Here is a 57062-nt window from a genome sequence, read left to right as displayed (position 1 = left end):
TATTGCAACAGGCGGCGGGCAGCTACAAGGTGCATGAACTGATGGCCGCCCTGCGCCAGCAGGGGGCGATCCCCCGGCTGGCCGACGACGAGCAACTGCAGCTGTTTCGGGTCAACTTCCTGATCATGAACGCCCTCTACCAGTTGCAAGCCGAGCTTTATGAAGAGGGTTGGTGGCTGGTGATCAGCACCCTGGATATCAGGCTCGAACCGCTGGCCGGGAACCAGGAGGTCAACCACGGCTTTGCCGTTGGCGAAAATCTGCGTAGCTACTATCTCGACTGGCAGGTGTTCTGGCAAACCGACCGTGCCGAAGTTGAGGCCCTGCTCAACCGCTTCTGGCGCGCTTATGACGGGGAGGGACACAAAGCCGAGGCGCTGGCCCTGTTCGAGCTTAATGAGGGGACGAGTCAGGAGGCGATCCGCCGCCGCTGGCGGGAGCTGGCACTGCAACACCATCCGGATCGGGGCGGCAATGCCGAGACCTTTATCCGTATCCGCTGGGCATGGGAGGTCCTGCGGGGATGATCCCGTTGCCGCACATAAAGGGCAAGCATAGACTGGAGCTGGATATTCCCCACAGGAGAGCATCATGACAGTCAGTGAACTTCGTAAGCTCTATCAGCAACAGATCCTGCAAGAGGCCGAAATACTCCACGATGTGGCTATTCCCGGCTGGCTCATCGAATTCAGAGGCAAGGATGGCGCCCTCTACGAGCTGACCGACACCCTCGGCTGCCCGGTCAGTTTCGGCACGGTCGAGCAGGCCCGCGAACATCTGCATCAGGTGGCCGACTGCCCGGTTCAGGTGGCGCACCTCTACCGATTCTTCGAACGCTAGCGCCACCCACCGCACAGTAAAAAGGCTCCCGAGGGAGCCTTTTGTTATTCCGGTTGCTTTCTACTCCGGTTGCAGCGGTTCCACCACCTTGCCCTCCAGCTTTCTGACCGGCTTTTGCAGGATCAGGTTGGCCGGATAGGTGACCAGATCGCCGTTGTCATCACGCACCCGCACGTAGAAGAGGCCGATCTCGGTGATGACGCCGGTGACCGAATCATCCTTGTCGAGGATGCGGATCCGGTCGCCAATCTTGTAGGGAAAGGCGAAGAAGATGGTGATGCTGGCGGTGATGTTGGAGAGGATCGACCACTGGGCGACCATGGCGACCCCCAGTACCGCAAAGAAGGAGGAGGCGAGCACTACCAGTCGGGAGAAGTCGAGCCCCCACACCCCAGCCAGTACCAACAAGGTGGCGCAGCCGAGCAGGAAGTGGAACACATGGGCCACGTAGAGCACCCGGTTCTCGCTCACCTGCCTGCTCTGGCCGAGCGCCAGCAGGCTCTTGTGAATAAGCCGCCGGATCAGGGTATGACCCAGCAACAGCAGCAGGGTCAGGCCAATTGATTGCCACATGGGTTATGCCTCCTTACCACCAGCGCCGATGTTTGAGCCAGATTGCCAGCCCGCTTGCCAGCGCCACCAGCGAACCACAGAAGACCCAGAATGCGGTCGGATTCTCGGCACCGGGGATACCGCCGAGGTTGATGCCAAACAGACCGGTCAGGAAGCTGGCAGGCAAAAAGAGCAGCGCCATCACCGACATCTGGTAGGCGCGGCGATTGGTTGCCTCCGCCATCAGATTGTTGATCTCGTCTGCCAGCACGGCGGTGCGTGCCACTCCGGCATCGAGGTCGTCGAGCCAGCGCCGCAGCCGGTCGGCGATATCGAGCAGACGACGGCGATCATCCTCATCCAGCCAGCTGATCTTCTCGTTGGCGAGGCGCGCCACCAGATCCCGCTGCGGCGAGAGGTAGCGGCGGATCATGATGAGCTGCTTGCGGATCAGCGCCAAGCGGCCATTGGCGGGCATGTCGCGCATCAGCACCATCTCCTCCAGATCGAGGATCTTGTCGTGCAACTCTTCAACAAACTCCCCCGCCCGATCGGTCAGGGCATCACAGATCTCCACCAGCCAGTCGGCCGGGGTATCGGCGCCGCCACCCAGCTTGAGCTGGTTGAACACATCCTGCTCGGAGAGCAGCGGACGACGACGGCTGCTGATAATGAGATCCGGGGTGATGAAGATGCGCAGCGCCACCATCTCTTCGGGCCTGTGATCCTTGTTGTGGTTGATGCCGCGCAGGATCAGCAGCACCGTCTCCCCCATCCGCACCAGCTTGGGACGATTGCTCTGGCCGAGCAGCGACTCCCTGGCCGCCTCGCTGAGCAAGGGGGTCTGCAACAGCCAGCGCGCCGAATCGGGATTGCCGTAATCCAGATGCAGCCAGCCGGGATGCGCCGCCGGGACTTCGCTTCCCGCCGTCAGCGGCGCCATGCCACCCTTGCCATCCAGAGTCAGGGCATAAATCACTTCACCGGGCACCCGATCCATCTCGTCTCCTTCTCGTTTCATGTGCTGGCCCCAGCTTACACCAAAGGCGGGGCCGACTCAGCCCCGCGCCGGGAAGGGAGGCCTGTGTTAACATGCCCGCTCTCGTTTTCCATCCGCTTTCACTACAGGAAACCATGCCATGCCCATCTGGGTTGATGCCGATGCCTGCCCCATTCCGGTCAAGGAGATCCTCTACCGCGCCGCCCACCGCGCCCAGGTCGTCACCACCCTGGTGGCCAATCAGGGATTGCGGGTGCCCCCCTCGCCCTTCATCAAAACCCAGCAGGTGGAAAAGGGATTCGATGTGGCAGATCATGTCATCGCCCAGCAGGTTCAGCCCGGCGATCTGGTGATCACCGGCGATATTCCTCTCGCCTCCTGGGTGATCGATGCCGGTGGCGAGGCGCTCAATCCCCGCGGCGAGATCTACACCCGCGAGACCATCAAGGCACGGCTCGGCATGCGCAACTTTATGGAAGAGCTGCGCTCGGCTGGCGTGCAGACCGGCGGCCCGGCCCCCTTCAATGCCGCCGACAAACAGCGCTTCGCCAACGCCCTCGACAAGTGGCTGGTCAAAGGCAAGCTGTAAAGAGACCCTAAAGGCGCCCTGCTTGGGCGCTTTTTCGCCGTAACATCCTGATTTTTAAAATAAGAGCTGACCACAACCGTCAGGCTGGTAAGATGCGCCGCCATCTTGTCCACGCCGTAATCATCATGACCGCCCAAGGGCACCTGCTTTTCTCCGTTACCTGCACCCTGATCGCCCACAAACTGCAGCTCACTCCGGCGCTGGCCGATGCCAACCTGTGGCAGACCATCCCTGCCGCGCTGGCCAGCGCCCTGTTGCCCGACCTCGACCACCCCAAATCGGTGCTGGGGCAGCGCCTGCCGTGGATCTCGAAACCTCTGTCGCGACTGTTCGGCCATCGCGGCTTCACCCACAGTCTGCTGGCAGTCGCCGCCGCTGTCTGGGGGCTGAACCAGAGCCTGCCGCCGGACACCCTGCCCATGGGGGTCAAGGATGCGCTCATCGTCGGCTACCTCAGCCATCTGCTGGGGGACTGGCTCACCCCGGCGGGCATTCCGCTCTTCTGGCCCATCAAACGCCGTTACCGCCTGCCGGGCTGGCCGCTGCGCAGCGGCGGCGCCATCGAAACCGGCTTTTGCACCCTCACCCTGCTGGTCGCCGGCTGGTGGTGCGGCTGGCGGCTGTGAGCCAGAAACAAAAAAGCCCCTGACAAAGTCAGGGGCCCAAGCAGTAGCGGATGCCACTAGAGGGTCAGATCATGATGCCAGCGATAACCGCAGAGAGCAGGCTGACCAGGGTAGAACCGTAGACCAGCTTCAGACCGAAGCGGGAAACCATGTTGCCCTTCTCTTCGTTCAGCGCTTTTACCGCACCGGCGATGATGCCGATGGAGCTGAAGTTGGCGAAGGAGACCATGAAGATGGAGAGGATGCCGACGGTGCGCGGAGAGAGCTCGGCAGCCACCTTGCCCAGATCCATCATCGCCACGAACTCGTTGGTCACCAGCTTGGTCGCCATGATGGAGCCCGCTTGCAGCGCTTCACCACTCGGGATACCCAGGATCCAGGCGATCGGGTAGAAGAGGTAACCCATGACGAACTGGAAGTTCACGCCAAATGCCATCTCGAACAGGTAGTTGATGAGGGCGATCAGGGCGATGAAGCCCACCAGCATGGCACCCACGATCACGGCAACGGTGAAACCGGCCATGATGTACTCGCCCAGCATCTCGAAGAAGTTCTCTTTCTTCGGCGTGTGGTGCTCGTCACCTTCGGCAATGGCCTTGATGTCGGTCACGGAGTTATCCGGCTCGTAGGGGTTGATCAGAGAGAGCACCACAAAGGTACTGAACATGTTGAGCACCAGCGCGGCAACCACGTAGCGCGGCTCGATCAGCTGCATGTAGGCACCGACGATGGACATGGAGACGGTAGACATCGCCGTCGCCGCCAGGGTGTACATCTGCTTCTCGTTCAGGTGCGGCAGGATGTTCTTGAGAGCGATGAAGTTCTCGGACTGGCCGACGATCATCGAGCTGATGGCGTTGAAAGACTCCAGCTTGCCCATGCCATTGATCTTGGCCAGCACGGTACCGATACCGCGGATCACCAGCGGCAGCAGGCGGATGTACTGCAGAATACCGATCAGAACCGAGATGAAGACGATGGGCATCAGCACCATCAGGAAGAAGGAGAAGGCCCCTTCGTTGACCAGACCACCGAACACGAAGTCGGTACCCTGTTTGGCAAACTCCATCAACTTGGTGAAGCCGGCCGCAAAGCCACCCACCACCGCCAGACCCACTTCCGAGTTCAGCATGAACCAGGCCAGCGCCAGTTCGACCACCAGCAGTTGACCGATATAACGCAGCTTGATCTGTTTCCAGTTGTGGCGGTTAGCCAGCAGAGAGAGAGCGAGGACCATCACCAGTCCGAGCACAAAGTGAACGTATTCCATACCTGTAGCACCTGAGTAAATTGTAATTTTTGACCGGCGCCATCATAGACATTTGCACATTTAAAAATCAGATAGCCATCACAATCCCGCGCAATATTATGGAGGCAGGATAATACAAACGTTTTTAAATTAATTGCGCAATGAACTGATATTAATCGCGCAACACGGATGACATAAATCCTTTTAAAACACCACGTTGAGTAATGGTGGCGCCGTTTTTATGTTCTTTGAAAATATTTCATCAGCATTTTCTAAACATTTCCTGCGGCGCAGTAACTGCTCGTGGAATATTTTCCAATCATTATATTAAAATACTGAAAATAGAAAACGTTTATCCGCGATAAATAATTAGATGTGTGTTTGAAAAATAGTCCTTATTACATTGTCAGTGCTCGCCCGCGATCGGTTTGGCAACAAATGAACCTTTCATGGCCCCTCGTGACCAGCCGTTCAAAAATCCGCCACATCCGGTGCCACATTCTGGTATGATGCGCGGCCTTAGCGCTCGCGCATCCCCGTTTTCTCCGAAATAGAGTCCTTTTGTGAACAACAGCGAATTTAGCAGCCTCAATCTCTCCCCCGCCCTGCAAGAGAACCTCACCAGCCTGGGTTACCTGCAGATGACCCCGATCCAGGCCCAGAGCCTGCCCCTGGTGCTCGATGGCAAAGACCTGATCGCCAAGGCAAAAACCGGCAGCGGCAAGACCGCCGCCTTCGGCCTCGGCCTGCTGGCCAAGCTCAACGTCAACCGCCTCGAAGTGCAGGCGCTGGTGCTCTGCCCGACCCGCGAACTGGCGGATCAGGTGGCTCAGGAGATCCGTCGTCTGGCGCGCGCCCTGCCCAACGTCAAGCTGGTGACCCTGTGCGGCGGCACCCCGACCGCACCGCAGTCCGCCACCCTGAGCTTTGGTGCCCACATTGCCGTCGGCACCCCGGGTCGCATTCTCAAACATCTGGAGCAAGGCACGCTGGAGCTATCCGGCCTCAAGACGCTGGTGCTGGATGAAGCGGATCGCATGCTGGACATGGGCTTTGGCGAAGATATCAACCGGGTCATCAGCTATGCCCCCCAACAGCGCCAAACCCTGCTCTTCTCCGCGACCTATCCGGAAGGGATCGCCCAGATGAGCCGCGGCGTGCAGCGCAATCCGGTCGAGGTGAGCGTGGAGTCCCTGCACGAGGGGAGCGCCATCGAACAGAAGCTTTACGAAGTGCCTGCCGGTCAGCGCCTCGACGCCCTCACCTGGTTGCTGAGCCACTACCAGCCCAGCTCCTGCGTGGTGTTCTGCAACACCAAGCGCGCCTGTAACGACGTGGCAGACCATCTAGCCGCCAAGGGCTTCTCGGCGCTGGCGCTGAACGGCGATCTGGAACAGCGCGAGCGGGATCAGGTGCTGGTGCGCTTTGCCAACGGCAGCGCCACCATTCTGGTGGCCACCGATGTAGCGGCCCGCGGTCTCGACATCAAGGAGCTGGGCGCCGTCATCAACTACGAGCTGACCTATGATCCGGAAGTGCACGTGCACCGCATCGGTCGTACCGGTCGTGCTGGCCAGCAGGGTCTGGCCCTGAGCCTTTATCAGCCGAACGAAGCCCAGCGCGTCAACTTTATCGAAGAGTACCAGCAGGCTCCGATGCCGCAGGGTGATCTCGACAGCATCGGCCGCGACATCAAGCCGATCGCCCCGCAGATGGTGACCCTCTCCATCGATGCAGGCCGCAAGACCAAGGTGCGGGCCGGTGACATTCTGGGCGCCCTGACCGGTGAAGGCGGCATTGCCGGCGCCGATGTGGGCAAGATCCAGATCTCCGAGCAGTACTCCTACGTCGCCGTGAAGCGCAGCGTGGCGAGCGCCGCCCTCAAGCGGTTGCAGGAAGGCAAGATCAAGGGTCGCAGCTACCGCGCCCGCAAACTGGGCTAAGGTTCTTTGCAAGCCGTTAGCCAGACCACAGGCGCCTGACAGGCGCCTGTTTCATATCTCCGATGCCGCCATGCGGCAAGACAGGCACCATGACCCAAGCAATCCAAACCGATGTGAGCTGCCAGAACTGCGAAGCCTGCTGCTGCCGCCTCGAAGTGATGCTCTTTACCGATACCGGCGTGCCGGACCGTTATGTACTGGAACGGGATGGCGAGATACCGGTCATGCGCCGGCTGGACGATGGCTGGTGCGCCGCCCTCGACCGCAACACCATGATGTGCCGTATCTACGAGGTACGGCCGCTGATCTGCCGCGAATTCGAAATGGGTGAGCCCGACTGCGTTGACGAACGGGACAAGTGGTTTATCAAGCTGGAGTGAAGCCCGCCCAAGCGGTGGGCGGGATCGTCAAGCGCTCGCAGGTTCACAGGGAGCGGTGTTGAGCTGCTCTCCCAGCCACTGGATGGCCGCTGCCTCTTGCTCGAAGTAACGTACCGCCCGAAAGGGTAATCCCTTGAAGATGTTATCCGCCAGATAGCGCTTGAAGCCCCCTACGAAGACCACCGCCAGAAACTGACAGCCACTCTCGGCACACCAGCCAAACTGGCGACGAAAACGGGCCAGCACCTCGGGCCCGGCCGCTTCAAACTCGGTCGCGACCTCGACAATCCCCCAGGGGCCATCCATCAATCCGGCCAGTTCGTGACGAAAACGCGCCTCATAGGCCATGGCACCAGCCAGATTGAAGGGGCCACTCGGGCGGCAGATCAGCATCTGACCCCTGCGCTCCATGTCAAATTGCCCATGTGGCTGCATGACTGCTCCCATTCCGTTACCACCACCATCGCCTGCAAATTGTTACCACAAGGTAATAATTTATAAGGAAAAGTCCAGCAGCAAACAGGCTTTCCCCAAAGCGTGGTCATCCTATCCAGCAAACCGTCTGCACCTCATGTTACCGACATCCCGCACTGAATCGATCTCAAGATGTGCGATTGCAGTTAACGAAACGTTACTGCTATTATCCGCGCCGCCACAAACATTCCACCTGCCGAAAGGTTTGGCACCTCAACAAGGATGTGCAATGAAAAACAGGGACTCGAGTCATTACCAACGGATCTGGCGCTGGCACTTCTACGCAGGTCTCTTTGTCGCCCCTTTCCTGATCCTGCTGTCACTGACCGGGATCGTCTATCTGTTCAAACCCCAGCTCGACAACTTGATGTACCCCGAGCTGATGAAGGTCGCTCCCGCCAGCCAGACCCTGAGTGCCGACCAACTGCTGGCCAAGGCGATGATGACCATGCCCGATGCCAGCCTGCGTAAATACCTGCCGCCTGTCGCTCCCGACCAGAGCGCCCAGTTCATCGTCAATCAGGGGGATCGCGAGCTGACTCTGTTTATGGATCCCGCCAGCGGCGCCCTGCTCGGCACCATGGACAACAAGTGGAATCTGCAAGCGGTGGCTCGCTCCCTGCACGCCGACCTGCTGCTCGGCACCACCGGAGATCGGCTGATCGAACTGGCTGCAGGCTGGGGGCTGGTACTGCTGCTGAGCGGCCTCTACCTCTGGTGGCCACGCAAGGGGCCCGGGGTGGGCGGCATCCTCTGGCCCAGAGTGAACCAGCGCGGACGCCTTTGGTGGCGGGATCTGCACGCCGTGGTCGGCTTCTGGGGCGCCGGTTTCCTGCTGCTGTTGCTGTTGAGCGGCATGACCTGGACCGGTTTCTGGGGCGATCAGTTTGCCGCGGTCTGGAACCGCTTCCCCGCCGCCATGTGGAACGAGGTGCCCAAATCGGCACCGCTGGCCCGCAGCCTGAATCAAGCCCATGAGCAGACCGTTCCCTGGGCGGTGGAGAGCACTCCCATGCCCAGCTCGCAGCCGGTCGATGAGGGGCACGATCACGGTGCCATGAACCACGGCGAGCATGAGGGAGTGGTGATGGCCAGCCAGCGCATTGCGCTGCAACAGGTGGTCAAGATCGCCCATGAGCGGGGAGTCCAACCGGGTTACAGCATCACCCCGCCGGTCGGCGCCACAGGCGTCTACACCATCGCCCTGTTTGCCGATGATCCGCGCAACGACGCCACCCTGCATATCGATCAATACAGCGGCAAGGTGCTGGCCGATGTGCGCTGGCAGGATTACGGCCCGGTAGCCAAGACGGTGGAGAGCGGCGTCATGCTGCACATGGGCAAGCTCTACGGCTGGCCCCATCAGCTCGCCATGCTGCTTATCTGCCTGATGGTGCTGGCCAGCGCTGTGAGTGGTCTGTGGATCTGGTGGTGCCGCCGTCCGCAGGGCCGTCTCGCCGCGCCGCCACTGCCCGCCAAATTGCCGCCGATGCGCGGTGCCATCACCCTGCTGATCCTGTTGGGGATCGCCTTCCCGCTGGTGGGCGCCTCCATGGTCGCCATCTGGCTGCTGGATACCCTGATTTTCTCCCGCCGCCCCCTCAGGGTGGCGCGCGCCAGCTAAACCCGACGGCACAGCTGAAAAGAAAAAGGGCTCCCATATCGAGAGCCTTTTGCATTGTTCGCGTTGGCGAGCCTCGGCCCCCCGTCAGGAGAGCGCCAACCCGATGGAGAGCAGCAGGCTGAACAGAAACGCGCTGATGGCGGTCTTCTTGAGGGAACCGGTCAGCACCTCGCCATCGTAGCTTTCGCGAAGAGTCTTGGCCGCATCGCTGAGAGGCTTCATGGCGGGCAAAAAGATCCACGGCCAGAAACTGGCGGGCTGGATCAGGATAAAGACGATGGTTGCCAGCAACGCCGCCCCCAGCAGTACCCAGTGATAGGCGATGGCGCGATTGCGGCCAAGGCGTACCGCCAAGGTGATCTTGCCGCTGGCGGCGTCGGTCTCGATATCGCGCACATTGTTGATATTGAGCACGGCGGTTGCCAGCAGACCACAGGCGGTGGCGGGCAATAGCAGATCCCACTCCAGCGTCTTGGTGAAGAGGTAGTAGGAGCCGAGCACCCCCAGCAGGCCGAAGAAGAGGAACACCGAGATGTCGCCAAACCCGCGATAGCCGTAAGGGGTCTTGCCGACCGTGTAGGTCACCGCCGCAACGATGGCCGCGCCACCCAGCACTACAAATGCCAAAATCTGCAGCCACTGGCCGCCGAAGGCGCAGCCCAGCAGCAGCAGGCCACTGGCCACCGCCGCCAGCGCGGTCAGCCCCATCGCCACGCACATCTGCTTTTTGGTGATAAGACCGGAGACCACTGCCCGCTGCGGGCCGATCCGCTCACCGTTGTCGGCGCCGGAGACCGCATCGCCGTAATCGTTGGCCAGATTGGAGAGGATCTGCAGCAGGATGGCGGTCAGCAGCGAGAGCGCCATGATGGTGCCATCGAAGGCGCCACGACTGGCAGCCAGCCCCGAGCCCAGCAGGATGGAAGAGCAGGCGAGCGGCAGTGTTCGCAAACGCGCCGCCAGCAACCAAACAGAGAAGGTATTTGTCATTTTGTGATGGCCAAACAATCGGATATTGATCGTGTTAAGGGTTATCGAACCGGATTTGGGTATACTTGGCCCCGGAGAGTGAAGCTCCCGCGGGCGATTTACATGGACGAATGGGCAGATAATATATAGGAAATCATCGCCCTTTGGCATAAACCTACGGCATCCAGCTACCGGATCGCTCGTTACTACCCGGCTCAGACAAGAATCCATGTTGGCTCAGACCCATATCAAGCAACAACTGGACGCCCTGCGTCACAGCAACGTCAGCGGCTTCGTACGGTTGCGAGTAGCGATCGAAATCCGCTCCTTTCTGGGCTGGCTCGCGGCGCAAACCCTCTATCCCCGCATCTACTGGCAGGCTCGTGGAGAGGCTCGTCCCGAGTATGTCGCACTGGGCGCCATCCATGAACTGACCGAGCCGCACGCCATCAAGCAGGTGTGCACTAACACAGCCAACCAGCATCATGACGACAGCCCTCGCTACTATGGTGGACTGGCGTTCGATCCGGCCCAATCCGGCTGGCAAGGGTTTGGCCCCTGCCGTTTCGTGCTGCCCCGCATCGAGCTGGTGCGCCGTGGCGAGTGCGTCAGTCTCTGCCTCAACCTCTGGCTGGATGAAAACAATCTCGAGGCCGAACTGCAGGCGGCCGACGCCGCCCTCGATGCCCTGCGCCCGGAAGCCCCGCTGCCCGCCCTGCAAAAGCAGCCCTGGCAGCGACAGGATTGCCCCGGCCCCGCCCAGTGGCAGACGCTGGTGGAGCGCGTCACCGCCCCCGATTTTCAGGCCCACACCCCCAAGGTGGTGCTGTCGCGGGAGAGCGTGCTGACCAGTCCGAACCATGATGCGGATATCAATCCCTGGGCCATGCTCGACCAGTGGGCCCGCCACGCCCAGGACTGTTTCCACTTCGGTTTTCAATTCTCCCCCGAGCAGGCCTTTATCGCCTGCTCCCCCGAGCGACTCTATCGCCGGGAAGATCGCCACCTCTTTACCGAGGCGCTGGCGGGCACCATCCGCCGCTCCGGCGATGAAGAGGTCGATGCCCAACTGGCCGCCGAGCTGCTGGCCGACAGCAAGAACCGGCTGGAGAACCGGCTGGTACATGCCGACATCCTCAGCCGTCTGGCGCCACTGACCCACGATGCCACCCTGACCGAGCCGCGCATTCTCAAACTGCGACTGCTGCAACATCTCAAGTGCGATATCGAAGCCGAGCTCAAGCCCGGGGTCTGCGACTGGCAGCTGCTCGACGCCCTCCACCCGACGCCAGCGGTGGGCGGCGCTCCGCGCGAGGCAGCGCTCGCCTTTATCCGCGAGTTCGAGCCCTACGATCGGGGCTGGTACGCCGGAGCCTGCGGCATGCTGAGTCGGGAGACGTCCGAGTTCTCGGTCGCCATTCGCAGCGCCCGCATTCAGCCGGGCAGCGTCACCCTGTTTGCCGGTGCCGGCATTGTCGCCGGTTCCGAGCCTGTCGCCGAGTGGGCCGAACTCGACAACAAGATCGCCAATGTGCTCTCCCTGCTGGGATAGTCATTCACCCTTTTCACGCTACGAGAGCCCCTATGCCCACCCGTAAAGAGCCTGCCAGCGAAGAGTTTGCCTGCACACCGTTTTCGAGCCAGCACGCCACCTTCAACCACGTCTGGTCCTCCCTCTTGCTGGAGGAGCTCTTTCGCCTCGGGGTGCGCGACATCGCGCTGGCCCCCGGCTCCCGTTCTGCGCCGCTGACCATGGCAGCCGCGGCCCATCAGGGCTTTCGTCGTCACTTGCACTTTGACGAGCGCGGCCTCGGCTTTATGGCGCTGGGTCTGGCCAAGGGGAGCAACCGGCCGGTGGCGGTGATCATGACTTCGGGCACCGCGGTAGCCAACCTCTGGCCCGCCGTGGCAGAGGCCCAGCTCACCGGCGTGCCGCTGATTATTCTCTCCGCCGATCGCCCTCACGAACTGATCGACAACGGCGCCAATCAGGCGATCGACCAGCAGGGGATCTTCGGCCGCTACCCCGTCTATCAGCAGAACCTGCCGAGCCCCACCCCGACCATTCCGGCGGCGTTTGTGCTGAGTTCGGTGGACCAAGCCTTGGCTAAGCAGGTGCTCACCCCCGGGGTGGTGCACTTCAACTGCATGTACCCCGAGCCCCTTTACCCGGGCGAGCACTATCAGGATTTCTCCGACTATCTGGCCCCCCTCGGCGACTGGCTCGGCTCGCACAAGCCATGGAGCCCGTGGCAACAGAGCGCGGCAAGCTGCCCCCCTCAGGCGGAGTGGGAAACCTTTCGGCAACAGCGCGGCATCGTTGTAGCTGGCCGCATTACCGACCCGAATCAGGCACAGGCCGCCGCCGCGCTGGCGGAGCAACTCGGCTGGCCGCTGCTGGCGGACCTGCAGAGCCAGATCCGCTTCGATAGCCGCAACCTCATCCATATGGATATGGCGCTCAACGACCCTGAATTCGTCGCCGAGCTGGGCCGCGCCGAGGTGCTGCTGCAATTTGGCGCGCGGCTTGTCTCCAAGCGGCTTGGCCAGTTCATAAAACACCATTCATGGCAGGATTACTGGCTGGTGGATCCGCAACCGGCGCGGCTCGATCCCGACTACCGGCTGCGCAACCGGCTGCTCTGCAGTGCCAGCGCCTTTGCTGCGGCCCATCCGGTCACCACACAAGCCCCTTGGCACACATTGGCTGAGCTGCAACACAACGCCAGCCAGCAGATCGCCGCTGCCTGCGAGCACTTCTCCGAGCTCGGGGTCTGCCATCGCCTCAACCGCCTGATCGAAGGGCAACTGTTTGTCGGCAACAGCATGCCAGCCCGACTGATGGATATGCTCGGCGAAACGGGCAAGGGGCCGAGCCGGGTGATGACCAACCGCGGCGCCTCCGGCATCGATGGTCTGATCGCCACCGCCTACGGTTTTGCCCAATCAATCGAGCAGGACAGTGATGAGCCCACCACCCTGCTGCTTGGCGATCTCAGCGCCCTGCACGATCTCAACAGCCTCGCCCTGCTCAGCAAGGCGAGTCGACCGCTGGTGGTGATCCTGCTCAACAACGATGGCGGCAGCATCTTTCGTATGTTGCCGGTGCCCACCGAAGGGGAGCTGCTGGAGAGCTACTACCGGCTACCCCACGGCCTCAGTTTTGAACATGCTGCCGCCATGTTTGGCCTCGCCTATCGCGCGCCGACCACCCTGCCCGAGTTCGAACAGGATTACCGCGCCGCCCTCCAACATGGCGTTACCTTGATCGAGATCCGGGTACCGAGCGAGCAGGTGGCCGATGATCTGAAAGCGCTGGGGGCCGCCATCCGTGGCAAATAAAGATGCCAATGTGCCGCTGGTGCTGCTGCACGGCCTGCTGGGGGATAGCGGCGACTGGCAACCGGTGATCGACCGGCTGCCCGCCATCCGCTGCATCGCCCTCGATCTGCCGGGTCATGGTCAGCATCGAGCCCTCAACGTCAGCGACTTTGAGCAGAGCCACCAGTGGCTGGTCACCGAGCTGGCCAGCCGCAACATTGAACGCTATCTGCTGGCGGGTTACTCGCTGGGTGGGCGACTGGCTCTCTATCACGCCAGCCGCGAGCCCGCCGGGCTGCGGGGGCTGCTGCTGGAGAACTGCCACCCGGGGCTACCGGCCAGTGAACGGGCCGCCCGCATCCGGCACGATGAACAGTGGGCGCGGCGCTTCGAGCAGGAGCCCCTGGCTGACGTGCTGGCAGACTGGTACCGGCAAGGGGTGTTTGCCGATCTTGACGATGCGGCCCGGGCCAGCCAGATCGCCCGCCGCCTTGGCAACGACGGTCAGGGCATCGCCACCATGCTGCGCGCCACCTCGCTAGGCAAGCAGCCGGATCTCGCCCCCTGGCTCATGGCGAGCCAGCTGCCGGTCACCTGGGTGAGTGGCAAGCGGGATCACAAATTCCATCAGCTGGCTTGCCAGCTGGCGAACCAAAATCGCAGAATCAACCACTTGGTGCTGGATGGCGGCCATAATCTGCACGCCCATCAGCCTGATAACTTTGCCCGACTCCTCGCGGAGTGGGTCAACCAACAAGAAGAGACGAGTCATGATTGAAGCAATGACGGAAGCTGAACTGTATGCACCTGTTGAATGGCAAGATTGCTCCGCCGGTTACGAGGACATCCTCTATCACAAGTCCAACGATGGCATTGCCAAGATCACCATCAACCGTCCCCAGGTGCGCAACGCCTTCCGCCCCCGCACCGTCAAAGAGATGCTGCAGGCGCTGGCCGATGCCCGTTATGACGATCAGATCGGCACCATCATCCTGACCGGTTTTGGCGAGAAAGCCTTCTGCGCCGGCGGCGACCAGAAGATCCGTGGCGACTACGGTGGATACCGGGATGACGAGGGGACTCACCACCTCAACGTGCTCGACTTCCAGCGCGACATCCGCACCTGCCCGAAACCTGTGGTTGCCATGGTGGCCGGTTACGCGGTCGGTGGCGGCCACGTGCTGCACATGATGTGTGACCTGACCATCGCAGCCGACAACGCCCAGTTTGGCCAGACCGGCCCGAAAGTGGGCTCCTTCGACGGCGGTTGGGGTGCTTCCTACATGGCTCGTATCGTCGGCCAGAAGAAGGCCCGCGAAATCTGGTTCCTCTGCCGCATGTACGATGCCCAGCAAGCCCTCGACATGGGTCTGGTCAACACTGTCGTGCCGCTGGCGGAACTGGAGCGCGAAACCGTGCGCTGGTGCCGTGAAATGCTGCAAAACAGCCCGATGGCGCTACGTTGCCTGAAAGCCGCCCTCAACGCTGACTGTGATGGTCAGGCGGGCTTGCAGGAGCTGGCGGGCAATGCCACCATGCTCTTCTACATGACCGAAGAGGGTCAGGAAGGCCGCAACGCCTTCAACGAAAAGCGTCGCCCCGACTTCTCCAAATACAAGCGGAATCCCTGATGACACTCGCCCTGTATCGCTATCAACTGCCTTTTACCCAGCCACTGACCTTTCACGGCAAGGTGGAGGTGGCGCGAGAGGGGCTGTTGGTGCGCATCAACGACGGCTGGGGGGAAATCGCCCCCCTGCCCGGCTTCTCGAAAGAGAGCCTGCAACAGGCAGAGGCAGAAGCCCTTGCCGCGCTGGCGGCCCTGGCCGCCGGCGACACCCCGACCCCTGTGCTGCCGTCGGTGCAATTTGGCCTCGACTGCGCGCGCCGGACATGGCCCGAGCAGCGCAACCCGCTGCCGGAGCCCTATCCCCTCATTCAAGGCTCCCCCAGGAGCTGCTGCGCAACTGGAAAGAGTGGCTGCACCGCACGCCAGGCAAGGCCAAGCTGAAGGTGGCGCGCTACCCGATGCGTGACGAGCTGGCGCTGATCCGCCTGCTGTGCGATCGCCTCCCCTCCCTCAAGCTGGTGCTAGACGCCAACCAAGGCTGGACTCGCGAGGAGGCGTGGACCTTCTGTGGCCACCTCGACCCGAATCGCATCGAGTATCTGGAAGACCCTTGCGCCGACTTTGCCGACATCGCCTTTGTCGCCAACCGCACCGGCATGCCGGTGGCGCTGGACGAGCTGCTGGCACAAGGCAAGCCGTGGGAGCCGATCCCGCAACTGCGCGCGCTGGTGCTCAAGCCTACCCTGCTCGGTTCACTCGCCAACTGCGAAGCGCTGATCGCCCGCGCCCGCGAACTGCGGCTCAAGGTTATCATCTCCTCCTGCTTCGAATCGGATCTGGGCCTGAACCAGCTCTTTCATCTGGCGGGCGAATGGGCGCCCGAACAGGCGCCGGGTCTGGATACCCGCCGCTGGATGGCAGGCAACCTGCTGGGGGAAGATGGCAAACCGGATCTGAGCCGACTGGAGCAACTGTATTACCGTGATTGACCCCTCCCGTTCACCCGAACAGACACCTTGCCCGGTACGCCACCGGGCAATCACAGCCCCGAACCGCATTGCCATCCACGCAGTCTCCCCCCTCAGTTACCGCCAGCTCGATGCCCGCCTCAACAGCCTGTGCCAACAGCTGGAACAAGTCGACGTGCGCCGTGGCGATCATCTGGCTGCAGTGGTGCGCGGTGCGCTGGAAGATGTGCTGCTGGCATGGGCCTGCGTACGCAGCGGCGTGGTGTTCTGCCCGCTCAACCCCGCCTTTCCTCTCGAAAAGCAGCGCGAGCTGGCGGTGCAACTCGATGTCGATGCCTTCTGGTCGGCAGGGGAGATCCCGGCAGGCAACTGGCAGCCCCTGCAGCTCGACTTCACGCGCGAACTGCCGGCAAGCGAGGAAACATGGCCGCTGGCATCGACCCAGCTCAACAACATGATCCTCACCTCAGGATCCAGCGGCACACCGAAAGCGGTGGTGCATCGGCTCTGCAACCACCTTGCCTCGGCGCGCGGCTCTGCCACCCTCATTCCCCTCGATGAGGAATCCGGCTGGCTGCTCTCCCTGCCGTTGTTCCATGTCGGCGGCTACGCCATCCTGTTTCGGGTCTTTCTGGCGGGCGCCACGCTGGTGCTGGATCAGCGTGAACGGCCCCTCAAGGAGCGGCTGGAGTGCCAGCCCATCACTCACTTGTCCTTGGTGCCGACCCAGCTCTGGCGCCTGCTGGCAGAGGGTTTTGATCCCGCTCGCACCCGCCTGCGCGAGTTGCTGCTCGGTGGCGCCGCCATTCCGCAACCGCTGGTGAGTCGCCTCTGCTCCATGGGGCTCGAACCCAAGGTGAGTTATGGTCTCTCCGAGATGGGCAGTCAGGTCTGCACTGCATTACCCGGCGATGCAGGCGTAGTTGGCAAACCGCTACCGGGACGGGAAGTGTGCATCAGGGAGCAGGAGATCTGCGTGCGCGGCGCCACCCTGTTTGCCGGTTACTACCGAGATGGAGAGCTGGAACTGCCCCTCGATGACGAAGGCTGGTTTCATACCCGCGACAAGGGGAGGTTCACTGCGGCAGGGGAGCTGCTGGTAGAGGGACGGCTCGATAACCTCTTTATCTCGGGTGGCGAAAACATCCAGCCCGAAACCATAGAGCAGCGACTGGTAGATCATCCCGCTGTCGCCCAGGCGCTGGTGGTGCCGGTACCGAGCGACGAGTGGGGCCAACGCCCCGCCGCCTTTATCGACTGGCACGGCGAGCCGGTTCCCGACTCCGAACTGGCTGCCTGGATCCGCAGCACCCTGCCCGGCTTTATGGTGCCCGACCACTGGCTCCCCTGGCCCGATCTTGGCGGTAATCTCAAGCCCTCTCGCCAACTGCTGGGCAAGGTAGCGCGACAACAGACCACTCGGGCACGACAAGCTGAATGAGATCGGACTCACAATTTACCGATCTTCTTTGAAAACAAAAAAGAAACATGTGAGTCCTTACTGCGGCACCAACCCACGATAATTCGATCAGACTCAAAAAGTCACCATCTTATTGATTTATCTGATTTTTAATTGGCAATTGATATCCCTTTGGAACTGTTTAAATTGCCTTGCGATTACTCGCAAGACAATACACAAACAAGAACAAAGGGATAAAAATGAACCGTTCAGGTACCGGGTGGCTGCTGCTGGCAGGCCCCCTGCTTTTGGCTACATCCTCGGCGCAAGCCAACTACTCCCCCAATGACTGGCGACAGTATCAGCTGACTGGCGAATCGAGCCGGCAACTGGCCGCTCGCATCACCGAGATCACCTACGAGCTCAAGGCGCGTAGCAGCAATGCTCCTTACCAGCAGCTCAGGGTCTACCGTCGCTTCGACTGGCAGAGCAGCGATCTCGCGGCCCTCGCCGAACAGCAGTGTGGCGAGCCGCAGCTCAAGGTAGATGCGGGCTGGCAGATCCGCTTCGTTCGCTGTGAAGATCGGATTCCGGCGGGCAAGCTCATCCCCGCCAGCAGTTATGACTTCGGTTATGGCCTGAAACTGGGTCGCTGGGAGCAGCTGGCGGGCACGCCGACCGCCCAGCGGCAGGATCGTCTGCCGCTGCCGCAGGCCATCATCCTGGGTCAGAGTGAAAGGGAGCTGGATCGCTGCGAACTCAACGCGCAAGGCCGCTGCGCCGAGCCGGAGTGGCACTATCAGCCGCAGGATTGGCAGCAGTTGCAGGTACTTGAAGAGACCCCGAGCGAGCGGGATGGTCGATTGGAGCAGATCTTTTTCCGCCTGCAGCCTGTGGCAGGCAGTCAGGCAGCCGCTCAGGTCAGCGAGATCCACGTCTGGCGCCGCTATCAGTGGCTGCTGGATCAGCTCACGCCTCAGCAGGAGTGTGATGAGCCGCAGGAGCGCAAGGAGGGGAGCAACACCATCCGCTATCGCATCTGCCGTCAGGTGATCCCCGCTGGCAACGAGGTTCAGGTAACGTTGCAAGATAGCGGCTACCAATACCCGGTCGCCGGCGGCGAGTGGCAACCCCTGCCAGAGAGCAAAGCGTGGCAGGAGAGCCGGGTGCTCAATCGCCCCATCGTGCTGGCCAGCAAGGAGGAGCAACTGGAGTGCCGCCGTGCCAACGGTCGTCTCTGCTCCGAACCCGAGCAGCCCGATGTGGACCTGCTCGACAGCGATGCCGCCAAACTGGTAGCCGACGTGAGCGGCCAGAACAGTCCTGCCTGGCAGGCGGATTACGGCCACGATGACGCCAAGCTGATGGCGGTGGTGCGCGGCATGCGTGCCCTACTGGCGGCCAACCAGCCGACCCATCCGGCAATGGACAAGCTGCTCTACTATGTGCGCGCCCACAACTACCACGGCGGCGTTGGCAAAGAGAGTGATCAGGCCGCCCGGGCTCTGGCCGGGGTGATGATTGATCTGCTCAACCACCCATTGCTGCTGGGAGCTGAACCGCAGGATCAAGCTGGCACAGTGCTGGAAGCCTGGAGCGTAGCGGCGCAAGGACAACTTGGGCAAGCAGCCTTCCGCCAGAGTGCCGCCCCCATGCTGGCCCAGCTCAACCAGGCGCTCGGCTATGCGGTGCAACATGCGGCGCAGATCAATGGCCACAAACCCTGGGCCGATGGCCTGTTCGAGCTGCTCAATCTGGTCGATCAGAGCGCCTCTTACGGTCAGCAGGCAGACTTCAGCGCAGCTGTGCTGCAACAGGAGGCGGCATTGCGCCAGAGCCTGCTGCAACTGGGCCTGAGCGAGCTGGCCCTCTGGAAACAGCGCGATGGCTCACGGGATCTGTTTATCTTCAACAACATCCTCGATGCCCACAGCCGCCTCTACCAGATGATGCGCTACCTCCATCACACCAGCCCGGATAAGGCGATCGCCTATCGCCAACAGCTGGATCGCGATGTCATCACCATCATGCGCCAGCAAGGGCTGGTCCCGGGCGGCCAGCATCCGGCTGCCATGCTGGAAGAGGTATCCCTGACCCTCTCCAGCTACTACCTCACCTACACGGATCGCACCAGCGAAGCCTGTGTCAGCGGCGAGTTCGCCGGGCTTTGTACCCCGATCCGCATGGAAGATATTCTGCCGTTCGAGCACACCTGCTCACCCACCCTGCGTCTGCGCGCCCAGGATCTGACTCAGGCTCAGGCCGAAGGGATCTGCCGCGAGCTGGGTGAGGAAGAGCAGCGCTTCCACCAGCAGATGGAGACTGGCTGGCAACCGGTGGCCGATGATCACAACGAAGCGCTGGAGCTGGTGATCTTCAACTCCTCCGCCGACTGGGGCCGCTACGGCAGCGCGCTGTTTGGCGTCTCCACCGACAATGGCGGCATCTATATCGAGGGGGATCCGGCTCGCCCCGGCAATCAGGCCCGCTTCTTCGCCTATGAGGCTGAGTGGAAACGCCCTGCCTTCCAGGTGTGGAACCTGCGCCACGAGTACGTTCACTATCTCGACGGCCGCTTTAACCAGTACGGCAGCTTCGGCCACTATCCGCTCAACCGCACCACCTGGTGGGCAGAGGGGATTGCAGAGTACATCGCCCATGGCCAGTGCTTTGCCCGTGGTCTGGATAACGTGGCAAACCGCCCCGCCAACCAGCGTCCGACACTGGCGGCGATCCTCCACCTTGACTACGACCAGGGTGGCGAGATGGTCTACTCCTGGTCCTATACCGTGCACCGCTTCCTCAACGATACCGGTCGCGGCGCCAGCTGGCTGGCGCTGGCACAGGCGCTGCGCAATCCGGATCGGCAGCAGGCGATGAGCGACTTCGAAAGGGAGCTGGACCGGCTGATCGCCAACGACAGCGACGCCTATCAGGCGTGGCTCGCCCGGGATCTGCTGCCCTGGTGGCAAGCCAACAAGGAGTCAGACGCCTGCAAGGGTAACGACTCCGCCCACTGATAAACCTTCACCGACCAGAGGGGCTGCCACCGCAGCCCCTCTCTTCATCCTCCCGCTCTCCTGGCCTCTGCTGCGACAACCTCTGCCCGAATGAGGTGCCCGCCCGTTATCAAGCCTGACGCCAGCGGCCGAGTTGTAATAGAATGCCGATAGCCACTCCCAACTTCAGACCCTGACCGCACCGCGCATGAAGAAGTTTGCCAAGATCCTCCTCGCCTGCCTCGTTTTGCTGCTGGCCCTGATTGCCATGCTGCTGGGCTACAGCGAGTGGATCGTCTCGGATGCCCGCCACTACACCTACGATCGGGTGGACAAGGTACCCTACAACCGGGTTGCGGTGGTGCTGGGTACCTCCAAATATCTCTCCGGTGGCGGCCCCAACCACTACTTCAAATACCGTATCAAGGCGGCGGCCGAGCTCTATAACAATGCCAAGGTGGACTTCATCATCGTCTCCGGTGACAACGCTACCGTGCAGTACAACGAGCCACGCCAGATGCGCCGCGCCCTGATCAAGGCGGGCATTCCCGCCTCCGCCATCTATATGGATTTCGCCGGATTCCGCACCCTCGACTCAGTGGTTCGCGCCAAGGAGGTGTTCGGCCAGGAGCGCTTTACCGTGGTCTCCCAGGGCTTTCATAACGAGCGAGCCATTTTCATCGCCCGCCATTTCGGTATCGATGCGGTCGGCTTCAATGCCGAGGACCCCAGCGCCTATCAGGGGATCCGCACCCGGGTACGGGAAGTCTTTGCCCGCCTGATGGGGCTGCTCGACCTCTATGTACTGGACAAGGGGCCCAAGTTCCTCGGGGCACCGGTCCCCATCGGCCTGCCTGTGCCTTGCCAGTCACTGAGCACCATCGGCAGCCTGCAACCCTGCCTAAAACAACCCAAATCGGCAGTGGATGAGGCCAAGCCAGCGGCGGTATCTGCCGCTGTTGCCACCGAGTCAGCTACTCCATCTGCCTCGGCCGTGACGGAACAAGTCACGCTAGCTTTATCCGCTGCGGCAACGACTGAGCCGCTCACTCCCGCCAAACCCGCGGCAGAAACCACCGCCGAGATGCCCAGCGCGGCCTTACCCACATTGCCGATGACCCCTTCAGCCGCCAGCTTCAGCACTGCCACACCATAAACAGACGACCCGCCAACTGGCGGGTCTTGTTATTACTGCGCGGGTTGTGGCGGCTGTACTGCAAACCAATTCCCAGCGACCAAGTCAGCCTCGCGCCGCCTGATAGCGGCAGGCCACTTCGGCCCAATCCACCACCTGATAGAAGGCTGCGATATAGTCAGGACGCTTGTTCTGGTACTTGAGATAGTAGGCGTGCTCCCACACATCCAGCCCCAGGATCGGGGTATGGCCATGCATCAGGGGACTATCCTGATTGGCACTGCTCTCCACCTGCAATCTGCCCGCCTTGTCCACCACAAGCCAGGCCCAGCCGCTACCAAAGCGGCTCAGGGCCGCCTGAGTGAAGGCCTGCTTGAAGGCATCGAATCCCCCCAATTCCCGCTCGATGGCCAGAGCCAGCTCACCACCCGGCTCACCGCCCCCCTGCGGGCTCATCACCAGCCAGAACAGGGAGTGGTTGGCATGGCCGCCACCATGGTTGCGGACCGCCCCCTGCAAGGTGGCAGGCAAAGTATCGAAGCGGCGCAGCAGCTCCTCAACCGGCATTGCGGCCAGCTCTGGCGCCCCTTCCAGCGCGGCGTTGAGGTTGTTGATATAGGTCTGGTGATGACGGCTGTGGTGGATCTCCATGGTCAGTGCATCGATATGGGGTTCCAGTGCGTCGTAGGCATAGTTCAGGGCTGGCAGGGTATGGCTCATGATGACCTCTGTTCGGATTAATGGAGCCGGGATGAGGGCTCGCTCTGACACAGGCAGTGACCGAGCGAACGCATGATCCCGGCGTGGCTGCCGTGGCGCTGTACGAACGTCAGCAACTCGGCACGAGTTGTGCGGGTATGGCGCAAAGCAGCCTCTCGCAGGCGAAAGGAGCAAGCGGGGGAGTGACAGGTCGCCAGCAGGCAGTCGTGCACATAGCAGAGCAGATCGGCGGCGCGATCGGGCAGGGTCATGGCCACCAGCAGATCCGCCAGATTGTGGTGAGCCACAACCAGCGCAGCCACCGCCTCATCGGCGTCATGCCACTGCACCAATTGCTGACGAGCCAGCCAGAGCGCCTGCTGATAATGAGCCAGCGCCTGATGATACTCGCCGCAATCAAACAGCCGATTACCCTCTCGGGTCTGCTGTTTCCAGTGACTCATGCTGCTGCCACCTTCGGTCGACTCGACCCACCCCTTCACCCAGGTTGCTGTCATATGCTTCACACCAACAAATGATAATAATTATCATTACATGAATCGTATCCGGGAGACAAGGGGCGTCGGGATCGCAGCAAACAGCCAAAACAGCGCGGCCACTCCTTGGCAAGGAGTGGCCGCTTGAGGCAACCGGTCAGTGGATTCGACCGGCCAATGGCAAGTTAATGGCAGGTCAGATGTTGTTGGCGGGCGAAGGCGGGGCAATCCCCAGCAGCATATGGTCCATCATCCCCACCATGCGCCCTATCTCGGGCTTGGTGATGGTATCGTTGGCCCCCAGTTGCAGTGCTTTCTGGCGGTTATCATCGCTCATCAGGGAGGAGAACATCACGATGGGCATCTCCTTGTAGGAGGGGGTATCCCGCAGACGCTTGAGCAGGTGCATGCCATCCATGCGCGGCATCTCCACATCGGTGATCACCGCATTGACGAAGCCGGTCACCGGCATTCTCTCCTCCTGGGCCAGGCGATCGAAATCCGTCATCATCTCCAGCCCCTCTCCCCCATCCTTGGCCGTGATCACGTTGTAGCCAGCGGTGCGCAGGGTGGTTTCGATCATCTTGCGGATAAAGGCCGAGTCGTCCACCACCAGAATGGTTTTGCCCTGGCGCAGCGCCATCATGCGATCGTCGATAAGCACCTTGCGGTCCTGAGTGACGTCGTACTTCTCCATGCTGAGCTCGGGGTTGATATCGGCGATGATCTTCTCGAAATCGAGGATCATGATGAGGTTGCCATCGCGCCTGACCACGGCCACCACGCAGTCGTTCTCCCCCGCTTCCAGAAACTGGCTGGGGGACTCCACATCCTCCCAGGATACCCGGTGGATCCTGCTGACACTGTCGATCAGAAAACCGTTGGCCATCTTGTTGAAGTCGGTGACGATCACCACCTTGTGGCTGGGGTCGGGGTTGGTCTTGATGCCGAGCCAGCCCGCCAGATCCACCAGCGGGATGAGGCGATCCCGCAGGGAGAAGACCCCCACCATATGGCGCTGGGCATTGGGGTGATCGGTGGTTTCAGGCACCCGGATCACCTCGCGCACCTTGGCGACGTTGATCCCGTAATAAGCGGTTTTTTCACGGCCGTCCGGTAGCTGCTTCTTGAGGTGAAACTCGATGATCTCAAGCTCGTTGGTGCCACTTTCGGTCAGGATAGATTTACGCTCTTCCCCATCTTTGGACATCATGGTGACTCTCATTCTGGTTGCGCGGGCAGCAGACCGCTGCGGTTTTCCCTCAGTATAGGAATGGATTTCACCCAGCGGCTCGGATCTCGGCAAGATTGCAGCCTTAACCGCTTGATCCCGCAGGCTGGCGGGATCGTATCTGCCAATCAGGACAACATTGGCGAATGGTGAAATCCATCATGTACTCACAAGGAGCCTGAGATGAGTGAAGGCATCGTCGTGATTGGCGCTTCTGGCGGGATCGGGGCGGCTCTGGTAACACACTGGTTGGCGGCGGGGGGCGGGCCAGTGATTGCCATCAGCCGTCAGCCCGCACCTGCTGGCCTCTCATCGCCGGGTCTGCACTGGCTATGTTGTGATTACAGTGATGAGCAGATGACAGAAGTGGTGGCGCGCATCGCGGAGTTGGCACCGAGACCGCACAGGGTGGTGATCTGCAACGGCATCCTGCATCAGGGGGAGATCCAGCCAGAGAAGCGGCTCGAAGCAATCAATCTGGATGCCATGACCCGCTTCTACCAGACCAATGCCTTGCTGCCGCTGCGCTGGATCAGCCAGTTGTTACCGCTGTTTGGCCGCGCTCCTTGCACTCTGGCCGTTCTCAGCGCTCGGGTCGGCAGCATTGGCGACAACCGAGCGGGCGGCTGGTATGGCTATCGCGCATCCAAGGCCGCCCTCAACATGCTGCTCAAGTGTGCCGCCATCGAGCTGGCCCGGCGGGCCCCCGGCGTCAAATTGCTGGCCTTCCATCCCGGCACAGTGGATACCCCACTCTCCCGCCCGTTTCACGCCAATGTACCGGCGGGAAATGTGCAGAGTCCCGAGCTGGTAGCCGACCATCTGATTAACCTGATGAACCGGCTGCAACCGGATGGCGAGTTGAGCTTTCTCGACTGGCAGGGCAAACCTATCGAGTGGTAGGGGAACCCAAGAGACGCGCCAGCAGTGCCCGCAACGCCTTGATAACGGCGGGCTTGCCCGCCAGTTGCAACCTCGCGGCCAGCGCCCCCCAGTCGGCATATTGCCAGATGGGGGCAATCAGCAGAGCACGTTCGTCAGGAGTCAGTGAACCCAGCACATCCAGATTGCGCGCCAGCCACAACTGCAGGCTGGATTGGCTCAGTTCGAACGGCTTGTGATGCAGGGCAAAGCATTCAATCTCGTCGCACTCGAACTCGCCAAGCTCCGGCGCGGTGACGGTGCTGCCTTGCAGGCATTGCCATACCAGCTCGGGATCCAATCCTTTCAACTCACCCGCCAGCAGGGTCGGCAGCTGGCGAACAAAACGCTGCTGCCACTGATCCAACTCGGGCTCATGCTCGGGTTTCAGCGCTTTGAGCAGCAGGGCTGCGTGGCAGCCGCTGGCGGCATCCCGTTGCAGACCAATGCGCAGCACCGTCAGTCCTGCCTTGCGCCAGAAGGGGAGCAGGTCGGCGCTGGCCGAAAAGACAGAACCGAGGTAATCGATCCCCGCCTGACGATAATGTTCTTCAAGCCTGCCAAGCAGCAGCGAACCCAATCCATGCCGGTGCAGCTCGGGGTGGATGGCGATACGCATCACCCGAGCATAACTGCGCCCCCCCGCCGTTTTGAACCCGGCGTGAGCCAGCAGCGACTGGGGCAGCAGATGGCCGCGCGGACGGCGGCGACCGGCCCAGATCGCCTCGGCCAGTTCGGGCTCTATCTCCCCTTCCCGCGCCACCAGCGCCACACCCAGCAGGCTCGCATCCTGCTCCAGCAGATGGATATCGAGATCCGGGCTCTCCAGCAGGGACCTTAGATCGCTCGGCGTGGTCTGGTAGTGAGCCAGCACCAGCAGGCCGAACAGCTGGTTGAGCAACGCCTCGTCGCTCGCCAGCGCCTCCTGGCTGACCAGACGCCAGCTCGGGCTGGTCGGCGACATAGGCGCCGCCACTTCCGCATCGAGCCCCAGCAGGCGGAAGATCAGCGGCTCCAGCGGATCGCCCTCACTCCAGCGAATGGGCTCAGAGAGGTGGATCTCCTGCCACTCCGGGGTCTGGCTATCGAGCACCCGCTTGAAGCGCAGGTGAAAACCGCGCCCCGTCCCCTCGTAACCGTGCTCGGTGGTGGCAAACACGATGCGACTGTGGCGGGCAAGCATGGCCTCGAGCAACGGGGTCGGAATGGCGGCCGCTTCATCCACCAGCAGCAGATCGGGATTCATCGCCTCGTGCACCAGCCGATCCGGCGAACAGTAGCTCAGCCCAGCCAGCTGGTCCGGCGTAGTATCTAGCCCGCGAGCGGCGTGGGCAAACAGGGTGGCGACCGTCGCCTGCGAGGGGGCCGTCACCACTATGTTCAGCCCTGGCTGCTGGCGCAGCAGCTCGGCGGCAGCCAGCCCCAGCAGCGCACTCTTGCCACGACCGCGGTCGGCACTCAGCACCAGCGGCCGACGACGATGGCCGTGCAACACCTTGTGGATGGCGGGCAGCGCCCGTGTCTGATCGCAGCTCAGCCTGCGCTCCGGCCCAATCGGTTGCCACGGCTGCGAGCAAACCGGCGGCTCCAGAGAGAGGGCTGGATCACCTTCCAGCAACCGCACCAGCCGGGCGATAAAGCCGTGACCGGCCCGACCGGCCTCCTCCGGCTGGGCCACCAGCCGGATCCGGTCAGGATCCGGCCATGCGGGCCACTGCGCTCTGGGCGGCGTTAGCAGCAACAGCAAGCCACCGGCGCATAGAGTACCTGCCAGCGCCCCGAAGGCATCGGGGTGAAAGCCGCTAAAGGCATTGAAGACGAGCGTGTCGCACTCCTGACCGAGCCGCTGCAGCGCCTTGGCGGCGGGTTGCGGGGCATAACTCTCGGGCCCGGCACCCAGCCAGAAGACGGTCTCGCCGAGCAGGGATTGGGCGCGGGCAATGCAGTCGGCCTCCTCCCCCTCCAGCCAGATAAGACGCCGCTCACCGGCGAGGGCCAGCGCCTCGCGCAACAGGGTGACCTCTTGCTGTGTCATGAAGCTTGGCTATCAGCCGGTTTGCGGGGCTCGAACATGCGATCCCCCATCTGATCGATAAAGGTGTGGGCCTTCTGCACCATGAAACGCTCGGCATCGGCCGGATTGGCAAACAGATCGGAGCGGATGAAACGGTGGGTTTGCAGCACGCCGTCCAGCTCCTTGGTGATGCGCCCTGCCAGTCGGTACTGGCCACCTTCTGCCATGGGCTCCGGATAGATGAGATAGCCGGCATATTCGGTGGGAGTGACTTCCGGCGCCTTGGTCGGCTCGCCCCCGAACAGGGCGCTGAACAGTTTCTTGAGCATGGTGATCTCCTCTGGTTGCCAGCATTGTCCCCAAGGGGTTGCACAGTGGCAAGCAGGGGATCTTATTACGAATGGTTATTTGCACTACGAACCATTCTCATTTAGATTTCATCTCATTCCACAAGAGGTGACCATCATGTACGTCTGTTTGTGCCGCGGCATCACAGATACCCAGATCCGCAAAGCGGTGCAGTCAGGTAAAAGCGAATTCCGCCAGCTCAAGCAGTCGCTCGAGGTGGGCGCCCAATGTGGCAAATGCGTGCGCATGACCATGGAGATTATCGCCGCCGAACTCGACAAGATGGAGCAGGAGCAACCCGTGCTCTACTACGAAGTGGCCTGATCCTAACACCTCTTTTCTGATGCGACCCGCCAACAGGGTCACCCCTTTTCTCAGGCGAGCTGGCTCGCCAGACCTCTTGTTGTCATTTTTCTGGACTAAGCTCTAACGATCGAAGCCTCAGGCACGAACCAAGGAGCACTGTCGATGAAAGGAGATCCCAAGATCATTGCCCACCTCAACAAGGTGCTGGCCAATGAGCTGATTGCCATCAACCAATACTTCCTGCACGCCCGCATCTACGATGACTGGGGCCTCAAGGCGCTCGGGCACAAGGAGTATCACGAGTCTATCGATGAGATGAAACACGCCGACGAGCTGGTCAAACGCGTGCTGTTTCTCGAAGGGCTGCCCAACTTGCAGGATCTGGGCAAGCTGCGCATCGGCGAGACCGTCGAAGAGATGTTGCGCTGCGACCTGTCGCTGGAGATGGATGCCATCCCCGACCTCAAGGTAGCCATCGCCTATGCCGAGTCGGTGCAGGACTACATCAGCCGCGACCTGTTCCAGGAGATCCTGGAGGATGAGGAGGAGCACGTGGACTGGCTGGAGACCCAGCTCGATCTTATCGATCGCATCGGGCTGGAGAACTACCAGCAGTCGCAACTGCACCACGGCTCCTGAGCCAGCAGGCCAGCAAGCAAAGAGACCCGCCAGCGCGGGTCTCTTTATTTGGGCCGCCATATTTGAGTCGCATGACCCGAAAACTTTTCGACAGGATCACAGTTAATACGCCCGACACAGCATCTGTCATGGCTTTCGATTAGGATACGACTCTCTTCCAATAACAATGCTACGGACGATTTCCATGGAACAGATTGCACGCGAGATGGCGCCCCACAAACGGGTGGCACTGGTGGCTCACGACAACATGAAGACCCCTCTGCTGAACTGGGTGATGCAGCGCAAGGAGGAGCTCAAGCTCCACCATCTCTATGCGACCGGCACCACCGGCACCATGCTCGGCAAGCAGGCACAACTGCCCATCACCTGCCTCTTCTCCGGCCCGATGGGTGGCGACCAGCAGCTCGGCGCCCTGATCGCCGAAGGGAAGATCGACGTGCTGATCTTCTTCTGGGATCCCCTCAATGCGGTGCCCCACGATCCGGACGTGAAGGCGCTGCTCCGCCTCGCGGCAGTCTGGAACATCCCGGTCGCCACCAACGAAGCGACCGCCGACTTCATCATGGACAGCCCCCATATGCGGCAGGCGTTCAGCGTACAGATCCCGGATTACGCCGGTTATCTGAAGGCGCGCACCGAGTGATCGGCTAACCCGTCATGCAAGAGGGCCGCAACAAGCGGCCCTCTTTAATTGGGAAAATGAATCAGCCAGGGACACAAACCGGCGCCGGCTTATAGCGCGCGGGCGAGAATGCGTGCCACCCGATCCGGGTCGATATCCTGCTGCTCACCGAGCGCGGTGCGCCCCACCCGCTTGAGGTTGGAGCAGACCGCCGGAATACAACTTTCGCTGAGGCCATAGTCGGCCAGCCGGGTACCCAGTCCCATCTTCTGGAAGAATTGCTCGGTGCGGATGATCGCCTCCTCGATGCGCAGGGCCTTGTCCTCGCGGGTCGAATGCCACACCCGCTCGGCAAACTGGGCCAGCTTGTCCTGCTTCTGGCTCGCCCGCTCACGGAGCAGTGAGGGGAGCACCACCGCCAAGCTCTGGCCGTGATCCAGCCCGTAAAGCGCCGTCAGCTGATGACCGATGGCGTGAGAGGCCCAATCCTGCGGCACTCCGCAACCGATAAGGCCGTTGAGCGCCAGACTGGCCGCCCACATCAGATTGGCCCGCACCTGATAGTTGGTCGGCTCCGCCAGCGCCTTGGGGCCGTTCTCCACCAGCACCTGCAGCAAACCTTCCGCCAGCCGATCCTGTACCTCGCCTCCCACCGGAAAGGTGAGGTACTGCTCGGCAATATGGACGAAGGCATCCACCACCCCGTTGCCGGTCTGACGGGCAGGCAGGCTGTAGGTGGTCGCCGGATCGAGCACCGCAAATTGCGGCTGTACCAGCGGGCTTCTGAAGGAGATCTTCACATCTCCCCGGCTCACCACCGAGGTGGGATTGCTCTCGGAGCCGGTCGCTGGCAGGGTCAGCACACAGCCCATCGGCAGCGCCTTGTGCACACTCGCCTGCTTACCGCAGATATCCCAGGGATCATCTCCCTCGTAGCAGGCGGCCGCCGCAACAAACTTGGTGCCATCCACTACCGAGCCGCCGCCGACCGCCAGCAGGAAGTCGATGCGCTCGTGCTTCACCTGCGCCACCGCCTCCATCAACAGCTCGAATCTGGGGTTGGCACCGATGCCGGAGAACTCCTGCCACGTCACCCCTTCCAGCGCCCGGGTCAGCTGCTCATACACCCCGTTCTGCTTGATGCTGCCTCCGCCGTAGAGCACCAGTAGCCGGCTGCCGGGCGGGATCAGTTCGGGCAGGCTGGCGATCTGCCCCTCGCCGAAACAGATACGGGTCGGATTGGCATATTGGAAGTTGTACACGGCGGACTCCTCGACTGGCTCAATGCGCGGACATTGTGCGCCTGTGGGGAGGTGAGGTCAAAAGAGGTGGCAGAAGCTTGCCCATCGGCGGTCAACACTGGCCCATCGGTGCCGACCGGGTAGATCTCAGAACAGCGGCAGGATCAGGCAGTTTTGGCCTCATCTTTGGATGAGCTCTTCTTGCCGGTCAGGCGATCCATCGCCTCCTTGAGCATCGCCTCTCGCTGTTCGTTGAGCGGCTTGCTCTGCTCCGCCCGCTCTTCCGGCGTCAGCTTCTTGTTATCGGCGATGGTCTTGAGCTTCTCTTCGATCTCGTTGAACTTCTTGCGATCGAAACCGAGCGCCTTGTCCACCAGTTGCTGCACCACGCCCCCCTTGTCGGAGCTCATATCCAGCGCCGGTGGCAACTTGTTGTTCTTGGCCAGATGTTCGTAGGTCAGCACCTGCTGGGCCTGACCGGTCATGCGCTGGGTGGAGAGGCTGACCATCTCCTCCCAGCCACCGCCCTGACCGCCGCTACTGGCACTATTGAGGGTAGCGAGGGCGCGGTTGTTGGAGGCGCTCTGGGCAAGCTGCTGGCTGTAGGGTTTGATATCCATGAAGACTCCCGTTCTGTGTGCCGACCCGCCGAAGCGGGCCGACTGAATGCGGCGGTATGGGGTCTGGCCCCACCTTTGACAATAAAACCAGCAAGTTACAGGCCAACTTGTCAGATTGAGTGAGATCCCCGCGCTGGCAAGCTTGCCAACGGTTACAGCCCCGACGCAGCGTCAGAATCATGACTCATCCGCTGCTTTTATCCCGATTTCCGACACATACCGCTGCCCCAAAAACGCTGCACCATATAAACCGCAGGAACGCTCCATCGATCACAAAACAAACAACCAGCGAGGCATACAATTTTGGCGCACCATCGGGCAAGCAAGCAGCGTTATGGATGATATGTTTGCGAATTCAACCAGATGCAGACCTGTCTACCGTCGGATCTCCGACCCAGTCCGGTTACTCCCGGCCGCTTCTCCCGCCCCCTGACGCGCATCCACCGCAACCTTTCGGGCATAACTATGAAAAAACACACCTTGAGTCTTCTCTCTGCCACCCTGCTCACCCTGCTTGGCACCAGTGCCGACGCCTGTACCGGCCTTATCGTCGGCAAGGGCGCCAGTGCCGATGGCAGCGTGATGATCGCCAGAAACGAGGATTTTGGCGTCAACAACTGGAACAAGTACCTCGCCTTCCGGCCCGCGCAGCAGAACGAGGGCAAACTCTGGAAACTGGGCAACGGGCTGGAAGTGCCGATGCCCAAGGCGTTCTTAGCCTACTCCGCCATCCACGACTGGGATGCCACCACCAGCGACCCGGCAGGCAAATATTATGAGGAGCGCGGCATCAACGAGTTCAACGTCGCCATCTCGGCCACCACCAGTGCCGAGGTCAACGACAAGGCCCAAAAAGCCGATCCGCTGATCGAGAAGGGAGTGATTGAAGCCATCATCCCGACCCTGATCCTGCCGCAGGCCAGGACGGCCAAAGAGGGGGTCGAGCTGCTTGGCCGCTATGTGGAGCAATATGGCGCCGGTGAGGGCAACAGCCTCTATCTGGCGGATGTGAACGAGGCCTGGCTGATGGAGATCGGCTCCGGCCACCACTGGATTGCGGTACGGGTACCGGACGACAGCTACGCCATGGTGGCCAACGGCCTGCGCATCCACGGCGTAAATCTCAACAGCGCCGATGTGCTGCACTCGCCCAAGCTGCTGGAGTTCGTGCGCGAACACAAACTGCTGGATAACGCCGATCCGAAAGATTTCAACTTCGCCAAAGTATTCGGTGTGATTGCCGATCCGTACAACGTGGATCGGGAGTGGCTCGGCCAGAAAATGTTGACTGCCTCCCACAAACAGGCGACCCGGCAGGCGCAATATCCACTGTTTATGAAGCCGGATGCCCCCATCGCCGTGCCGGACGTGGCCAGGGTGCTGAGCGCCACCTATGACGGTACGCCGCTAGCCGGCAAGGCGGAGCGGCCGATCCGCATCGATCGCCAGCTGGAATCCCACGTCATCCAGCTGCGCAAGGATATGCCCAAAGAGCTACAGGGATTGATCTGGCAGAGCTACGGCGTGCTGGCTGAATCGGTCATGGTGCCGCTCTACAACACCCTGGAATCCTACCCCCTGCCCTATCGCACCGGTAGCGACAGCTACTCCGACGATTCCGCCTACTGGCAGTTCCGCAGCCTGACTGCGCTGGCCAGCACCGATCCGGACAAATACCTGCCGCTGCTGCGCGGCGTCTGGAGCAAGGAGAGCGCCAAGCTCTACAAGGAGGTCGCCGTCCTCGACCAGAGCCTGAAGCAGGCCTATGCCAGCGACAAGGCTACCGCCATCGGGCTGGCCGCCGACTACTCCTATGGCCAGTTGGAGCAGACCTATCAGATGGCCAAAGATCTGCGCTACAAGCTGATGACGGATCTGACCAAGCGCAGCGAGAAGAAGTATTCGGAGGAAGAGTTCAAGAAGATCATGAGCCTATGAACGGCTCGCCAATGCAAAGAGGCTCCCACGGGAGCCTCTTTCGTTTCAGCCAATCCAACGATCAGCGACGGCTGATATTGAGCGGGCCGAAGGTCTGCGCCACCGGCATGATCTCGATGCTGTTGATGTTGACGTGAGCCGGTTGCTGGCTCACCCAGAGCACGGTATTGGCGATATCTTCCGGCTGGATCGAATCCACCCCCTGATAGACGGAGGCCGCCTTGGCGTCGTCACCGTGGAAGCGCACGTTGGAGAACTCGGTGCCGCCGCACAGGCCCGGCTCCACGTTGGTGACGCGGATGGCGGTACCCGCCAGATCGGCGCGCAGGTTGAGGCTGAACTGCTTCACGAACGCCTTGGTGGCGCCGTAGACGTTGCCGCCCGGATAGGGGTAAGTACCGGCGATGGAGCCGATGTTGATGACGTGACCGCGATTGCGCGCCACCATGCCCGGCAGCAGCAGGCGGGTGAGCAGGGTCAGACCGCTGATGTTGGTGGCGATCATCTGCTCCCAATCTTCCAGATCCGCCTTGTGGGCCGGCTCCAGCCCCAGCGCCAGACCTGCGTTGTTGACCAGCAGATCCACCTCGCTCCACTCGGCTGGCAGAGCAGAGATGGCAGCGCGTGTGGCCGCCTTGTCCTGCACGTCGAACGCCAGCGGCAGAAACTGCTCGCCCAGCTCGTCGGCCAGCGCAGCCAGCCGCTCGGCACGGCGACCGGTACCGATCACCTTGTAGCCTGCCTGCACCAGCTGGCGGCTGATGGCTTCACCAAAACCGGACGAGGCGCCCGTTACCATTGCAATCATCTGAACCTCCATATCTACACCGATATTGTTATTTATCTATTTGAATCTATTAAGATTCATTCATCGCTCAATTCACGTCCGGTCGCCTTGCGCCAGACAAATACCACCAGATGGAGCAGCAGCAGGCCCGAGCCACCCAGCGCAAACAGCAGGCCGGTGAGGGCGTTGACCGAGGTGTCGGCGCCGCACCACCACCAGACCAGCCAGCCACTCAGGCCGATGATGAAGGTCTGGATGGCGCAGACCGGACAGCGCCCCAGCTTGGCCCTGATGGCGGTGGCAAGACAGTTGTCGCAGCTCATCCTGCTCCTCAATTCTGCTCGTTCAACATGATCAGTTGGCCTGTGAAGAGGGCTTGCGCGCCTGAGTGCGAGCCACTCTGCGCCGCTCACGCTCCTCGTCGCTCACCAGCGGCAGCACCAGCCGGTGGGCGTGCTGGTCGCGGCCATAGTAGTCCGCCAGCCGCTGCTGGGGACGAAATCCCAATCCCTGATAGAGCGCCAGCGCCTCTTCGTTGGCGTCCGCCACCTCCAGCCGGATCGCCCCCCAGCCAGCGGCCTTGCCCTCGCGGATCACCTGCTCCAGCAGGCGCCGCGCCCAGCCCAGACGACGCACCGTCCAGCGGATAGCCAGCGCCTGAATGACCAGCCGATCCCAGCCTCTGTGCTCCAGCAGGCAGAGATAGCCCATCAGCTGATGTTTCTCGTCCAGCAGTAACAGGGTGCGCCCCTTGGCGTGGGCCAGCAGATAGTGCCAGCGGCTGCGGCCAAAGGCGACTTCGGGAGGAAAACAGTAGCGTTCCAGATTAACGATGGCGCCCAGATCATCGGTTCGGGCCGCACGTACGGTCAACACGGGGAGTCCTTGTTCGGTTATTTATCCTCAGCACCAAAAATGCGACTTGTATCACAAGTTACCAAGGCGTCATATTAGGCACTGTAACCTCTTGTTTCCCCTCGCGCCATTGTCGTGCTTGTCGGTGCATCGAAGCCCACTGGGGATCCTGCCGCTTAAGGCAGTTTCATCTGTGGAGCCGAAAATATGAGTACCTATGTCATCGTCGAAGAGCTGGGCGACTGGCCTTGCCATGCCGATTATCTGCTGACCGCCCGCACCTATCTGCAACATGGCGTGCCGACCACCGGCGGCCGACCCCGCATCATCAACCTCTGCCGCAATCTGGAGCACCTGAGCGCAGGCTACTACTGCTCGCTGCTGGCCCAGGCACGCGGCCACCACTGTCTGCCGGGTCTGCAGGCCATCAGCAGACTGCAACCCCAGCAGCCACCGGCCAAACTGTGGCGCAAGGCACAAGGGTGGCTGGCCCAGCAGAGCGAGGATCGGATCCGGGTACGTGCCATCTTCGGCCAGTGTGAACAGAGCGAGCTGGCGGGGCTGGCCCGCTACTACTACGGCCTGAGCCAGCTGCCGCTGCAGGAGCTGACCCTCAAGCGCGGCCGCCACGGCTGGTCGGTGCGCCAGCAGCAGAGCCTGTCACCGCTGGAGCTGAGCCCAAGCGAGAAAGAGTTGATGCTGCACCACGCTCAGGCGCTGGTGGGGACCGGTGATGAGGAGCAGGCGGCGCCGCTCTACCAGCTCGCCATTCTGGTGGATCCCGATGATGGCCGTGCCAGCAGTGACGGGCTGGCGCTGGAGCGCTTTATCCGGGCTGCCTCCGTCCAAGGCATACGGGCCGAGATCCTGCCACCGTCGGCCATAGAGCGGCTGCCGGAGTTCGACACCCTCTGGCTGCGTGCCGAAACCGCGGTCGGCCACTACACCTTCGAATTTGCCCATCGCGCCGAACAGCTCAAGATGCCGGTGATCGACAGCTCCCGCGCCATCTTGGCCTGCAGCAACAAGCTCTACCTCTACGAGCTGATGGTGCGCAGCGGCGTGCCCATGCCGCCCACCATGGTGGTCACCCGCCGCGGCCGCCACCATGTGGATGAGCTGGTACAGCGGCTCGGCCTGCCGCTGATGGTGAAGGTGCCCGACGGGGCACAGGGGCGCGATCTGGCCATGGCCAGCGACGAGCAACAGCTGGCCCGCCTGCTGGACGAGGGGCTGGGCCGCTCCGCCCTGCTGCTGGTGCAGAGCCGGATCCCCGCCGAGTTCGACTGGCGCATCGGCTTTCTCGACGGCTCGCCGCTGTTCGCCTGCCGCCGCTACCGGCCCGAACCCGGCAACCGCATTCGCCGCCGCAAGCACCCCCTCGACATGAGCCGCATCGAGGCGCTGCCGCTTAACGAGGTGCCGGAGCGGGTACTGCAGACCGCCCGCCGCGCAGTGCATCAGCTCGGCAATGGCCTCTACGGGCTCGATTTGCGCCAGCAAGGGCGTGACTGCGTGCTGCTGGAGATCGTCGACAACCCCTGGATCCGCGGCGATATCGAAGACAAGGAGGCGCAGGATCTCTACGAGCGACTGGCCCGCGCCTTCCGCCAGCGGCTGGAAAACCGGGGCCAGAGCACCGCATAACCCCGCCATGACTTTGTCGCCCCCAATGACAGAGAGGGCCCCGCGATGGGGCCCTCTCTCATATCAAAGCGTGCTGTGGCTGACTTATTGCAGACGCAGGAAACGTCCGCTCAAGGGCGGTATCTCCACCGTCACACTGCTACCGCCGATGGCCAGACTCTCGCCGCTTTGCAGATCCACCAGCAAGCTGCCGCTGCGCAGTTTGCCCGTCGGCAGGTTGTAGCTGAGCGCCGTGGTGGAGAGGTTGAGCAGGTAGATTATCTGCTCCCCCGCCGTCTGCTTGATGTCACCATAGAGACTGCCCTCGGCCACCAGCTTGACTCGCTCTCCCTGATAGAGAGCGGGGTGCGCGGCACGCATCGCCAGCAGCTGGGCCAGCCACTCTTTCAGCTCGGCTTGTTCGCTACTTGGCACAAAGCCGGTGACAGCGGGCACCTTGCCGTCGCTGCGGGCCACATGGTCGTCGCACAAGCCCTGCGCTGCGCAGTCACCACCGACCTTGGCGGCAAAGCCCGGCACCTCGTCGCCAAACTCCTCGCCATAGTAGAAGGTGATGGGGCCGGAGCGGGCCGCCATAAAGCTGAAGGCTGCCTTGTGGCGCTGCCAGTACTCGGCCGACTTGAAGTTGCCGCGCTCCAGCAGATCACCAAAACGCACCAGATCGTGGTTGCCCAGCATCAGGTTCGGCATGGCGTGATTCGGGTAGTTCTCCACCTTGTTCCAGCTGGCATCGAGCACGCTGGCCCCCTGCCCGCCCTTGCCGGACTCCTCCACCGCCAGCGCCTGCACGATGCCGTAGCGCAACGGGAAGTCAAAGGCCGAGGAGAGTGCCGGATTGTCGCTGCTGCCGTAAGCCTGAGCACGAATGTCGTCAGCCCCCTTCCACACCTCGCCCACCATGTAGCCAAGGGTGCCCCACTGCTGACCGGCGGCCTTGCGCGCTGCGCTGGCCTGCTCCACCTCGCTGCGAATGGCGCGCCAATCATCCAGCCCAAGCTGATAGGCCTGATCGAGGCGCCAACCGTCGATGCCGTACTGCTCGACCCAGTAGCGGGCTACCTCCTTGAAGTAGGCGAGGCTCTCCGGCTTGCTGTAATCCACCAGCTGGCCGGGATAACCCGCACCGCCGCTGGTGAGGGCTGGCAGACGCCCCTCTGGCGAGGGCTTGCTCACCCCCACCTTGTTGACGTGGCCAAACACCCCGTCGAGGAAGACATAGAGGCCGCGCTGGTGCGCCCCGTCCACCAGCTGCTTGAGCTTGGCATTGCTGCCAAAGTTGGGATCCACGGTGAAGAAGTCGCAGGCGAAGTAGCCGGTGGCATCGAGCTTGTTATCGCCGCCTTGCCCCGCGCAGGAGTCGAATACCGGGGTGAGCCAGATGGCGTTGACGTTGAGACTCTTGATGTGGTCGAGGCTATCGATGATCCCCTGCAGATCGCCGTTGTGCTGGGAGGGGCCATAGCCGACGCCATAGTTGGCACTGCCGTCACCATCGGCAAACGACTCCACCATTACCTGATAGATGCGCAGGTTGCAGGCGGGTTGATCGTCGCCATAGCAGGCACGACTGGCCGTGGCGACCGGAGGGTGGGTGACCGGCGGATTGACGACGGGGGGAGAACTCTCCCCACCTGAACTACCGCTGCCGCCGCAAGCCGCAAGTAACAGGGCGGCCCCGAGCAGGCCGCCATAGCGTAACGTTCCCTGTTTCATTGTTATGTTCCCGCTGTGAGAGCAGGCGTCTGATACGCCTGTTTTTCACCATGATAGCGATGCTCACACAGCGGTGTCTGTGACTGAAAACGTTATCTGACTCAACTGGTTAGAGCACCCCTGCCGAAGCAAAACGGTAGTTGAGCGAGAGCCAGTAGGAACGGCCCGGCTCGGGGATGCGGCCGCTCTGCTCATAGCCCAACCCCGCCTGACTGGCGTGCACCGACTTGGAGAGGTGCTCGTAGTAGAAGGTGTCGAACAGGTTGTCCACCCCGGCCGAAAGCTGCCACCCTTTGGCAAACTGCCAGGCGCCGCTCAGGTTCATGGTGAAGAAGCCCGGAGTCTCCCCCTGATCCTGACCCGCGACCGTGCCGGAACCGACGTCCACCCGATCCTGCGCCGCCACCGCGCGCCCCAGCAAGGTAAAGCTCAGCGCCTCGTCCGGCTGCCAGCCCAACGCCAGCTTGCCATCGAGCGGCGGCATCTGGGCCAGCGGCTTGTTGTCGCTCTGATTTTCGCCGTAGACCACCGCCAGACCACCATCGAGACGCCACTGCTCGGCAAACTGCCAGCGCCCCTCCAGCTCGCCACCCCGGGTCTGGGCATCGATATTGCGCACCTTGTTCGACTTGCTGTTGTAGAGCAGGTAGTCCTTGATATCGGCGCTAAAGAGGGAGAGGGTCAGGTCCAGCTCGCGACTGCGCAGGGCCAACCCAGCATCCCACTGGCGACTGCGCTCCGGGTTGAGGGTGAACTGGGTGCTGTCCTTGCTGCGCTCCCAGTAGTCCGGCGCACGCTCTGCCTGCCCCCAGGCCAGATAGCTGGACCAGCGTGGCGACCACTGATATTCGTAGCGGCCAAACCCGCTGTTAAGACTCAGGGTATCGCTGTAGAGGGTCTGTTCACCGGCGCCATAGCGGGTGGTCTCTACCCTATCCTGACGGTAACCGCCCTTGTAGCTGTGAGCCCCCTGCTGACGACCCAGTTCGGCGAAGCCGCCCTGCTGCTCGAAACGCAGGGTGCGCTGGCGATCCTTGGTGGCATAGTCGACCCCACTCCGACTGCGGTGCTGATCCCGGTTGCTGTCGAGCCCGGCGGTCAGCAGCCAGTCTGCTGGCAAGGCGATGTCGTTGGCCCAGCGACCGCCGGTGTTGCGGCGATCCGGGTTGGAGAGCATCTTCATGCCACTGTTTTGCCGCAGGCTGAAGTTGTCCATGATGTGGTCTATGTAGTTGTCCCACAGGGTCAGCTCGCTGCGCTGCCAGTGAGTGGTGATCTGCTCCTGCTTGAGCTTCAGCCCGAAGGATTCGCGATCAAACATGGGGCCATCCATGGTGCGGTCCGCATAGGCGGCGCGGGCGTTGCTGCGCTCGGCGGTGAGTTCCAGCCAGGTGTGCTCCCCCGGCGTCCAGCCCAACTGGGCGGTGCCGTTCTCGCGGCGATAGAAAGATCGCACCTTGTTACCGTGACCATCGCGGTAATCGTCGCTGTCGGAGTGGGTGAACTGGCCGCGCAGATAGCCATCGGTCGAACCCGCCGTCATATCCACCATCTGGTCATCGCGACCGAAGCTGCCAAAGAGGGCCGAGGCATCTGCCTTGAGGCCCGGTGCAGTGAACTCGGGCCTGTCCCGCTCGAACAGCACGGTTCCCGCCAGGGTGGCACCCTGCTCCAGGGATTGCGGCCCCTTGAGCACCCGGATCCGGTCAAAGGATTGGGGAAACACATAGGCGGTGGGCGGGTCCATCCGGCCGCCACACCCACCGGCCAGCATGCCGCCATCCATCTGCACGTTGAGGCGGGACATCCCCATCCCCCGCAGTACAGGGTCGCCACCGAGCCCCCCTTTGCGCACCATGCTCATGCCGGTGACATTCTTCAGATAACCGGCGCCGTCGGCAGCGGGCATGGGGGAACCGGGCTTCTTGGGATCCAGTGTCACTTCAAGTGTGCTGGCGGGGCGGGTTGCCACCACCACCATGGGATCCAGCTGTTGCACCGGTTCCTGACCGGCAGCGCCGTGACAGGCGAGTCCACCAACCAGCAGGGCAAGGGGTGTGCGCATATGACAAGCCATACATTTTCCTTATGTATTTGTTTGTTTTGTTATTTTCATTCAACCAATCAAACCTTTCAGCAAGGGAAAGGTTTGCCGTCAGGCCGCAAAAAAGGCCTGCGGCGCGAAAGCGGCAAGCCTCTGTCAGGTGAAGCGAAGGCAAGTTGGCAAAATGTTGCGCAGGTTTTACCCAAGTTGGCTCAGAAAGGCAAACGGGCAAACATTCCAGTAACAGGAATCTGGCGTTGGCTCACAAAAAATGGGGATTAGCTGAAGGCTTCCCGCTCATCGATGGGAGAGATGAGGTGATAGACCTCATGGGCGGATAGCGTGCAGCCAACAGGCCACTCCAGCTGGTGGTGACGGTTGATGAAGACCCGGGCGCAATGACGCTCGCTCTCCAGCTTTGCAAACAGCGGCTGGGTTCGCCAGGGGGTCAGATCCAGCACACCCGTGGTGCCATCCGATAACACCAGAAACAGGCGCCATCCCCGCACATACTCGACATCGATAAAGACCGGCATCCCTTCGGCTCCGATTGAGATAATTCGCGGCAATTATAAACACCCATCCCCCATCCATACGCGCTGTGGCTCACATTTTACCCAGCAGGTTATGCTGTGCTCATTAAGCGCGCGACATCACATTTTTAGATGATAAATGTGTTAATTCCGGCTTTTAACAAAATTGAATGCAACCTTAACCAGTTCGATCTGTCATAACCTCACAACAAGTAAAAAACGTCTGTGGACAGGCGCTTACAGTCTCATTCAGGAACAAAAATGACAGATCTAAAACAGCGACTCGGCCCGTTCTGGCCCTTCGCCATCTTCTGCGCGCTCGCGCTTTTCTCTCTCTCTTTCAGCCGAATCGCCCTCGGTCTCTGGCAACTGGAACGGGTGGATGCCGTGGCTGGTTGGCAGGAGATGCTGCTGCAAGGGATCCGGGTCGACTTTGCGACCCTCTGCTGGGTCTGGGGTGTCCCCGCCATGCTCACTCTGCTGCTGGCAGGCCCACATGCCATCGGCCGGGGCTGGCTGCAACTGATGCGCGTCTGGCTAACCGTCGGACTCTGGCTGATGCTGTTCCTCGAGATCTCCACCCCTTCGTTTGTCACCGAGTATGGCGTGCGTCCCAACCGTCTCTATGTGGAGTACCTCATCTATCCGAAAGAGGTGTTCGCCATGCTGTGGGCGGGCCGCAAAGCCGAGCTGCTGCTGGCGTTACTCTTCAGTGGCGCCGCGCTGACCGGCGGTTGGTGGCTGAGCGGCCGTCTGGTACGTGGTCTCAGCTTCCCCCGCTGGTATCTGCGTCCTGCCTTCGCCCTGCTCATTCTGGCCATAGGTTTTCTCGGTGCCCGCTCCAGTCTCGGCCACCGCGCCCTGAACCCGGCCATGGTCGCCTTTGCCGAAGATCCGCTGGTCAACTCGCTCACCGTCAACTCCGCCTACTCCCTCTTCTTTGCCATCAAGCAGATGGGCGCCGAGGAGGATGCCGGCCAGTTTTACGGCGAGATGACGGAGCAGAAGGTGCTCGAGGTCATGCGCAAGGAGAGTGGCCGTCCGGCCAGTGATTTCAACTCCGATCTGCTGCCCAGCCAGACCTTCAATGAGGCGAGCTTCCAGGGTAAACCAAAGAATCTGGTGATCCTGCTGCAGGAGAGTCTGGGCGCCCAGTTTGTCGGCTCCCTCGGCGGCCTGCCGCTTACCCCCAACATCGACGCCCTGTCGCAGCAGGGCTGGGCCTTCGAGCAGCTCTACGCCACCGGCACCCGCTCGGTGCGCGGTATCGAGGCGGTACTGACCGGCTTCACGCCTACCCCGGCACAGGCGGTGGTCAAACTCGGCAAGAGCCAGACCAACTTCTTCACCATCGCTGATCTGCTCAAACAGCGGGGTTACGACACCAGCTTTATTTATGGCGGCGAGAGTCACTTCGACAACATGCGCAGCTTCTTCCTCGGCAACGGCTTCACCACCATCGTCGAGCAGAAGGATTTCGACAATCCGGTGTTCAAGGGCTCCTGGGGCGCCTCCGACGAGGATCTGATGGCCAAGGCCGACGAGACCTTCAAGGCGCTGCACAAGGAGGGCAAACCCTTCTTCAGTCTGGTGTTCAGCTCCAGCAACCACGATCCGTTCGAATTCCCGGACAACCGCATCGAACTCTTCGAGCAGCCCAAGCAGACCCGCAACAACGCGGCCAAGTATGCGGATTACGCCATCGGCGAGTTCTTCAAGAGGGCGAAACAGTCCGAATACTGGAAGGACACCCTGTTCCTGGTCATCGCCGACCATGATAGCCGGGTCGGTGGCGCCAGTCTGGTGCCCATTCCCCGCTTCCATATTCCGGGGGTTATCGTGGGCGATGGCATAGTGCCGAGAAAGGATTCGCGCATCGTCAGCCAGATCGACATGGCGCCGACCCTGCTCTCCCTGATGGGGATCAGTGCCGACTACCCCATGCTCGGCAAGGATCTCACCCGCATGCCTGCCGACTGGCCGGGTCGGGCCATCATGCAGTACGACAAGAACTTCGCCCTGATGCGCGGCAAGGATGTGGTGATCCTGCAACCGGAACGGGCGGCAGAGGGCTATGTCTACGACAATGCCAGCGAGAAGCTGACTCTGGCGGCGCAGCCGGACGCCTTGAAGGAGGATGCCCTTGGTCTTGCCCTGTGGGGCAGCATGGCCTATCAGAAGAGTCTCTATCAGACGGCCAAGGATGAACGCACCGCCGCCAATTGAGCCCCCCGTACTAATTCAGCCGATAGCAGAATGGAAAAAACCGCCAGCTGGCGGTTTTTTCCATCTATCCATACTGTCAGCCCACTGGCCATTATGGCTGGGGAAAGCAGGGCAGGGAGCGGCTGAACTTGTGCTCGAACACCAGCGAGGTTTCGAGGTGCACCACCTCCTCGCGGGAGGTGAAGTGATCGAAGACGAAGTTGCGCAGGTGCTCGGTATCGGAAACACAGAGGTGCACCAGAAAATCATCCTTGCCCCCCATGTGGAACAGACTGATCACTTCGGGCAGCGCCAGAATGGCATCGCGGAAGGCATCGATGATCTGGCGGCTGTGGCGGGCCAGCTGCAGGGAGACCATGGCCTGAATGTGGCCACCGAGGGCCTGATAATCCACTTCGCAGTGCGCCCCCTTGAGCACGCCATCCTGCTGCAGCTTGCGCACCCGCTCCAGACAGGTGGAGGGGGCAACGCCCACCAGCGCGGCCAGATCCTTGTTGGTCATGCCCGCATCCCGAAACAGATGGGCCAGGATATCCAAATCCAGTTGATCCAGGTTTCTCATCTTAACTCCTTGAACCGCTCAATTTTTTAGACTCTGCCCGTAAACCGGGGCAAACACAACGGCCATTGACATCCCCCCTGCCCCGCCTATCCTTGGCGCCATTCACCGGCCGCAGCCCTGCGGCCACTACGCGAGGATCCGCCATGCACCCGTATCACCCCTTCTGGAGCCTTGAGGTTCCCCGTGTCGACGGTCAGCTGCTGCTGACCCCCTGCCCCGGCACCCAGCAGGTGCCGCTGACCCTGGCGCTCGATCAACTGCGGTTGGCCGGTGCCCACGGGGTGGTGACCCTGATGACAAGCGCCGAGTTAATCCGACTCGAACTGGCGCAGCTCGGCCAACAGGTCGAGCACGAAGGGATGCGCTGGTTCCATCTGCCCATCGAGGATGATCTGGCCCCCGACACCGACTTCGAGGCGGCCTGGCAACAGGCGCTGCCGCAGCTGCGCGAGCTGCTGGGGGATGGCAAACATCTGGTCATCCACTGCAAAGGGGGCAGCGGTCGTACCGGTCTGGTCGCTGCCGCGCTGCTGATGACCCTCGGCCAGCCACAGCAAGAGGCGATGGCCGCCATCAAGGCCCACAGACCCAAGGCGTTTACCCTGGCCTGCCACCGCCAATGGCTCGACCAGCTGGCCAAGCGGCTGGCGCAGGGCGACTGACTATTTGCCTCCCTGGTCGTAGGTAAAGACCTTGCCGATATCTTCCACCCGATAGCTGGTGAGCTGATAGACGTAGTAGTTGAGCCAGTTGGCAAACAGCAGGTGACCGTGGCTGCGCCAGCTGGCGCGCGGGGTCTTGCCCGGATCGTTATTCGGGTAGTAGTTGACCGGAATGGCCGGTTCGAGCCCGGCCGCCAGATCCCGCTGATACTCCCCGTCCAGCGTCAGGGCATCGTACTCCGGGTGCCCAGTGACAAACACCTGACGACAATCCTTGGTCGCCGCCAGATAGACCCCCGCCTCTTCTGACTCGGCAAAAATCTGCAAGTCGGTATGGGCACGGATCAGATCGCCATCAAACGCCGCGTAACGGGAGTGCGGGGCGACGAACTCGTCATCGAAACCGCGCAGCAGCGGCTCGTGCTCATCGAGGCGATGGTGGCGATAAACCCCGGAGAGTTTCTCGCCGTGGGTCTGCTTCTCCATACCATACAAAGCTTTCAGCGCCGCCTGCACCGCCCAGCAGAGGAACAGGGTGGAGGTGACATGCTGATGGGACCACTCGATGATCTCGACGATGCGCGGCCAGTAGACCACCTCCTCGAACTCCACCAGCCCGAGTGGCGCCCCTGTGATGATCATGCCGTCGTAGTTGTTGCCACGCACCTGCTCGAAGTCGTGATAGAAGTTCTCCAGATGGGCCTGCGGCGTGTTCTTTGACTCCCTGTCATCGATGCGCAGCAGATCCACATCCACCTGCAGCGGCGAGTTGGAGAGCATCCGCATCAACTGGATCTCGGTCTCAATCTTCTTTGGCATCAGGTTGAGGATGAGCACCCGCAGCGGGCGGATGTTCTGGGTGACGGCCCGGGATTCCGTCATCACGAAGATGTTCTCCTGCCCCAGCACTTCGGCGGCGGGTAACTGATCCGGGATCTTGATCGGCATGCTTACTCCCTGTACTGCATCAGTAAATATGTCTGGACATCCAGAAGCCTATAATAAAGCTCCTGCCCTGTCATCAGATACCTTTTGTATTCACCCCCGCCTTTGACTAGCATACGGCTCAGTGTGTCTCCTGCTTCCAAGATAATGACCGGTATCAAGATTTCCGTAGATCGACTGCAAGTCGGCAACTATGTATCCCTGCCACTGGGGTGGCGCGAACACCCGTTCCTGTTTTCCAGCTTCAAGATCAAAAGTGAAGAAGAGATCGAGCTGATCCGCCGTCTCGGCCTGAAACTGGTCACCATCATTCCCGACAAGAGCGACGTTCCGCCCAAGCCTCTCAATCAGGTACAGCCTCAACAACAAGAGAGCGCAGACGCCGCCCAGCGCCAGGCCCAGATGCAGCAGGAGAAGGATCGCCGCATCGAGCAGTTGCAACTCTATCGCCGCAACCTGCAGCAGTGCGAGAAACAGTTCCAACAGTCGCTGGCGCAGGTGCGCAGCGTGATGAGCAAGATCCAGTCCCGCCCCCTCAATGCCATCGGCGAGGCGCAGGAGCTGGTCAACGCCATGACAGAACAGCTGCTCTCGGTGGACGAGATGGTGCTCCATCTGGTCTCCGACAGCGAGGATGGCAACAACCTCTACTTCCACTCCCTCAATGTGAGCGTGCTCAGCATGCTACTGGCCAAGGAGTGCTGCATGACGGCCGACGAGATCCGTCAAGTCGGCATGGGGGCGCTGTTCCACGATATCGGCAAGCTGAAGATCCCGAGCCAGATCCTGCGCAAGACCGAGCCGCTGACCAAGCCGGAGCAGAATCTGATGGCCCAGCACCCGCGCTACGGGCTGGATCTGCTCAATCTGGCCAAGGATTTCCCGGCCGAGGCGAAGGGGATCGTGCTCCATCACCACGAATATCTCGATGGCAGCGGGCCGGAAGGGCTCAAGGGTGGCCAGCTCGATCCGCTGACCCAGATGGTGTCGCTGATCAACGAGTACGATAACCTCTGCCACATGCAGGCCAAGGTGCCCTACTCGGCCCTGAGCGGCCTCTACAAGCAGCGCAAGGCGCAGTTCAATCCGGAGTACCTCAGCATGCTGATCCGGTTGATGGGGATCTACCCCCCCGGCAGCGTGGTGCAACTCTCCAATGGTCAGGTGGGGCTGGTGATGTCGGTCAACGCTTCCCGCCTGCTCTACCCCTCGGTGCTGGTCTACGATCCGCGCATTCCCCGTCAGGAAGCGGCCATCATCGACCTGCAGCAAGCCGAACTGTCGATCGCCAAGGTGATCCACCCCAAACGGCTGCCGCCCGCCGTGTTCGAGTACCTCAATCCGCGTACCCGGATCAGCTACTACTTCGAGCACAACAAAGCCTGATTGTGTTGGCCCGAGGCCAACCGTTGCCACCCGTTTAATCCAAGGAGCCTGCCATGCGTATCGAGATCATCAGTACCGGAGACGAAATAGTGACGGGTCTGGTGGTGGATACCAACGCGGCCTGGCTCAGCGCTCTGCTGCTGGAGCAGGGCTGGCAGGTGCGCCGTCGCCTGACGGTAGGGGACAACCTCGCCGACCTGAAAACGGTGCTGCAAGAGAGTGCCAGCCGCGCCGAGGTGGTGCTGGTGTGTGGCGGGCTCGGGCCCACTGCCGACGACCTCACCGCTCAGGCGGCAGCCGAGGCCTTTGCCCAGCCGCTCACCTTCTTCCCCGACTGGCTCGCTACCATCGAAGCGCGCTACGCCAGCCGTGGCCGCCCCATGGCACAAAGCAATGCCAAACAGGCATGGCTGCCACAGGGGTGCGAAATCCTCGATAACCCGGTTGGCACCGCCTGCGGCTTTGTGGTGCGAAGTGGCCAGAGCCAGCTCTTCTTCACCCCGGGCGTGCCGTTCGAATTCAAGCAGATGGTGCGCGAGCAAATTCTGCCGCGCCTCAAACAGCTGGCCGGGGCGCAGATCGATACCGAGCTGCGTCGCTTTTACACCTTCGGCGTCTCGGAGTCGGCGCTCAGCGATATGCTGGATGCCGAACCCTGGCCAGCTGGTATTGAGCTGGGTTACCGCTCCTCCATGCCCCTTATCGAGCTGAAACTGATCGGCCACGGCGCCAGTGCCGCTGACATGGAGAGTGCAGAGCGCCGACTGCTGGATACGATCCGCCCCTGGCTGGTTGGCAGCGGAGATACGGAACCGGCGCAGCAGATCCTGGCGCTGCTGCAAGGCAAGCCTCTGGCTCTGCTGGAGGGAGAGAGTGGCGGCGCCCTGCTGGCGCTTTGTCACGGCCATCCCCGGCTGGAGGCCAACTTCAGTACGCAACTGGCCGATGAGCTGGCACAACTGCCGACAACCGATGCGGGCCTGCAACTGACCATTGGGCGAGAGGGCGCAGAGGGGGTGCCACTGCTACTCAGCGCCGATGGAAAACACGTCGGTCAGACGGTCAAGGTCAGCCACCCCGACCCGGAGAGTCGCCGCAAGATCCTCGCCTTTGCCGCCCTCGACATGCTGCGCCGCCATATGCTGGGTGAGCCGGTGCTCGGCGATTACCTCACCCTGGCCAGAACAGCCCAGCGCAGCTGATAAGAACCGCCATTCACCTGCCAGCGACCCTATGTCGCTGGCGCTGCGATCCGTCTTTTCACTCCATTGCCAAACAGCGCCCACATTTATCTGGCCGCCATCACCGATTTGACTTCAATTCATTGACCATTCAGAGGAAATATCTGAATACTGCCCACTCTCAGGGTTGGCGACTCGCTTTATTAATCATTGAGAGATTAAATGACAGTAGAGGAGCGAGCCGATCGCTCCGTTCTCATCCAGCAAGGAGATGCGGTGTTAAGCAAAGAGTGGTTACTGCTATCAAGCGATATGGAACTGGTCTGCCTGCGGATTGCCGCCGGTCTCACCAAACCTGTCACGGAACAGGATGTGCAGGCTCTGTTGCTCGCTTCCAACTGTCGCCGCTATCAGCCGCTGCCTGAGGGGATCAAACAGGCCATCAGCCTGCTTAATACCCTGCTCACCAACCCTGCCGCCCCCATCCCCGCCAACCCCATCCCTGTCGGCAAGCGTCAGGATGCCCGACTCGCCGTAATAGTGGAGAAGGATCGCATGAGCGCCATCGCCCAGATCACTGCCGACTGGGGGGGCAAGTATGTGACGCTGGAACAGCTGAAAGAGGCGATCGCCATCAGCGAAATCAAACAGGGGGTGAGTGAGCAACTGCTCACCTCTGCCATCCAGTCAGCCAAGGAAGCCGCCCCCGGCAGTCAGCTCAAGCTGGTGATTGCCAACGGCCAGCCTGCCGTCAATGGTCAGGACACTCGTTATGAGCGGCTGGTGGAGACCCCGGCCGAACGGATCCTCAAACCGCAGGAGTTGGGGCATGGCAAGGTCGACCTGCGGGATCTCGGCTCCATCGTCACCGTCAAGGCAGGCGCTCCGCTGATGCGCCGCCATCCGGCCACCATCGGGGTGCCCGGTTTTACCGTGACCGGTCAGGATCTGCCCGCCAAAGATGGCAAAGACAGTCCGATGAGTGCTGGCGAGGGCACCTTTATCTCCCCCGACGATCCCGACCTGCTGATTGCCGGTCGGGCTGGCCTGCCCTGTCAGGAGAAAGCGGGCATGAAGGTGGACGAGGTGCTCAGCGTCAAACAGGTGGATGCCCGCCACGGCCACATTGATTTTGAAGGGGGCTTAATCGTCAGCGGCGACGTCAACCCGGGCATGAAGATCAAGGTCAGCGGTGACATCGTCATAGGCGGCTTTATCGAAGGGGGCTGGATCGAAGCTGGGGGCAGCATCACGGTACGCCACGGCATTATTGGCCGCCGCAACGAGCAGGGGGAGTACCTTTGCCAACTCAATGCGCAGGGGGAGATCCACGCCAGCTATGCCCAGTATGCCCAGCTGGAAGCGGGGGGGATATCCAGATCCAGAGCCAGCTCAGCCACTGCTACTCCCGCAGCGGACAAGATATCAAGGTAGGCGATAGCAACATGCGCAAAGGCACTCTGCTGGGGGGCACCAGCATTGCCAATCGCCTGATCATGGCCCCCAGCCTGGGGGCCGAGGCCGCCAACCATACCCGGCTGCAGATCCTCGGCGGCTACTTCACCCACAAGGAGCAGGAACACCAGCTCAAGCTGCGCCAGCAGGCGTGTCAGGCCCAGCTGGAGAAAATCAAGGAGCTGGTCATGAAGTTGCTGCAACTGCCCGGCGACAAGCGCAATCCGGATACCCTGCGCAAGCTCAAACCGATCCGGGACCATCAGCTGGCCGAACTGGCCCAGCTCGATGAGCAGCTCACCGCCAACCAGGAGGAGCTGCGAAACTTGATGGCTCAAATGGAGGTCATTGCCACCCAGCACCTCTACTCCGGCATCGAGGTCGAGATGGCCAGCTTCAAACGCAAGGTTACCATCACCCGAGGCCCTACCCGCCTGACCATCCATGATGAAACCCTGGAGATGACCCCTTACGAGGGGCACAAATAGATCAACCGGCACGGCCCCATCGCTGAACCGGCCGTGATCCCGCCGCCGATTTTCGCTACACTCGCCACTTCCTTGGCCCCACCGGGCGGGCCACCCAGACTCAGGTAGTGAGAGATGTACAAGCTGATCGCATTGGATATGGATGGCACCCTGCTCAACCCGCAGGGCCAGATTACTCCCCGCACCCACGCCGCCATCAGCGCCGCGCGCGCCAAAGGGGTAACCGTTGTGCTGGCCTCCGGCCGCCCGCTGGAAGGGATGAGCCGCTATCTGGAAGAGCTCGGCCTCACCACAGAGCATGACTACGTCATCTGCTACAACGGCGCTCTGGTACAGCAGGTTGCCGATCAGCGCATCATCCGCAGCCAGCTGCTGACCGGCAGTGACGCCAGCGCCGTCGCCAAACTGGCTGACGAGCTGGAGGTGAACGTCCACGGTTTCTCGGTCACCCAGGGCCTCATCAGTCCCCGTGTCAGCACCTACACCGAGCACGAATCCCGCCTGATCGGCATGCCGATCAATCTGATAGACTTCGCCACCCTGCCTGCCGACGAGCAGATCATGAAGGTGATGATGATCGACGAGCCGCCCCAGCTCTCCCGCGCCATCGAGCGACTGCCTGCAGAGCTCTATGAGCGCTATACCGTGGTACAGAGCGCCCCCTTCTTCCTCGAGTTCATGAACAAGCAGAGCAACAAGGGAACAGGCGTGGCCGCACTGGCCGAGCACCTTGGCCTGACCGCCGATCAGGTGATCTGCGTCGGGGATGCGGGCAACGATCGCCACATGATCGAATATGCAGGCCTCGGGGTTGCGATGGGCAATGCCACCGACGAGATCAAGTCTCTCGCCCAGCACACCACTGCCCGCAACGATGAAGATGGCGTGGCTCAGGTGATCGAGCAGTTCGTACTGAACGCCTGATCGCAATCGAGCGCTGCTGCGTCCGATAAGGAAATAAAAACGGGGAGGCTGTCAGCCCCCCCGTTTTTTCTGGTCAGTTATCTGCGTGATGAGCGGTAATTCGCTCGCATCACTGGTTCGCCAGACACTGGGTATGGGAGCCCGGTTGCAAGTAAGGCGTCAGCAGGGGAGCCATCCCCTTGAGCACCTGCACCGGCAGCGCCGAGGTGAAGCGGAACTTGTCAGACTGGCTACCCGGTACATAGGCGGTCAGGGTACCGAAGTGATCCTCACCCAGATAGAAAACGAAGGTCGCGGTGCGGTTGCGCGCCAGCGAGCTGGTCACGTTGCCATAACGACCCACGGTTTCAATCCGGTTATCCCCGGTTCCGGTCTTGCCCCCCATCTGCAGCACGTGCCATCCGGCAGGGTAAAGGCACCGGCGATACGTCTTGCCGTGCCCCCTTCGACCACCTTGGAGAGCGCACTGCGCAAGGCGGCCGCCACCTCTGCTGGCATCACCCGGGTTCCCTCGGTGTGCTGCGGCTCAAACTCGGTCTCGAAGGGCGTCCCCTTGGCGAACGAGAGATGCTCGATACGCAAGGTTGGCGAGCGGATACCGCCATTCTGGATAATCCCCATCAGCTCGGCCAGTGCAGCCGGGCGATCGCCGGAGCTACCCAAGGCGGTCGCCAGCGAAGGCACCAGATGATCAAACGGATAACCCAGCTTGGCCCAGCGCTGATGGATATCGAGGAAGGCTTCAACCTCCAGCATGGTGCGGATCCGGCTGTCACGGGCACTGCGATGACGGGTCTTGAACAGCCAGCTGTAGACCTCCTGCCGCTCGTCACGACTGGCTGCCACAGCGTCGGCAAAGGTCGCCTTGTCGAACTCCTTGAGATAGGCCAGCAACCACAGCTCCAGCGGGTGAACCCGGGCGATGTAGCCCTGATCCGGCAGTGAATACTTGCCCGGGCCATAGCTCACATAGAGCTGATTGACCCGCTTCGCACTCAGCTTCTCCCGCGGCAACCGCTCCGCCAGGAAGGCAGCAAATGCGGCTTCGCTGGCTTCCGGCATCAGGTAGCGGTGAACCGCCGCCAGACGTACCGCACTCGGCTTGAGACCGTCGAGGAAGGTATCGAGTTGCTCCTCGGGAGTCTTGCCGCGATATTTACGCCAGAAGCGCAGCAGATAGGTCTGGCCCTCTTTGTCGGCAAATTTGGCCAGATACTCCTGACGGCGGGGATCCTTGTCATCCTTGAGCAACTGGGCACGGTTGCCCTCCTTGTAGAGGCTGTAGCGCACGATATCGCGCATCAGCCGCACAAAGGGCAAGTTAATCGACTCACGCAAAGAGTCACGCAACGTCGGAATACGATTGTTATCCTCGCGGCGGAAGTTGTTGAAGGTGTGCATGCCGCCACCGGTAAAGAACCCTTCGTTGGGGCTGGCGGAGTATTTGCGATCCAGCGCGGCTTCCAGCATCACAGGCAGGCTCTTGTCCTGAGCCGTCATCAGATAGGAGATGGCCCAGCGGCTGAGGTTGTCCTGAGAGACGGCAGCCAGCTTGCGCAGATTCTCGACCGGCATCCCGGCATAGTTGTCGTGCAGCTCGGCTACGATCTCCAGATAGGTAGTCAGCACCCGCAACTTGGCGGTTGAGCCCAACTCCAGCTTGGAACCTTCGTTGATATCGAACGGCTGATCGGTGTTGTCGGTCTGCACCCGCACCTTGAACCCTTCCGGCGATTTCTCGAACAGGGTGAAGCTGTAGCGCACATCGCCGGTCTTCTCCGGCGAGAGCAGGCGCTCACCAAACAGTCCCACCTGAGCGGCAAACGTCGGATCGGCCAGCTGTTGCAGATAACGGGAGATTTCGTTCTGCAGCGGCATGTTGAGGCTGGTATCGGCGGTCAGATCCATCCGGTCGAGGTCATAGAGCTGCACCCCGAGCTGACGGCTCAGGCGAGTACGGGCAACCTGCAACCCCTTGTTATTGTTCACCCGGGTGATAGCCGGGGACTGCAGGAAGTCCCGGAACGTAATCTTGGCCTTGAGCGCCGCCTCCATCAGAGGTGGCGTGATCATCCCCTCCTGCACAAACAGGCGCAGGTAGCTGTCGGTCAGGGTAGCCAGCGCCTCTCGCCCCTGAGCCAGATAGTAAGAGGGACGGCGGTGCGCAATCATCAAAGAGACAACCTGACGCAGGGCAAGTCCCTGTTCGGCCAGCGGTGCGTTCTGGTTGCGGGCGGGGTCCAGCAGACGGTTCACGTCATCGACATTGGCACCAAACCAGACCCAGAGACCATCCCCCAAACCATGCACCTCACCATATCCCGGCGCAGCCGAGAGCGGTACCGAGTTGAGGTAGGCCCAGGCGACCAGCTTGCGCGCTTCGAGGGTTTCCGGCCCGAGACGATAGGCACGCACGCTGGCAGAGGCCATCTGACGGATCTTCTCGGTCGGCGACAGGGTCAGGCCATCCGGCGAGTGGCGATACTTCTCCACCTGGGTCGCCAGGGTACTGCCACCGGCAGATTGATCCTGCATATCGAGCGCCTTGCCCACTTGAGAGAGCGCGGCCTTGGCAAAACGGGGCCAGTCGACCGCCGGGTTGGCCAACGGCTCTTCGTTGCTCAGCAAGTCGCGGTTCTCGATAAACAGCAGCGACTGGATGACGAGCGGCGGAATTGAGTCAAAATCCGGATAGTGATGGGTCGGATACTTGAATTGATAGAAAGGTTCTGCGCGGCAATCGTGCAACGTCAGGCCAGCCTGCACCTTCTCGGTATAGGGCACGAAGAAGCCACGACTGGCGTAGTCATAGAGCGCGTCGGAGAAATGCACCTGCTTGCTGACTTCATAGCCCCGCTGAAGCAAACGCTCCTGCATCATCGGCAGTTGCACATAGCCGAGCCGCTTGTCGAACGGGCCATCCTCAGGGAATGCGATCTGCTTGCTCTGGCCAAGCTCGACCTGATAGGTGAGCTTGGCGGCATAACGGGATATCTCCTGAGATTGCAGCTTCGAGGTTTTCATCTCATAGCCAACCAGAGCGATCACCGCCCCCAGGCACAATAAAAAGAGAAAACAGAACAGCCAACGCCACCAGGGACGGCGCTTGCGCTTTGGGTTCCCGTCCGAGGTCTGGACAGATGAATCTTGAGATGCCACTTGTGTCAAATCCGTCTGTTCTGATGCGCCCATATCAGCCCCACCATGGTTGCGCAATTTATTGTGTTTCACTCAAGCTTAGTCTTTTCAAGTCAATGGCTTGAAACTATTGACCGCTTTGTGGTGATGGTAACAGGGCAATTCTAAAAAGGGGAGCCGATTGTTGCAGGAGTGGCAGAGATCCGAGCTGATAACAAAACACCGGCCAGTGGCCGGTGTCTCTGAAGCGAGAGCTGAATGCTTATTTGTGAGAGCTCATGCCCTTCAGTTTGGTGCTCAGCTCTTTACGCTCTTTGGAGAGCTCGGCGTTCTTGATAATGTGATCATCCACGCGCTCTTCATAGTCAGCACGCATGTTGGCGATGATCGCCTGCACATCATCAATGCTCATACCCGGCTTGATGTAGTCGCTCAGGTTGTCGAGCAGCAGTACGCGCTTCTGGTTGTCACGGATCTTCTTCTCGTTATCCGCAATTTCACGCTTGAGTTTGTTCTGGCGACGGGACATACGCACATATTCCAGTACATCGCTGAAGGTGGACTTGTTTACTTGTTCCATATCGATACCACTGATTTAAGGTTGATAAAAACTGGCCAAGTTACACCTGGAACCCGGCAAACCCAGCGCGGGACAGGCAAACTCAAGATGCCCTTACTCTACCGAGTTATAAGCGAGATACAACCCTAATCGCGCGCCATGAACAGAGTTTGGCCAAAAGTAAACCAGTTAATATGGCCAGTAATCCATCAGATAAGAGCTTGATATAGATAGAAAATGGAGGAGATGACAGGCTTTTTAGTTCTCTTCCTGCAGATAAATGCTAACACTGGCTGTTTACACGCTAAAAATACCAAAACCCGGTCGTGAGACTGGGCTTTGGTGTTCGTTCTGGTATGCAAATCTGTGGGTCTTATGGACAAAATCGCCCATAGCAAAAAGGCCTTCCCATCTGGGAAGGCCTTTAAATTAGTGGCGGAGCGGACGGGACTCGAACCCGCGACCCCCGGCGTGACAGGCCGGTATTCTAACCGACTGAACTACCGCTCCGCATTCGGTTAGCTTGCGCTAAATTGGTTGCCGCTTTTTCTGAGGTGTCATCCTCGCAGCCAGTGACGTGATTCTTCACATCGCTGTTTAATTGGGTGCCTGGCAGTGTCCTACTCTCGCATGGCGAATGCCACACTACCATCGGCGCTACCGCGTTTCACTTCTGAGTTCGGCATGGGATCAGGTGGTTCCACGGCGCTATGGCCGCCAGGCAAATTCTTAATCTAGAAAGCTGACGTGAATAACGACTTGGCCAGTTTGCTTTGTCATTACCACTGAATTTGAGTAGTTCGTTCATTCGCTACAAGGCCAGAAACACTTCTTGGGTGTTGTATGGTTAAGCCTCACGGGTAATTAGTATGGGTTAGCTCAACACGTCGCCGCGCTTACACACCCCACCTATCAACGTTGTGGTCTCCAACGGCCCTTTAGGACCCTCAAGGGGTCAGGGATGACTCATCTCAGGGCTCGCTTCCCGCTTAGATGCTTTCAGCGGTTATCGATTCCGAACTTAGCTACCGGGCAGTGCCACTGGCGTGACAACCCGAACACCAGAGGTTCGTTCACTCCGGTCCTCTCGTACTAGGAGCAACTCCCTTCAATCATCCAACGCCCACGGCAGATAGGGACCGAACTGTCTCACGACGTTCTGAACCCAGCTCGCGTACCACTTTAAATGGCGAACAGCCATACCCTTGGGACCGACTTCAGCCCCAGGATGTGATGAGCCGACATCGAGGTGCCAAACACCGCCGTCGATATGAACTCTTGGGCGGTATCAGCCTGTTATCCCCGGAGTACCTTTTATCCGTTGAGCGATGGCCCTTCCATTCAGAACCACCGGATCACTATGACCTACTTTCGTACCTGCTCGACCTGTCCGTCTCGCAGTTAAGCTGGCTTATGCCATTGCACTAACCTCCTGATGTCCGACCAGGATTAGCCAACCTTCGTGCTCCTCCGTTACTCTTTGGGAGGAGACCGCCCCAGTCAAACTACCCACCAGGCACTGTCCGCGAGCCCGATTCAGGGCCCTGCGTTAGAACATCAAACATACAAGGGTGGTATTTCAAGGACGGCTCCAGCGCAACTGGCGTCACGCCTTCAAAGCCTCCCACCTATCCTACACATGTAGGTTCAATGTTCAGTGCCAAGCTGTAGTAAAGGTTCACGGGGTCTTTCCGTCTAGCCGCGGGTACACCGCATCTTCACGGCGAATTCGATTTCACTGAGTCTCGGGTGGAGACAGCATGGCCATGGTTACACCATTCGTGCAGGTCGGAACTTACCCGACAAGGAATTTCGCTACCTTAGGACCGTTATAGTTACGGCCGCCGTTTACCGGGGCTTCGATCAAGAGCTTCGCTTGCGCTAACCCCATCAATTAACCTTCCGGCACCGGGCAGGTGTCACACCCTATACGTCCACTTTCGTGTTTGCAGAGTGCTGTGTTTTTGATAAACAGTCCCAGCCATCTGGTCACTGCGACTCCCAACTGCTCCATCCGCAAGGGACTTCACTGTCAGGAGCGAACCTTCTCCCGAAGTTACGGTTCTATTTTGCCTAGTTCCTTCACCCGAGTTCTCTCAAGCGCCTTGGTATTCTCTACCCGACCACCTGTGTCGGTTTGGGGTACGATGACTTGTAATCTGAAGCTTAGAGGCTTTTCCTGGAAGCAGGGCATCAATGGCTTCCACACCGTAGTGTGTTCGTCTCGTGTCTCAGTGTTGTGTCTCCGGATTTGCCTAGAAACACCACCTACGCACTTTCACCAGGACAACCGTCGCCTGGCCCACCTAGCCTTCTCCGTCCCCCCATCGCAATTACAAGTCGTGCAGGAATATTAACCTGCTTCCCATCGACTACGCCTTTCGGCCTCGCCTTAGGGGTCGACTCACCCTGCCCCGATTAACGTTGGACAGGAACCCTTGGTCTTCCGGCGAGGAGGCTTTTCACCCCCTTTATCGTTACTTACGTCAGCATTCGCACTTCTGATATCTCCAGCATACCTCTCGATACACCTTCGCAGACTTACAGAACGCTCCCCTACCACTCACACATAAGTGTGAATCCGCGGCTTCGGTGCCTGGTTTGAGCCCCGTTACATCTTCCGCGCAGGCCGACTCGACTAGTGAGCTATTACGCTTTCTTTAAATGATGGCTGCTTCTAAGCCAACATCCTAGCTGTCTGAGCCTTCCCACATCGTTTCCCACTTAACCAGAACTTTGGGACCTTAGCCGGCGGTCTGGGTTGTTTCCCTCTTCACGACGGACGTTAGCACCCGCCGTGTGTCTCCCGGATATTACTTACTGGTATTCGGAGTTTGCATGGGGTTGGTAAGTCGGGATGACCCCCTAGCCCAAACAGTGCTCTACCCCCAGTAGTATTCGTCCGAGGCGCTACCTAAATAGCTTTCGGGGAGAACCAGCTATCTCCGAGTTTGATTGGCCTTTCACCCCCAGCCACAGGTCATCCCCTAACTTTGCAACGTTAGTGGGTTCGGTCCTCCAGTTGATGTTACTCAACCTTCAACCTGCCCATGGCTAGATCACCCGGTTTCGGGTCTACACCTTGCAACTAGACGCCCAGTTAAGACTCGGTTTCCCTACGGCTCCCCTATACGGTTAACCTCGCTACAAAATGTAAGTCGCTGACCCATTATACAAAAGGTACGCAGTCACCCCGAAGGGCTCCCACTGCTTGTACGTACACGGTTTCAGGTTCTATTTCAC

General features: G+C 60.9%; 47 protein-coding genes, 1 tRNA gene, 2 rRNA genes and 3 pseudogenes (2 of these 53 running past the window's edge). 28 read left to right on the top strand and 25 right to left on the bottom strand.

Annotated elements, in window-relative coordinates; all coding sequences use genetic code 11:
* Both ACTG2W_RS16040 and ACTG2W_RS16035 read left to right on the top strand, forming a co-directional pair.
* Positions 1–527, top strand: the 3' portion of a protein-coding gene (locus ACTG2W_RS16040; protein ID WP_106844050.1) for a DNA-J related domain-containing protein. Its footprint begins 46 nt before the window's first position; only the last 527 of its 573 coding nucleotides appear in the window; its start codon lies off the left edge, out of view; its stop codon occupies positions 525–527.
* Positions 528–591: 64 nt separating this feature from the next.
* The gene (locus tag ACTG2W_RS16035; protein ID WP_106844049.1) at positions 592–840 is read left to right on the top strand and encodes a hypothetical protein; all 249 of its coding nucleotides are present in this window, start codon (positions 592–594) and stop codon (positions 838–840) included.
* Positions 841–900: 60 nt separating this feature from the next.
* Here ACTG2W_RS16035 and ACTG2W_RS16030 read toward each other — a convergent pair whose 3' ends face one another.
* Together ACTG2W_RS16030 and zntB are read right to left on the bottom strand one after the other, a co-directional pair.
* Positions 901–1413 (bottom strand): mechanosensitive ion channel domain-containing protein, encoded by a 513-nt coding sequence (locus ACTG2W_RS16030; RefSeq protein ID WP_005335914.1) that lies wholly within the window; start codon positions 1411–1413, stop codon positions 901–903.
* 13 nt (positions 1414–1426) lie between these two features.
* Positions 1427–2392, bottom strand: a complete 966-nt coding sequence (gene zntB, locus ACTG2W_RS16025; protein WP_005341467.1) for a zinc transporter ZntB — start codon at positions 2390–2392, stop codon at positions 1427–1429.
* A 139-nt stretch (positions 2393–2531) separates the two neighbouring features.
* Between zntB and ACTG2W_RS16020 the strand changes: the two genes are divergently transcribed.
* Both ACTG2W_RS16020 and ACTG2W_RS16015 read left to right on the top strand, forming a co-directional pair.
* Positions 2532–2981, top strand: a complete 450-nt coding sequence (locus ACTG2W_RS16020; protein ID WP_005335916.1) for a YaiI/YqxD family protein — start codon at positions 2532–2534, stop codon at positions 2979–2981.
* 125 nt (positions 2982–3106) lie between these two features.
* Complete coding sequence (locus ACTG2W_RS16015) at positions 3107–3607, top strand: metal-dependent hydrolase (protein WP_106844106.1); 501 nt, start codon at positions 3107–3109, stop codon at positions 3605–3607.
* A 64-nt stretch (positions 3608–3671) separates the two neighbouring features.
* On the opposite strand, the gene ACTG2W_RS16010 is transcribed toward ACTG2W_RS16015, so the two are convergent.
* Positions 3672–4877, bottom strand: a complete 1206-nt coding sequence (locus tag ACTG2W_RS16010; RefSeq protein WP_005363118.1) for a NupC/NupG family nucleoside CNT transporter — start codon at positions 4875–4877, stop codon at positions 3672–3674.
* 542 nt (positions 4878–5419) lie between these two features.
* On the opposite strand from ACTG2W_RS16010, the gene dbpA reads away from it, so the two are divergent.
* Positions 5420–6799 (top strand): ATP-dependent RNA helicase DbpA, encoded by a 1380-nt coding sequence (dbpA, locus tag ACTG2W_RS16005; protein ID WP_058059357.1) that lies wholly within the window; start codon positions 5420–5422, stop codon positions 6797–6799.
* Positions 6800–6888: 89 nt separating this feature from the next.
* Positions 6889–7179 (top strand): YkgJ family cysteine cluster protein, encoded by a 291-nt coding sequence (locus tag ACTG2W_RS16000; protein ID WP_005335921.1) that lies wholly within the window; start codon positions 6889–6891, stop codon positions 7177–7179.
* Positions 7180–7206: 27 nt separating this feature from the next.
* Here ACTG2W_RS16000 and ACTG2W_RS15995 read toward each other — a convergent pair whose 3' ends face one another.
* The gene (locus ACTG2W_RS15995; protein WP_005335923.1) at positions 7207–7614 is read right to left on the bottom strand and encodes a hypothetical protein; all 408 of its coding nucleotides are present in this window, start codon (positions 7612–7614) and stop codon (positions 7207–7209) included.
* 268 nt (positions 7615–7882) lie between these two features.
* Between ACTG2W_RS15995 and ACTG2W_RS15990 the strand changes: the two genes are divergently transcribed.
* Complete coding sequence (locus tag ACTG2W_RS15990; protein WP_106844048.1) at positions 7883–9277, top strand: PepSY-associated TM helix domain-containing protein; 1395 nt, start codon at positions 7883–7885, stop codon at positions 9275–9277.
* A gap of 84 nt (positions 9278–9361) precedes the next feature.
* Here the strand turns inward: ACTG2W_RS15990 and ACTG2W_RS15985 are convergent, their stop codons facing one another.
* Positions 9362–10267: a 1,4-dihydroxy-2-naphthoate polyprenyltransferase gene (locus ACTG2W_RS15985; RefSeq protein WP_181281657.1), complete on the bottom strand. Its 906-nt coding sequence runs from the start codon at positions 10265–10267 to the stop codon at positions 9362–9364.
* Positions 10268–10475: 208 nt separating this feature from the next.
* On the opposite strand from ACTG2W_RS15985, the gene ACTG2W_RS15980 reads away from it, so the two are divergent.
* The 8 genes and pseudogenes from ACTG2W_RS15980 (at position 10476) to ACTG2W_RS15945 (ending at position 21659) form a co-directional block, all read left to right on the top strand.
* Entirely contained in the window at positions 10476–11798 is a 1323-nt protein-coding gene (locus ACTG2W_RS15980; protein WP_106844046.1) for an isochorismate synthase, read from the top strand.
* 32 nt (positions 11799–11830) lie between these two features.
* On the top strand, positions 11831–13588 hold the full coding sequence (gene menD / locus ACTG2W_RS15975) for a 2-succinyl-5-enolpyruvyl-6-hydroxy-3-cyclohexene-1-carboxylic-acid synthase (RefSeq protein ID WP_106844045.1): 1758 nt from the start codon (positions 11831–11833) through the stop codon (positions 13586–13588).
* Positions 13578–14345 carry a 2-succinyl-6-hydroxy-2,4-cyclohexadiene-1-carboxylate synthase gene (gene menH / locus ACTG2W_RS15970; protein ID WP_106844044.1) on the top strand — a complete coding sequence of 256 codons (768 nt, stop codon included), beginning with the start codon at positions 13578–13580 and terminating at the stop codon, positions 14343–14345. Before menD ends, menH begins: the two co-directional genes overlap by 11 nt.
* Positions 14338–15198, top strand: coding sequence for a 1,4-dihydroxy-2-naphthoyl-CoA synthase (gene menB, locus ACTG2W_RS15965; RefSeq protein WP_005354934.1), 861 nt, complete (start codon positions 14338–14340; stop codon positions 15196–15198). The genes menH and menB overlap by 8 nt, the downstream gene beginning before the upstream one ends.
* Positions 15198–16126, top strand: a pseudogene (gene menC, locus ACTG2W_RS15960) (o-succinylbenzoate synthase). The gene menB and the pseudogene menC overlap by 1 nt, the downstream one beginning before the upstream one ends.
* Positions 16119–17546 carry an o-succinylbenzoate--CoA ligase gene (gene menE / locus ACTG2W_RS15955; protein WP_106844042.1) on the top strand — a complete coding sequence of 476 codons (1428 nt, stop codon included), beginning with the start codon at positions 16119–16121 and terminating at the stop codon, positions 17544–17546. The pseudogene menC and the gene menE overlap by 8 nt, the downstream one beginning before the upstream one ends.
* Before the next feature lie 218 nt (positions 17547–17764).
* Entirely contained in the window at positions 17765–20524 is a 2760-nt protein-coding gene (locus tag ACTG2W_RS15950; RefSeq protein WP_106844041.1) for a collagenase, read from the top strand.
* A 187-nt stretch (positions 20525–20711) separates the two neighbouring features.
* Positions 20712–21659, top strand: a complete 948-nt coding sequence (locus ACTG2W_RS15945; RefSeq protein WP_106844040.1) for a SanA/YdcF family protein — start codon at positions 20712–20714, stop codon at positions 21657–21659.
* 84 nt (positions 21660–21743) lie between these two features.
* Here ACTG2W_RS15945 and ACTG2W_RS15940 read toward each other — a convergent pair whose 3' ends face one another.
* The 3 genes from ACTG2W_RS15940 to ACTG2W_RS15930 form a co-directional block, all read right to left on the bottom strand.
* Positions 21744–22358, bottom strand: a complete 615-nt coding sequence (locus ACTG2W_RS15940; protein ID WP_106844039.1) for a superoxide dismutase — start codon at positions 22356–22358, stop codon at positions 21744–21746.
* Between the two features lie 17 nt (positions 22359–22375).
* The gene (locus tag ACTG2W_RS15935) at positions 22376–22855 is read right to left on the bottom strand and encodes a hypothetical protein (protein ID WP_081990692.1); all 480 of its coding nucleotides are present in this window, start codon (positions 22853–22855) and stop codon (positions 22376–22378) included.
* Positions 22856–23030: 175 nt separating this feature from the next.
* Positions 23031–24047: a chemotaxis protein gene (locus ACTG2W_RS15930; RefSeq protein ID WP_440016370.1), complete on the bottom strand. Its 1017-nt coding sequence runs from the start codon at positions 24045–24047 to the stop codon at positions 23031–23033.
* A gap of 201 nt (positions 24048–24248) precedes the next feature.
* Between ACTG2W_RS15930 and ACTG2W_RS15925 the strand changes: the two genes are divergently transcribed.
* A complete protein-coding gene (locus tag ACTG2W_RS15925) occupies positions 24249–24968 on the top strand; it encodes an SDR family NAD(P)-dependent oxidoreductase (RefSeq protein ID WP_106844038.1) in 720 nt (239 codons plus the stop codon).
* Here ACTG2W_RS15925 and ACTG2W_RS15920 read toward each other — a convergent pair.
* Both ACTG2W_RS15920 and ACTG2W_RS15915 read right to left on the bottom strand, forming a co-directional pair.
* Positions 24955–27021, bottom strand: coding sequence for a tRNA(Met) cytidine acetyltransferase TmcA (locus tag ACTG2W_RS15920; RefSeq protein ID WP_106844037.1), 2067 nt, complete (start codon positions 27019–27021; stop codon positions 24955–24957). The two genes, ACTG2W_RS15925 and ACTG2W_RS15920, sit on opposite strands and share 14 nt — an antisense overlap.
* A complete protein-coding gene (locus ACTG2W_RS15915; protein WP_005354958.1) occupies positions 27018–27329 on the bottom strand; it encodes an HlyU family transcriptional regulator in 312 nt (103 codons plus the stop codon). The genes ACTG2W_RS15920 and ACTG2W_RS15915 overlap by 4 nt, the downstream gene beginning before the upstream one ends.
* Before the next feature lie 136 nt (positions 27330–27465).
* Between ACTG2W_RS15915 and ACTG2W_RS15910 the strand changes: the two genes are divergently transcribed.
* The 3 genes from ACTG2W_RS15910 (at position 27466) to ACTG2W_RS15900 (ending at position 28936) form a co-directional block, all read left to right on the top strand.
* The gene (locus ACTG2W_RS15910) at positions 27466–27672 is read left to right on the top strand and encodes a bacterioferritin-associated ferredoxin (protein WP_005335965.1); all 207 of its coding nucleotides are present in this window, start codon (positions 27466–27468) and stop codon (positions 27670–27672) included.
* A gap of 144 nt (positions 27673–27816) precedes the next feature.
* On the top strand, positions 27817–28293 hold the full coding sequence (bfr, locus tag ACTG2W_RS15905; protein WP_005354959.1) for a bacterioferritin: 477 nt from the start codon (positions 27817–27819) through the stop codon (positions 28291–28293).
* A gap of 184 nt (positions 28294–28477) precedes the next feature.
* Positions 28478–28936: a methylglyoxal synthase gene (locus ACTG2W_RS15900; RefSeq protein ID WP_106844036.1), complete on the top strand. Its 459-nt coding sequence runs from the start codon at positions 28478–28480 to the stop codon at positions 28934–28936.
* Positions 28937–29025: 89 nt separating this feature from the next.
* Here the strand turns inward: ACTG2W_RS15900 and ACTG2W_RS15895 are convergent, their stop codons facing one another.
* Entirely contained in the window at positions 29026–30177 is a 1152-nt protein-coding gene (locus ACTG2W_RS15895) for an iron-containing alcohol dehydrogenase (RefSeq protein ID WP_181281656.1), read from the bottom strand.
* A gap of 143 nt (positions 30178–30320) precedes the next feature.
* Complete coding sequence (locus tag ACTG2W_RS15890) at positions 30321–30776, bottom strand: hypothetical protein (protein ID WP_019446593.1); 456 nt, start codon at positions 30774–30776, stop codon at positions 30321–30323.
* A gap of 465 nt (positions 30777–31241) precedes the next feature.
* On the opposite strand from ACTG2W_RS15890, the gene ACTG2W_RS15885 reads away from it, so the two are divergent.
* Complete coding sequence (locus ACTG2W_RS15885; RefSeq protein WP_146142131.1) at positions 31242–32714, top strand: C69 family dipeptidase; 1473 nt, start codon at positions 31242–31244, stop codon at positions 32712–32714.
* A 61-nt stretch (positions 32715–32775) separates the two neighbouring features.
* On the opposite strand, the gene ACTG2W_RS15880 is transcribed toward ACTG2W_RS15885, so the two are convergent.
* From ACTG2W_RS15880 to ACTG2W_RS15870, 3 genes are read right to left on the bottom strand one after another with little or no spacing between them, the layout of a single operon-like run.
* A complete protein-coding gene (locus ACTG2W_RS15880) occupies positions 32776–33522 on the bottom strand; it encodes an SDR family oxidoreductase (protein WP_106844033.1) in 747 nt (248 codons plus the stop codon).
* A gap of 56 nt (positions 33523–33578) precedes the next feature.
* On the bottom strand, positions 33579–33824 hold the full coding sequence (locus ACTG2W_RS15875; protein WP_042053656.1) for a DUF3624 family protein: 246 nt from the start codon (positions 33822–33824) through the stop codon (positions 33579–33581).
* Between the two features lie 31 nt (positions 33825–33855).
* Positions 33856–34377 carry a GNAT family N-acetyltransferase gene (locus ACTG2W_RS15870; protein ID WP_106844032.1) on the bottom strand — a complete coding sequence of 174 codons (522 nt, stop codon included), beginning with the start codon at positions 34375–34377 and terminating at the stop codon, positions 33856–33858.
* Positions 34378–34563: 186 nt separating this feature from the next.
* On the opposite strand from ACTG2W_RS15870, the gene ACTG2W_RS15865 reads away from it, so the two are divergent.
* Entirely contained in the window at positions 34564–36003 is a 1440-nt protein-coding gene (locus tag ACTG2W_RS15865) for a RimK family protein (RefSeq protein WP_106844031.1), read from the top strand.
* Positions 36004–36087: 84 nt separating this feature from the next.
* On the opposite strand, the gene ACTG2W_RS15860 is transcribed toward ACTG2W_RS15865, so the two are convergent.
* Both ACTG2W_RS15860 and ACTG2W_RS15855 read right to left on the bottom strand, forming a co-directional pair.
* Positions 36088–37716: an alpha-amylase family protein gene (locus ACTG2W_RS15860; RefSeq protein ID WP_106844030.1), complete on the bottom strand. Its 1629-nt coding sequence runs from the start codon at positions 37714–37716 to the stop codon at positions 36088–36090.
* A 109-nt stretch (positions 37717–37825) separates the two neighbouring features.
* Complete coding sequence (locus ACTG2W_RS15855; RefSeq protein ID WP_106844029.1) at positions 37826–39793, bottom strand: TonB-dependent copper receptor; 1968 nt, start codon at positions 39791–39793, stop codon at positions 37826–37828.
* On the opposite strand from ACTG2W_RS15855, the gene ACTG2W_RS15850 reads away from it, so the two are divergent.
* Positions 39782–40042 (top strand): hypothetical protein, encoded by a 261-nt coding sequence (locus tag ACTG2W_RS15850; RefSeq protein ID WP_124928440.1) that lies wholly within the window; start codon positions 39782–39784, stop codon positions 40040–40042. The two genes, ACTG2W_RS15855 and ACTG2W_RS15850, sit on opposite strands and share 12 nt — an antisense overlap.
* Here the strand turns inward: ACTG2W_RS15850 and ACTG2W_RS15845 are convergent.
* Positions 40039–40296, bottom strand: coding sequence for a DUF2442 domain-containing protein (locus ACTG2W_RS15845; RefSeq protein ID WP_005335997.1), 258 nt, complete (start codon positions 40294–40296; stop codon positions 40039–40041). The genes ACTG2W_RS15850 and ACTG2W_RS15845 overlap by 4 nt on opposite strands.
* Positions 40297–40554: 258 nt before the next feature.
* Here ACTG2W_RS15845 and ACTG2W_RS15840 point away from each other — a divergent pair, with 258 nt between their 5' ends.
* Positions 40555–42519, top strand: coding sequence for an LTA synthase family protein (locus ACTG2W_RS15840; protein ID WP_106844028.1), 1965 nt, complete (start codon positions 40555–40557; stop codon positions 42517–42519).
* 91 nt (positions 42520–42610) lie between these two features.
* On the opposite strand, the gene ACTG2W_RS15835 is transcribed toward ACTG2W_RS15840, so the two are convergent.
* Positions 42611–43081 carry an Lrp/AsnC family transcriptional regulator gene (locus ACTG2W_RS15835; RefSeq protein WP_005336001.1) on the bottom strand — a complete coding sequence of 157 codons (471 nt, stop codon included), beginning with the start codon at positions 43079–43081 and terminating at the stop codon, positions 42611–42613.
* Positions 43082–43224: 143 nt separating this feature from the next.
* On the opposite strand from ACTG2W_RS15835, the gene ACTG2W_RS15830 reads away from it, so the two are divergent.
* Entirely contained in the window at positions 43225–43743 is a 519-nt protein-coding gene (locus ACTG2W_RS15830; protein ID WP_005354972.1) for a cyclin-dependent kinase inhibitor 3 family protein, read from the top strand.
* Here the strand turns inward: ACTG2W_RS15830 and metA are convergent, their stop codons facing one another.
* Positions 43744–44691 (bottom strand): homoserine O-acetyltransferase MetA, encoded by a 948-nt coding sequence (gene metA, locus ACTG2W_RS15825; RefSeq protein ID WP_021231656.1) that lies wholly within the window; start codon positions 44689–44691, stop codon positions 43744–43746.
* Positions 44692–44835: 144 nt separating this feature from the next.
* Between metA and ACTG2W_RS15820 the strand changes: the two genes are divergently transcribed.
* The 4 genes and pseudogenes from ACTG2W_RS15820 (at position 44836) to yidA (ending at position 50122) form a co-directional block, all read left to right on the top strand.
* Positions 44836–46074: an HD-GYP domain-containing protein gene (locus ACTG2W_RS15820; RefSeq protein WP_005336014.1), complete on the top strand. Its 1239-nt coding sequence runs from the start codon at positions 44836–44838 to the stop codon at positions 46072–46074.
* A gap of 53 nt (positions 46075–46127) precedes the next feature.
* Positions 46128–47276 carry a CinA family nicotinamide mononucleotide deamidase-related protein gene (locus tag ACTG2W_RS15815; protein ID WP_440016365.1) on the top strand — a complete coding sequence of 383 codons (1149 nt, stop codon included), beginning with the start codon at positions 46128–46130 and terminating at the stop codon, positions 47274–47276.
* Between the two features lie 255 nt (positions 47277–47531).
* Positions 47532–49198: pseudogene (locus ACTG2W_RS15810) on the top strand (FapA family protein).
* Positions 49199–49312: 114 nt separating this feature from the next.
* The gene (yidA, locus tag ACTG2W_RS15805; protein ID WP_323890353.1) at positions 49313–50122 is read left to right on the top strand and encodes a sugar-phosphatase; all 810 of its coding nucleotides are present in this window, start codon (positions 49313–49315) and stop codon (positions 50120–50122) included.
* Positions 50123–50231: 109 nt separating this feature from the next.
* Here the strand turns inward: yidA and ACTG2W_RS15800 are convergent.
* From ACTG2W_RS15800 to ACTG2W_RS15780, 5 genes and pseudogenes are all read right to left on the bottom strand, one after another.
* Positions 50232–53314, bottom strand: a pseudogene (locus ACTG2W_RS15800) (transglycosylase domain-containing protein).
* A 208-nt stretch (positions 53315–53522) separates the two neighbouring features.
* Positions 53523–53840 carry a PTS system regulator TmaR gene (gene tmaR / locus ACTG2W_RS15795; RefSeq protein WP_005336024.1) on the bottom strand — a complete coding sequence of 106 codons (318 nt, stop codon included), beginning with the start codon at positions 53838–53840 and terminating at the stop codon, positions 53523–53525.
* Positions 53841–54252: 412 nt separating this feature from the next.
* Positions 54253–54329 (bottom strand) — tRNA-Asp (locus tag ACTG2W_RS15790).
* 97 nt (positions 54330–54426) lie between these two features.
* Positions 54427–54541 (bottom strand): 5S ribosomal RNA (rrf, locus tag ACTG2W_RS15785).
* A 121-nt stretch (positions 54542–54662) separates the two neighbouring features.
* Positions 54663–57062: ribosomal RNA gene (locus tag ACTG2W_RS15780) — 23S ribosomal RNA — on the bottom strand; it runs 490 nt beyond the window's last position.

It is taken from the genome of Aeromonas sp. 96A, from assembly GCF_051919165.1.
GTDB lineage: Bacteria > Pseudomonadota > Gammaproteobacteria > Enterobacterales > Aeromonadaceae > Aeromonas > Aeromonas veronii.
Note: the sequence above shows the minus strand (reverse complement) of the source record. Positions and strands in the feature narration are given on the sequence as shown.

Coding starts and splice junctions, on each gene's coding strand:
- ACTG2W_RS16035 (WP_106844049.1), top strand. CDS start 592: ATGACAGTCAGTGAACTTCGTAAGCTCTATCAGCAACAGATCCTGCAA.
- ACTG2W_RS16030 (WP_005335914.1), bottom strand. CDS start 1,413: ATGTGGCAATCAATTGGCCTGACCCTGCTGCTGTTGCTGGGTCATACC.
- zntB (WP_005341467.1), bottom strand. CDS start 2,392: ATGGATCGGGTGCCCGGTGAAGTGATTTATGCCCTGACTCTGGATGGC.
- ACTG2W_RS16020 (WP_005335916.1), top strand. CDS start 2,532: ATGCCCATCTGGGTTGATGCCGATGCCTGCCCCATTCCGGTCAAGGAG.
- ACTG2W_RS16015 (WP_106844106.1), top strand. CDS start 3,107: ATGACCGCCCAAGGGCACCTGCTTTTCTCCGTTACCTGCACCCTGATC.
- ACTG2W_RS16010 (WP_005363118.1), bottom strand. CDS start 4,877: ATGGAATACGTTCACTTTGTGCTCGGACTGGTGATGGTCCTCGCTCTC.
- ACTG2W_RS16000 (WP_005335921.1), top strand. CDS start 6,889: ATGACCCAAGCAATCCAAACCGATGTGAGCTGCCAGAACTGCGAAGCC.
- ACTG2W_RS15995 (WP_005335923.1), bottom strand. CDS start 7,614: ATGCAGCCACATGGGCAATTTGACATGGAGCGCAGGGGTCAGATGCTG.
- ACTG2W_RS15990 (WP_106844048.1), top strand. CDS start 7,883: ATGAAAAACAGGGACTCGAGTCATTACCAACGGATCTGGCGCTGGCAC.
- ACTG2W_RS15985 (WP_181281657.1), bottom strand. CDS start 10,267: ATGACAAATACCTTCTCTGTTTGGTTGCTGGCGGCGCGTTTGCGAACA.
- ACTG2W_RS15980 (WP_106844046.1), top strand. CDS start 10,476: ATGTTGGCTCAGACCCATATCAAGCAACAACTGGACGCCCTGCGTCAC.
- menD (WP_106844045.1), top strand. CDS start 11,831: ATGCCCACCCGTAAAGAGCCTGCCAGCGAAGAGTTTGCCTGCACACCG.
- menB (WP_005354934.1), top strand. CDS start 14,338: ATGATTGAAGCAATGACGGAAGCTGAACTGTATGCACCTGTTGAATGG.
- ACTG2W_RS15950 (WP_106844041.1), top strand. CDS start 17,765: ATGAACCGTTCAGGTACCGGGTGGCTGCTGCTGGCAGGCCCCCTGCTT.
- ACTG2W_RS15945 (WP_106844040.1), top strand. CDS start 20,712: ATGAAGAAGTTTGCCAAGATCCTCCTCGCCTGCCTCGTTTTGCTGCTG.
- ACTG2W_RS15940 (WP_106844039.1), bottom strand. CDS start 22,358: ATGAGCCATACCCTGCCAGCCCTGAACTATGCCTACGACGCACTGGAA.
- ACTG2W_RS15935 (WP_081990692.1), bottom strand. CDS start 22,855: ATGACAGCAACCTGGGTGAAGGGGTGGGTCGAGTCGACCGAAGGTGGC.
- ACTG2W_RS15930 (WP_440016370.1), bottom strand. CDS start 24,047: ATGATGTCCAAAGATGGGGAAGAGCGTAAATCTATCCTGACCGAAAGT.
- ACTG2W_RS15925 (WP_106844038.1), top strand. CDS start 24,249: ATGAGTGAAGGCATCGTCGTGATTGGCGCTTCTGGCGGGATCGGGGCG.
- ACTG2W_RS15920 (WP_106844037.1), bottom strand. CDS start 27,021: ATGACACAGCAAGAGGTCACCCTGTTGCGCGAGGCGCTGGCCCTCGCC.
- ACTG2W_RS15915 (WP_005354958.1), bottom strand. CDS start 27,329: ATGCTCAAGAAACTGTTCAGCGCCCTGTTCGGGGGCGAGCCGACCAAG.
- ACTG2W_RS15910 (WP_005335965.1), top strand. CDS start 27,466: ATGTACGTCTGTTTGTGCCGCGGCATCACAGATACCCAGATCCGCAAA.
- bfr (WP_005354959.1), top strand. CDS start 27,817: ATGAAAGGAGATCCCAAGATCATTGCCCACCTCAACAAGGTGCTGGCC.
- ACTG2W_RS15900 (WP_106844036.1), top strand. CDS start 28,478: ATGGAACAGATTGCACGCGAGATGGCGCCCCACAAACGGGTGGCACTG.
- ACTG2W_RS15890 (WP_019446593.1), bottom strand. CDS start 30,776: ATGGATATCAAACCCTACAGCCAGCAGCTTGCCCAGAGCGCCTCCAAC.
- ACTG2W_RS15885 (WP_146142131.1), top strand. CDS start 31,242: ATGAAAAAACACACCTTGAGTCTTCTCTCTGCCACCCTGCTCACCCTG.
- ACTG2W_RS15880 (WP_106844033.1), bottom strand. CDS start 33,522: ATGATTGCAATGGTAACGGGCGCCTCGTCCGGTTTTGGTGAAGCCATC.
- ACTG2W_RS15875 (WP_042053656.1), bottom strand. CDS start 33,824: ATGAGCTGCGACAACTGTCTTGCCACCGCCATCAGGGCCAAGCTGGGG.
- ACTG2W_RS15865 (WP_106844031.1), top strand. CDS start 34,564: ATGAGTACCTATGTCATCGTCGAAGAGCTGGGCGACTGGCCTTGCCAT.
- ACTG2W_RS15860 (WP_106844030.1), bottom strand. CDS start 37,716: ATGAAACAGGGAACGTTACGCTATGGCGGCCTGCTCGGGGCCGCCCTG.
- ACTG2W_RS15850 (WP_124928440.1), top strand. CDS start 39,782: ATGACAAGCCATACATTTTCCTTATGTATTTGTTTGTTTTGTTATTTT.
- ACTG2W_RS15855 (WP_106844029.1), bottom strand. CDS start 39,793: ATGGCTTGTCATATGCGCACACCCCTTGCCCTGCTGGTTGGTGGACTC.
- ACTG2W_RS15845 (WP_005335997.1), bottom strand. CDS start 40,296: ATGCCGGTCTTTATCGATGTCGAGTATGTGCGGGGATGGCGCCTGTTT.
- ACTG2W_RS15840 (WP_106844028.1), top strand. CDS start 40,555: ATGACAGATCTAAAACAGCGACTCGGCCCGTTCTGGCCCTTCGCCATC.
- ACTG2W_RS15835 (WP_005336001.1), bottom strand. CDS start 43,081: ATGAGAAACCTGGATCAACTGGATTTGGATATCCTGGCCCATCTGTTT.
- ACTG2W_RS15830 (WP_005354972.1), top strand. CDS start 43,225: ATGCACCCGTATCACCCCTTCTGGAGCCTTGAGGTTCCCCGTGTCGAC.
- metA (WP_021231656.1), bottom strand. CDS start 44,691: ATGCCGATCAAGATCCCGGATCAGTTACCCGCCGCCGAAGTGCTGGGG.
- ACTG2W_RS15820 (WP_005336014.1), top strand. CDS start 44,836: ATGACCGGTATCAAGATTTCCGTAGATCGACTGCAAGTCGGCAACTAT.
- ACTG2W_RS15815 (WP_440016365.1), top strand. CDS start 46,128: ATGCGTATCGAGATCATCAGTACCGGAGACGAAATAGTGACGGGTCTG.
- yidA (WP_323890353.1), top strand. CDS start 49,313: ATGTACAAGCTGATCGCATTGGATATGGATGGCACCCTGCTCAACCCG.
- tmaR (WP_005336024.1), bottom strand. CDS start 53,840: ATGGAACAAGTAAACAAGTCCACCTTCAGCGATGTACTGGAATATGTG.